Source organism: Cupriavidus sp. 94F1 (assembly GCF_057798875.1).
Genome location: NZ_JBYOJT010000014.1, coordinates 1 through 56,517, shown reverse-complemented (window position 1 = coordinate 56,517; position 56,517 = coordinate 1). Strand labels below are relative to the sequence as shown.

Genomic DNA, 56,517 nt, shown 5'->3' with positions numbered 1-56,517 from the left:
ACAGGCTCGATGCGGTCGGCAGGTCAGCCGTGGCGTCGAGACCCAGCAGATGGGGCGAGATGATCTTGCCGATCGGGCCCGGATAGGTCGTGCCATAGGCGTGGCCGCCGATGCGCGTATAGACCGGGCAATGGTTCATGCATGCGCCGCAGCGGATGCACTGCAGCGTGGCGCGCAGCTGCGCGTCGGCATAGGCCTGGCTGCGGCCGTTGTCGAGCAGCACCAGGTGCACTTCGCGCGGGCCATCCATCTGGCCGGGCTGGCGCGGGCCGGAAATCAGGTTGAAGTAGGTCGTGATGGCCTGGCCGGTGGCCGAGCGCGTCAGCAGGCTCGACAGCGGCACGATATGCGCCAGGCTGGCCACCACCTTTTCCATGCCCATGACGGCCACGTGCACGTTGGGCACGGTGGTGGAAAGGCGGCCGTTGCCTTCGTTCTCCACCAGCCACAGCGTGCCGGTGTCGGCCGCCGCGAAGTTCACGCCCGACAGGCCGATGTCGGCTTCCACGAACGCCTGGCGCAACGCGCGCCGGCCGGTCTGGATCAGTGCGTCCACGTCTTCGGTGTAGGGCGTGTCCGGGATGTGCTGTTCGAACAGCGTGGCGATATCGGCCTTGGTCTTGTGGATCGCCGGCATGACGATGTGCGACGGCTTCTCGCCGGCCATCTGGACGATGTACTCGCCCATGTCCGATTCGATGCAGTCGATGCCGCGTTCGGCCAGGTAATGGTTCAGCTCCATTTCCTCGCTGGCCATCGACTTGCCCTTGATCACGCGCTTCGCGGCGTGGGTCTGGGCGATGCGATGGATGATCGCGTTGGCCTCGTCGGCCGTCTCGGCCCAATGGACCTGCACGCCGGCCCCGGTCAGGTTGGCTTCGAGCTGCGTCAGCAGGTCGGGCAGGTTGGCCAGAGCGTGCTGGCGCACCGCTTCGCCGAGGTCGCGCAGGTGTTCCAGCTCGTCCCCGTCGGGAAACTGCACGGCGCGCTTCTGCTGCAGGAAATCCATCGCGCCGCGAAAGCTCTGGCGCAACTTGGGATCGTCGAGCGCCTCGCGCGCCCGGGCACGGAAGTCGGCGGCGGGAACGAAATGCAGGGTCTGCTGGCTCATTGTGCGGCGCCTCCGGCGTGATCGTTGACGATGACCACCCAAAGCTGACGCGGGCCATGGGCGCCGTAGGCCAGCGTCTGCTGGATATCGGAGGTCTTGGACGGGCCCGACACCATCACCAGGTTGGTGGGCATGCCATCGGTCCAGCGTTCGGCACGCACGGCGCTGTGCAGGTCGGGATGCAGCGTGGAGGCGTAGACCAGCGCGATATGGATCGGCGGCACCAGCGACATCGTGCGCGGCGACCCGGCATCGGGGGCCAGCACCAGCGTGCCGGTGGCGGCCAGGCCCGAGCGGGCGACCGTGAAGCCGGCATCGACGGTATCGAACAGCTCGGCCTTCCATGCGTCGATCGGGCGGTCGAAATCCCGCGTGGCGATGCCGGCCGGCAGCGCCTGCGCCAAAGCGCCGCCTTCGGGGCGGGCGGTATCCAGCAGCAGCCGGCGCACGCCTTCGGCGGCGAGCCGCGTCGCCACCCAGGCGGGCCAGTCGGCGGCGTCGGTACAGAACACCTCGGCATGCGACGCGCGCAACGCGGCCTGCATGGACGCGACCATGGCGTCCAACGATGGGCGCTCGCCGCGCCGGGTGTCGAAATGGGCGTCGATGCGGCGATCCAGCGCGGCGGTGTCCGTGGCCAGGGTGGATCCGGAAGCGGGCACGGCGGCGCGCAGACGGCCCAGCATGCGCTCGCGGGCGGTCATGGCGGTCATGCGGCACCTCCGGTACGGCGCCAGAGAAACGAGGCCAGGTGCTCCACCGGCAGCGGGGCGCCCGCATGGGCCGCGGCGTGGCCGATATTGAGCAGGCAGCCGCAATCGGCTGACACGAGGCGGTCGCAGCCGGTGGCGCAGGCGGAAGCCACCTTGTCGCGCACCATGGCGCCCGAGATATCGGCGTGCTTGAGCGAGAACGTGCCGCCAAAGCCGCAGCATTCCGATTCCCGCACGTGCTCGACGCGGGTCACGCCCGGCAGCGCATCGACCAGCGCCACGCCATGGGCCCGCGTACCCATTTCTCGCCGTGCGGCGCACGAGGTATGCAGCACCACGCGTTCGTGATCGCCGGCCGGCACGTCATCAAAGCGCACATGCAGCACATGGAGCAGGAATTCCGCAAGTTCGTAGACCCGCCCAGCGATGTCGCTGGTCAGCTGGCTGGCGCCCGGGTCATCGGCGAACAGCGTCGGCCAGTGGTGGCGCATCATGCCGCCACACGATCCCGACGGCACGATGATCGGCCAGGGTTCGCGGAACAGTTCCAGCTGGGCGCGCGCCACCTTGCGGGCCTGCTCGGGATTGCCGCTGCTGTAGGCCGGCTGCCCGCAGCAGCTCTGGCCGCGTGGAAAGTGGACGGTCAGGCCTTCGCGCTCCAGCAGACGCACGGCGTCGAGGCCGGCTTGTGGAACGAACAGGTCGACGAGACAGGTGCCGAACAGATAGACCTGTTGCGGGGCGGTCGTGGGGTATTGCCTGGATTGCATTGTCTGCCTCCGGTATGGCGCCGGCGCGGGTGACGCGCTTTGCGGCATTTTTGAGCGCATAATTCCCGCTCCCGCGCCGGAGCACAAATTGGTTGGACCAATATGGCGAGCGGGGCCGGCAACAGGGGACTGGGAAGGGGAACGATGGGGGGCAGCGCACGCAACCGCGTGGAAGACATCATGCGCAGGATGGAGACCGCGTTGCTGGACGGCACCTGGCCCGTGGGCACCCGCCTGCCCGCCGAACGGGTGCTGGCCGAGCAGTACGCGGTGGCGCGCAACACGATCCGCGAGGCCATCCAGCGGCTGGCGGCGCGCGGGCTGCTTCAGAGCCGGCGCGGCGCCGGCGTATACGTCACCGATCAGCTGCGCACCGGCATTGCGTCGCCCTGGGGCCAGCTGGTGGCCGACCACCCGGCGCTGCGCGACGACATCCTGGAGTTCCGCCGGGTGCTGGAGGGCGCCACCGCCTACTTTGCCGCGCTGCGCGCCAACGCTGCCGATCTGAAGCGTATACGTGCCCTGCTCAAGGAACTGGAGCGATCGCGCAAGGCCGACGACAAGGGCGCCGAGGCCGATGCCGACGCGAAGCTGCACGACGCGATTGCACAGGCGTCGCACAACACCATGTTCCTGCACCTGCATACGAGCGTGATCGGCATGTTGCGCGAACACATCACGATCAACGGCACCGGGCTGCGCGAGGCCGACGGGGAATCGTCGGACCTGCTGCTGCGCCAGCACCGCACGCTATGCGAAGCCATCCTGGCGCGCCGGCCCGAAGAGGCGCGCACGGCCATGCAGACCCATATCGACTTCGTGCGCAGCAAGGTGGACGGCGAAAGCGCCTGAGCGGGCGCCGTTGGGGCGCGGCCGGGCGGCTTGCGGGCGCTGTCGGCCGTAATTGGTCGTACCAGTTGCTGCGTACCCGTTCCCAATGGAATCAGGGACTTGGCGCGGCGGGTTACACCAGCCCGGAATTCGTCAGCTCGCGCTTCGCGTAGGCGTAGAAGATCGGTCCGGCAATCACGCCGGGGATGCCGTACAGCGTTTCCATCACCAGCATCACCGTCAACAGCTCCCACGCGGCCGCCTGTATACGCGCGCCGATGATGCGGGCGTTCAGGAAGTATTCGAGCTTGTGGATCACCACGAGGAAGAACAGCGACACGATGGCGATCGGCAGCGACACCGACAGCGACGCGATCACGATGGCCGTGTTCGAGATCAGGTTGCCCAGCACCGGCAGCAGCCCGGCAACGAAGGTGATGGCCACCAGTGTCTTGGACAGCGGCAGGTGCTGGTGGAACAGCGGCAGCGCCACCAGCAGGTAGATCGACGTCAGGATGGTGTTGATCGACGAGATCTGGATCTGGGCGAAGATGAACTGGGCGAACGACTGCTGCAGCGTGCGCGCGCGGTCGATCAGCGCCCCGGCCAGCGGCCGGCGGTTGGGCCGTGAAATGGCGCGGTACAGCGCGACCATGGCGCCGATGATCAGGCCCAGCAGGATATGCAGCAGGGTGCGGAGGATATCGGTGCCCAGCCGCTGCGCCATCTGGGCATGCTCGCGCATGGCGCCCAGCAGCGTGGTGACCAGTTCCTCGGTGCCGCTGGGCAGGTAATCGCTCAGCCAGGTGGGCAGCTGGGTCCGGGACTGGTCGATGATGTCGGCGGCATGGTCCAGCAGCCGCTCGACGGTGGCGCTGTCCACGTTCAGGAAATGCACCAGCGCCCAGATGCCGCCGGTCAGGGCCAGCACGATGATGGCGGACAGGATGGCCACGGCCAGCGCATCGCGCCGGGAATGGGTCAGGCGGGGCGCCAGCACGTCGACCAGCGAATACAGCAGCAGCCCCGCCAGCAGCGCCGCCACCAGGTTGGCATGCATGACCAGCAGCAGCGCGCCGGCGGTCAGGACATAGGACACCGCCGTGACGCTGAACCCGCTTCCCGGCGCCAGGCGCGGGCGGGCCGATGACGGGGAGGGCGGGGATGAGGACGTGGCGTCGTTCAGGGCGCCATGGTTGGCGCGGTCTTCCGGGTTTTCCAGCTGCGGCATGTCTCGGCTGAGCACGATTGAATTGGAATGAGTAGGCGGATTGTCGACGTGGCGCGTAACAATGGCAAGACAGCTTGCGCAGACAAGCGATCCTGCCCGCTCCGGGCGTGGAACTTGCATCGTCGCCGTGGCCTATATTGGGGAGCAGAAGACGGCGCAGCCGCGCCAGGAGACCGCCTGCCATGGCCTTTACCCAGACCGTCGGCGTCCGCCGGCATGTGTTTGCCGACCTGCGCACGCTGCTGGCCCGCGCCAGCCCCGCGCGCTCGGGCGACGCGCTGGCCGGCATCGCCGCCGCCAGCGAGGAAGAGCGGATGGCCGCCCGCATGGCGCTGGCCGACATGCCGCTGGCCCGCTGCCTGACCGAGGCGCTGATTCCGTACGAGGACGACGAGGTCACGCGGCTGATCGTCGACAGCCACGATGCGGCGGCCTTTGCCGAGATCGCCAGCCTGACCGTGGGCGACTTCCGCAACTGGCTGCTGCGCCACGAGACCGATTCGGCCACGCTGGCACGGGTGGCACCCGGTATCACCCCGGAGATGGCGGCGGCCGTCAGCAAGCTGATGCGCAACCAGGACCTGGTGGCGGTGGCGCGCAAATGCCAGGTGGTGACGCGCTTTCGCGGCACGATCGGCCTGCCCGGCCGCCTGGCCGTGCGGCTGCAGCCCAACCATCCGACCGACGACCCGCGCGGCATCGCGGCGTCCATCGTCGATGGGCTGCTCTACGGGTGCGGCGACGCCACGATCGGCGTCAATCCGGCCGGCGACAACCTGGGCACCATCGTCACGCTGCTGAAGCTGATCGACGATATCCGGACGCGCTACGACGTGCCCACGCAATCGTGCGTGCTGACCCACGTCACCCATACGCTGCGGGCCATGGAGCAGGGCGCGCCCGTTGACCTGGTGTTCCAGTCGGTGGCCGGCAGCCAGGCCGCCAACGCGGCGTTCGGCATCTCGCTGGCGCTGCTGGACGAGGCGCGCCAGGCGGCGCTATCGCTGGCGCGCGGCACGGTGGGCCACAGCGTGATGTACTTCGAGACCGGCCAGGGCAGCGCGCTGTCGGCCAACGCCCACCACGGGATCGACCAGCAGACCATGGAGGCCCGCGCCTATGCCGTGGCGCGGCGCTTCGAGCCGTTGCTGGTCAATACGGTGGTGGGCTTTATCGGCCCCGAGTATCTCTACGATGGCAAGCAGATCATCCGGGCCGGCCTGGAGGACCATTTCTGCGGCAAGCTGCTGGGCGTGCCGATGGGCTGCGACGTCTGCTACACGAACCACGCCGAGGCCGACCAGGACGACATGGACACGCTGCTGACGCTGTTCGGCGTGGCCGGCATCAACTTCATCATGGGCGTGCCGGGCGCCGACGACATCATGCTGAATTACCAGAGCACGTCGTTTCACGATGCGCTGTACCTGCGCGAGGTGCTGGGCCTGCGGCCCGCCCCGGAGTTCGAGGCATGGCTGCAGCGCATGGGCATGCTGGACAGCGCCGGCCGCCTGCTGGCACCTTCCGCGCGCCAGCCGCTGCTGAGCATGGCCGACTCGCTGTGACCCGATCAGGAGACATCGATGCCGAATCGTCCAGCACCCCCGGAGCATCCCGCCGATCCCTGGCAACGCCTGCGCCAGTTCACGCGCGCCCGTGTGGCCATCGGCCGCACCGGCCATGCCCAGACCACCGAAACCGTGCTGGCGTTCGGCCTGGCCCACGCGCAGGCACGCGATGCGGTACACCTGCCGCTCGATACCCAGGCCATCGACGCGGCGCTGCGGGATGCCGGGCTGGACACCGTGCATGTCCACAGCGCCGCGCAGGACCGCGACCAGTACCTGCGTCGCCCGGATCTGGGCCGCCGGCTCGACGACGACAGCCGCGCGGCGCTGGCGGCCGACACCGGGGGCGATAACCGGGGCGATACCGGGGCCGATGCCCAGCCGTTCGACGTGGTGTTCGTGATCGCCGATGGCCTGTCCGCGCTGGCCGCCCAACGCCACGCGGTGCCGCTGCTGCAGGCCGTGTTGGCGCGGCTGCCGGCATGGCGGACCGGCCCGGTGGTGGTGGCCCGGCAGGCACGCGTGGCCCTGGGCGACGAGATCGGCGAACGGCTGCAGGCGCGTCAGGTGGTGATGCTGATCGGCGAGCGCCCGGGGCTCAGTTCGCCGGACAGTCTCGGCATCTACCTGACCTACGATCCGCGTGTCGGTCGCACCGACGCGCAGCGCAACTGCATCTCGAACGTGCGCCCGGAAGGGCTTCCCTATGCGCAGGCGGCTGACCGTCTGGCGTTTTTGCTACGTGGGGCCGTGGCGCTGGGGCGGTCCGGGGTGGACCTGAAAGACGACAGCGCCGCCAGTGCGGCGACGCTGCCAGGGGGGTGATGCGCCCGGGAGGGCTACAAGGGCTACAAGGGCTACGACATCATCACGCGCGAGAACCTGCCGCGCTGCGCGTCTTCCATCAGCATCATGAACTGGTCGCGGTCCATGTGAACCAGTTCCAGATGGTCGCCCGCCTCGAACCAGACTTCGGGTTCGGCGAACAGGCTTTCGTCGACATAGGTCTGCATGCCGTACGACATCGCGCACGGCGGGATGGCGCCGAGATCGCAATCCTTGAAGACCTCGCGGATTTCGTCCTCGTGCGCCAGTACCAGTTTGCGGCCCGTCATGTCGCACAGGGCCGATAGCTGCAGATGGTGGTTCGACGGGATCACGGCGGCCACGTAGCCGCCTTCATCTTCCAGCAGCAACGTCTTGGCCAGACGATGCCCCGGTACGTGTGCCGCGTGCGCCGTGGCCATGCTGCTGAGACTGTAGGGGTGACGAATGATGTCGAACCGGCTGTTCATGCGGCTGAGCCGGCCAGCCAGGGTGCCTGCCATTGCCATGATCGTCTTCCTTCCCGCGCAGGGAGGGCGCGGTTTAGTCCTGAGTGTTCTCACTATAGGCACTGTCGCCGCGCATGCGAGGCCAGATTGCCTGCAGCTCGGTCTTCAGGAAGGTCAGCAGGTAGCGGGTGGCCATGGTCTGGTAGCGGTTGGGCATGGTCAGCATGTAGAGCTTGCTGCCGAACACGCTGATGCGATAGTCGGGCAGCAGCGGCACGAGCGTGCCGTCCGCCAGATCCTTGCCGACCGCGTAGAGCGGGAAGATGCCGATGCCAAGCCCGCTGACCACGGCATCCTTCAGGAACGCGAAGTTCTCCGAACTCAGCGTGGGCGCCAGCACCACCTGTTCGCGCGCCCCGGTGGCGTGGCGGATACCCGAAGCCTTCAGTTTCTGGCCAATCGGCGATGCGCAGACGATGGCATGGGCGCCAAGGTCGGCCAGCACCGCCGGCATCGGCCGGCCCGCCAGATAGGACGGCGCGCCGCAGACAATCCAGTCGACCGTGCCGATCTCGGTGGCCACGACCGAATCCGGCGGCGTCGAGATGATGCGAAGCGCCACCTCGACATCCTCGGACACGAGGTTGTGGATGCGGTTGTCGAACACCACGTCGAGTGTGATGTCGGGATAGCGTTGCTTGAACTGCACCAGCAGCGGCGACAGCATGGCGTGCCCCAGGCCGGTGGGTACCGACAGCCGCACATGGCCCTGCAGGCTCTTGCCCATGCTGCTGATCAGCGCATTGGCGGCCGCCACTTCGCCGAGGATGTTGCGGCCGTGCTCGTAGAGCCCAGCGCCGACGGGCGTGGGTTCCACGTGGCGCGTGGTCCGGCGCAGCAGTTGCACGCCCAGTTCCTCCTCCAGTGCCTTGAGGTGGTAGCTGACATTGGCGCGCGTCATCTTGAGCTTGCGCGCGGCGGCGCTGAGATTGCCCGCGTCGACGATATCGACGAACAGGCGCAGGGCGTTGAGATCCATGGCGAGACTGGCGCGGGAATGAAAAAGGGACCCGAAGGCCCCTCAGTTTGCCATGGCGGCAACGGCGCGCGTCCCGGCGCTGGCGTCAGTGCTCGTGATGCAGATACTTTGCCTGGCGTGGCAAGCGCAGGCTGACCAGGAATGCGATGACCATCATGGCGGTCACGTACCAGTAGAACGTGTCCTCCTGGCCCGCCTTTTTCAGGGCCAGCGCCACGTATTCGGCCGTACCGCCGAACAGCGCATTGGCGATGGCATAGGCCAGGCCCACGCCCAGCGCGCGCACTTCGGGCGGGAACATTTCGGCCTTCACGATGCCGCTGATCGACGTGTAGAAGCTGACGATGGCCAGGGCCACGCAGATCAGCAGGCCGGCCATTTCGGGGCTCGACACCGTCTTCAGCGCGGTCAGGATCGGTACCGTGGCAATGGCGCCGAGCGCACCGAACAGCATCATGTTGTGGCGGCGGCCGATGCGGTCGGACAGCGCGCCGAACAGCGGCTGCATGCACATGTAGAGAAACAGGCAGACCGTCATCACGTAGCTGGTGGTCTTGATCGGCAGGTGGGCCGTGTTGACCAGGAACTTCTGCATATACGTGGTGAACGTGTAGAAGATCAGCGAACCGCCGGCGGTATAACCGAGCACCGTGAAGAACGCGGCCTTGTGGTGCCGGAAGATCTCGCTCACCGTGCCGGCGCCCTTGCTGTTGCGCTGCTGCGCGGTGGTGGTCTCATGCAGCGTGCGGCGCAGCAACAGGGCCACCACGGCAGTGATGGCGCCCACCACGAACGGGATGCGCCAGCCGTAGGACTTCAGTTGGGCTTCGGTCAGCATTTGCTCCAGCAGCACGATGACCAGCACAGCCAGCAGCTGGCCGCCGATCAGCGTCACGTACTGGAACGACGAGAAGAAGCCGCGTCGGCCCTTGAGCGCCACTTCGCTCATGTACGTGGCGGTGGTGCCGTATTCGCCGCCGACCGACAGGCCCTGCAGCAGCCGTGCCACCAGCAGCAGCGCCGGCGCCCAGTTGCCGATGGTCTCGTAGGTGGGCAGACAGGCGATCAGCAGCGAGCCGAAGCACATCATGACCACCGAGATCAGCAGCGAATTCTTGCGGCCGTTACGGTCGGCGATACGGCCGAACAGCCAGCCGCCGATCGGTCGCATCAGGAAGCCCGCCGCGAACACACCGGCAGTATTCAGCAGTTGTGCCGTGGGGTCGCCTTTCGGGAAGAAGGCCGGCGCGAAATAGATCGCGCTGAAGGCGTAGATATAGAAGTCGAACCACTCCACGAGGTTGCCCGACGACGCAGCCACAATGGCAAAGACGCGCTTTCTGGTTTCTTCGGGGGACGGTGCCGTGCCGTTGACGGCGGAGGAGGCGATGTCTGTCATAGGACCTTCTGTTCTTGACTTGGCGGCGGGGGCGCCGCTGGGGGATACGGACCAGGAGAGCGAGGTACGACGTGGACCGGCAAAACCGCCAGCCGGCCTGGGGCGTCGCAAATCCGGGCCCGTGTGCCCGCCTAGCGTAGCGCGGAACGGCCTGCCTCCCAAGGGGGGCGGCTTTCGCAATCGCCCTGGCCCTGTTGCAAATGCCTTGCCACCAGCGGTTTTGCGCCGCATTGTCCGATGGGCTGGAAAGAGTTTTTACAAAGCGCGCCCTCCCGGCATGAAAATCCGGGCGGGTGGCCGTCGCCGCCGGGCAAACTTGCGTGGGCCGCACGGCTGCGCAATCATGCAGGGCGATGCTGAACGCCGCGCCTTTCGACCCCTTGTCCATGACCAATCCGCGTCTCCTGCCCTTCCTGCTGGCACCTTTGCTGTGGCTGCCCGCCGCGGGCGTACTTGCCGAGGGCGATCCCAACCTCGTGCAGTGCCAGCGCATCAACCAGGCGCAATTGCGGACGGCTTCCGAGGAGACGCTGCTGTTCCTGCGCTGCCGTGCGCGGCAGATTTCCTATGACGCCCCCCGGCTCAAGGGCGTGACGCAGAAATTCCGGGATGACCTCGTGTTTTCCTGCCTCGACCAGGCCGACGAGATCGAGCACCAGCTGCGAGTGGGCCATGGTTACACCCGGGAAAAGCTGGCCCGGAAGAAATGTGACTAATAGGGCCGGTTTGCTAATTGTCAAATTATCTTGACGGTTCTGTCCAAGTTGGCGTGGATTGTCAAAATCGATGGTCGGCGTACCATTGGCGGCCATTGTTGTCGTACCGACTCACCCGGAGACTGTCATGGCCCTCGACGCCGAATCCTTTTCCCTGCTGCGCGCCTCGGTGCAGCGTTTCATCGATGAGCGCCTGAAGCCGGCCGAAGATATCCTTGAGGAACTCGATGACGTGCCGGCCGACATCGTGGCCGACATGAAGGAGATGGGCCTGTTCGGCATCTCCATCCCGGAAAACTACGGTGGCATCGGCCTGTCGATGTCGCAGGAATGCGATGTGGTCTATGACCTCGGCCATACGGCCTTCGCGTTCCGCTCAGTCTTCGGCACCAACGTGGGCATCGGCTCGCAGGGCATCCTGATGGAGGGCACCGAGGAGCAGAAGCAGACCTACCTGCCCAAGATCGCCAGTGGCGAGCTGGTCATCTCCTTCGCGCTGACCGAGCCGAACGCCGGTTCGGACGCCGCATCGCTGCAGACGCGTGCCGAGCTCGATGGCGACCACTACGTCATCAACGGCACCAAGCGGTTCATCACCAACGCGCCGCGCGCCGGCGCCTTCACGCTGATGGCCCGCACGGGCGGCCAGGGCGCCTCGGGCATTTCGTCCTTCATCGTCCCGGCCGACACGCCGGGCATCTCGCTGGGCAAGCCCGACAAGAAGATGGGCCAGCGCGGCACCAAGACGTGCGACGTGGTGCTGGAAAACGTGCGCGTGCCGGCTGCCAACATCATCGGCGGCGTGCCGGGCGTGGGCTTCAAGACGGCCATGAAGGTGCTGGACCGTGGCCGCCTGCATATCTCCGCGCTGGCATGCGGCATGGCACATCGGCTAATTACCGATGCCGTCGCCTACGCGAAGGAGCGCAAGCAGTTCGGCAAGCCGATTGGCGACTTCCAGCTGATCCAGGCCATGCTGGCCGACAGCCAGGCCGAACTGTACGCCGGCCTGTCGATGGTGCGCGATTGCGCGCAACGCTACGACGCCAAGCCGGCCGGCCAGAGCGACCCCGAAGTCAGCATGCTGGCGTCCTGCACCAAGATGTTCTGTACCGAAATGGTGGGCCGCGTGGCCGATCGCGCCGTGCAGATCCACGGCGGCGCCGGTTATATCGCCGAATACAAGGCCGAGCGGTTCTACCGCGACGTGCGTCTGCTGCGCCTGTATGAAGGCACCACGCAGATCCAGCAACTGATCATCGCCAAGCAGCTGCTGCGCGACTGATCCGGCTGACAGCAGCGGACCGACCCGAGGGGATAGGAGACAGGATGAGCAAGATCCAGGTTGCGGCCCCACAGGGGGCGGCCGCTGCAGACCACGGCGCGGTGCACCGGCTCCGGGCCGTGGTGGCCACGTATCGCACCACGCTGCAGGCCTACACGCTGGTCGTGTCGGCAGACACGCTGATGGCATTGTCAACCGGCCCCGAGCCGGCACATTCGGCGCGCGACTATCGCGCCCAGGCGCATCTGGACCGCCTTCACCACGCGGTACGCGATTGCGGGCTGGCGCTGCCCAGTGCCATCGTCGTGGCGGTGGCCGGCGGCACCATGCGCTGCGAATGCGACCATCTGTATTCGCTGGACCTCGATCCGCGCGCGGGCGACAGCCTGATCGTGCTCGATGGCTACGACCGCCTGGTCGAACTGGCCGATAGCGGGCGCGGACATATCAAGACGCTGGTCACGGCGGTACTGTGCTCCAACGTGACGACGGCTGCCGAGGCTCCCATGCCTGCCACGGAAGCCGACTGTGCGCTGATGCACGTCTCGGCGGCCGCACGCTGGGCCGGCGCCACGCGCGTCTGGCAATAAGTCCAACAGTTAGCCGGGTGGTCGTCCCGGCAGGCGGCCCGGTAGTCATTCCGGCACTCAGCGCGTCACCTGCCGTCAGGCGCTGACGCCACCCGATGATCCCGGCTCAGGCCCAGACCGCGTCGACGTCGCGGAGCAGATGGCCCGCCAGGATGTAGTCGCCAAGGCGCGTTGCCTTGGCTTCCAGATCCAGCAGGTCGCGGTCGGCCAGCAGGCCAAGGTCGAACTGGCAGTACAGGTTGCGCTGCCGGAACGTGGTCTTGGGCCTCCCCAGCCCTGCTTGAAGGGCTTCAGGTGTGCGGACGGCGACACTTTCCTGTCCGCGGTATTGCACCTTGATGCCGCGCTTCTCGCCAAGCCGGCCGAGTTCGATGGCGTCCTGCCATCCCGTCTCATAGTCCAGCTCAAGCCCAAGCGCCTGCTCCGAGGCCAGAAGCCTGAGGGCTTCCGCCTTGCTGCCAGCTCGCACAATTGACATCCACACCTCAAGTCTCAAGAAAGACTGTATAAATATACAGTGTTCGGTCGCTTGTCTCAAGGGTTCGTGAGGCGCCAGCGGCGCACACGGCCCCCGCAGCCCACGGCTCGGGGGCTGCGGGGCTTGTGGAGTTCAGGGCTTGCTGGCGTCCGGCGACGCGGCGGCAGCCGGTGCCCCGGCCTCGGCAGGAATCGCCGTCGGCGCCGTCGTACTCGCGCCGAAATCGCCGGCGAATGCTTGCGTCAGCATGGCCGGGCCCAGGTAGCGGCGGATCGCGGCGTTGACGGCTGCGGGCGTGGCCGTGCGGATGCCTTCCTCGATGGCCGCCGTGTGCGCCATGGTCCGGCCCAGGTACGCCTGATTGGCCAGCGCGCCGGCCAATGCGCCGTCGCGCGTGCGGCTGACCATGCCCTGCTGCAACAGGCCGCTGGCCGCCTCGGCCACTTCGCTGGCCGTGACGCCGTCGCGGACGAAGCGCGCCATTTCTTCGTCGACGGCCTTGCGCAGGCGGGGCAGGTTCTGCGGGGCATAGGCCGCCCACAGCCCAAACCGGCCCGCGCGGTCGAGCGCGCCGACCGTCAGTGAACTGGACACCCCATAGCTGATGCCGTCAAGCTGGCGCAGGCGGTCGGCCAGACGGCTGCGCATGCCGGTGCCGCCGAACACGCGGCTCGCGATCAGCATCAGCGGGTAGTCGGGCGAGTCGCTGACCAGGTCCACCGGTTGCGACGCCAGGTAGACCGCATTGGCCTTGCCCGGCGTGTCGAGCGTGAAGTCGGTGGGGGGAATCGCCACGAACGGCCGGTCCACCCGCTTGAACGGTACCTGGGCGCGCCAGTCGCCGAACAGGAATGCAGCTTGCCGGATGGCGTCATCGGCATCGAAATCGCCAACGATCGCCAGCTGTGCATGCTCCGCGCCATAAAAGCGCGCATGGAAATCGCGCAGGTCCGCGACCGATACGGCGCGCAGGTCGGCCACGCTTTCGTCGAACGTTGGCGTGTAGCGCGGGTCGCCGGGGGGATATGGATTGCCGTGGCGCCCCAGGGCATTCGGCGCCAGTGCGTTGGGCTGCTTGCGCTGGCTTTCGATGCCGGCCACGCTGCTGGCCCGCAGTGTTTCCAGTTCATTGCCGGGGAAGGTTGGCATGCGCAGCACGGTGCGCAGCAGCGCCAGCAGGTCGGGCAGGTATTCGCGCCGCGTGTCGAAGCGTACGGTGACCCGTTCGTCGCTGCCCGATATCGACACGTTGGCTTTCAGCGCCTCGAAGCGGTCGGCGATCTGCTGCCGTGTGAACGCGCCGGCGCCGCGGTCGAGCATGGCGCCCGTCATGGACCCTACCGCGTTCTTGCCCTGCAGCGCCTGCAGGTTGCCGATGTGCAGGACCAGGGTGCCGTTGACTGCGCCGCCCCGCGTGGGCTTGGGCAGCAAGGCAAGCTGCATGCCGTTGGGCAGCGTCTGGCGCACGGTATGGGCGTCGATATTGGCCGGGGTTGGATCGAAGGCGGCCACGGCCTGCGCCGCCGGCTTGCCCGTGTAGTGCTGGGTCAGCGCGGCCAGGTCGGGCGCGGCGGGGATGGCGGCCAGCTGTGGCTTGTCTCCCGGCACGAATTCGCCCACCGTGCGGTTGGCCGGGCGGAAGTAGTTTTCGGCCACGCGCTGCACGTCGGCCCGGGTGGTGGTCTCCACGCGGTCGCGGTTGATGAAGAACAGCCGCCAGTCGCCCTTGGCAATGGCACCGGACAGCGCCACGCCGTAGGCGGCCGGATCGTTCAGCGTCTTCTCGTAGCCATTGCGCAGCCGCACCCGGGCGCGCTCCACTTCCTCGTCGGTGACAGGCTGCGTCGCGACGCCCTCCACCGTGGCGATCAGCGCATCGCGCACAGGCTCGATCGGACGATCCTTGCTGGTGCCCGCCGCAAACTGGATCACCCCCGGGTCCTTCATCGACGTGAAGAACGACCCCTGCCACGCGGCCTTGCGGGTGTCCACCAGGCTGCGCTCGAGCCGGCCACCCGGCGTGTCCGCCAGGATCACTGCCAGCATGTCCAGCGCGGTGATGTCGGGGTGCGCGCCCGGTGCCACGTGATACATCGCCGACACGATGCTGCTGTCGCCCGGACGCACCAGGGTCAGCTCGCGCGCGCCTTCCTGGGCCGGCTCGACCGTGTACTCGGACGGCAGCACGCGCGTCGGACGCGGAATCGCGCCAAAAGCCTGTTCGATCCGTGCAAGCGTGCGCGCCGGGTCGAACTGCCCCGTGACCACCAGCACGGCGTTGTCGGGCTGGTAGTAGCGGCGATAGAACGCCTGGAGGTTGTCGATGCCCACGCGCTCCACGTCGCTGCGCGCGCCGATCACCGCCTTGCTGTAGTTGTGCCAGCGGTAGGCGGCCGCGTACATCTGCTGCTGCAGCATACGCATGGGATTGTTCTCACCAATCTCCATTTCATTGCGCACCACGGTCATCTCGCTGTCCAGGTCCTTGCGCGCCACGAAGCTGTTGACCATGCGGTCGGCCTCCATGCGCAGGGCCCAGTCGAGGTTGTCCTCGCTGGCCGCGAAGGTCTCGAAGAAATTGGTACGGTCCTGGTTCGTGGTGCCGTTGTACTGCATGCCGCGCCGCGCGAATTCGGTCGGAATGGTCTTGCCCGGCAGCGACGGCGTGCCCTTGAACAGCAGATGTTCGAGCAGGTGCGCCATGCCCGTTTCGCCGTAGTTTTCATGGCGGCTGCCGACCAGATAGGTGATGTTGACCGTGGTGGTGGGCTGGGCGTCGTCCGGTGCCAGCAGGATGCGCAGTCCGTTGGGCAGCCGGTATTCGGTGATGCCTTCGACGGTCGTGACGGGTGTGGCGCGTGCCACCGGTGCGGCGGCCGGGGGCGCAGCCAGCGGACCCGTCCGCGCCGCGTGGACGACGGGGACGCTCAGGCCGCAGACGATGGCCATGGCAATGCCGGCGATTCGGGTCATGCCGGCAGCGGGACGACGACGGTTCATGCAGACTCCAGAGGCGGCATGCAGCGCCGCAGGTGAGCAGATTCTAGCCTCAGCGGCGTGCCGTGCAACGCGGCCGACCGCACTTTCAGAATCGGGCGCAAAGTGACGTCGCCCTTCCTTCAGAACGGCTTCAGGCGGATGTCCGATTCCAGCGCATTCAACCCGCCGCACTGGCGTAGGATGCATGCCATGGAACTCGATCCCGACACCTGCTACAAGGCCGTTGCATCACACGACCGCCGCTTCGACGGACGCTTCTTCGTAGGCGTGTCGTCCACGGGCGTGTATTGCCGGCCGATCTGCGCGGTGCGCACGCCGAAGCGCGAAAACTGCACGTTCTACGAGTCCGCGGCGGCCGCGGAAAAGCATGGCTTCCGGCCGTGCCTGCGCTGCCGGCCGGAACTGGCGCCGGGCCATGGGCTGGCAGATATCTCCGGACGGCTGGCGCAGGCCGCTGCCACGCTGATCGACGAGGGCTTCATGGCCGGTGCCGGCGTGGCGCAACTGGCCGCGCGCATCGGCGTGACCGAGCGCCATCTGCGCCGGCTGTTCGATGCCGAGTTCGGCGTGTCGGTGCATGAATATGCGCAGACGCAGAAGCTGCTGCTGGCCAAGCGCCTGCTGACCGATACCGTGCTGCCCGTGACCGAAGTGGCGCTGGCGGCCGGGTTTGGCAGCGTGCGCCGCTTCAATGATGTGCTCAAGGAACGGTATGGCCTGACGCCACTGGCGATGCGCAAGCGCGCGGCCGACGGCATGGCGGATCGCCTGGTTTTCGAACTCGGCTATCGTCCGCCGCTGGCCTGGGCCGAATGGCTCCAGTTCCTGGCCGTGCGGGCCGTTGACGGCATCGACCAATGCCACGCCGGCGTCTACACGCGCTCGATCGCCATCGACGCGGGCGGCCATCGGCACCTTGGCTGGGTGCGGCTGGAACACGTGCCGAAGCGAACGGTGGTGCGCGTGACGCTGTCCGGTTCGCTGGCGCACGTGATTCCGCAGGCGCTGGGCAAGGTGCGCCGCCTCTGCGATCTGGGCTGCCGGCCCGATATCGTTGATGCGCATCTGGGCGAGCTTGCTGCCGGCACGCCGGGCATGCGCCTGCCGGGCACGTTCGACGGGCTGGAAATTGCGGTGCGGGCCATCGTCGGACAGGTGATTTCAGTGGTCCAGGCGCGCCGTATCCTGGCGCGGCTGGTGCGCATCGCGGGCGAGCCGTTGCCGCCGCAGGCGCTGGCCGGCCTGGTGAATCCGGCCGATGCCACCGAGGCGGTGCCCGTGACCCACGCCTTCCCGACCCCCCAGGCGCTGGCCACGCTGCCCGATGCCGATTACCAGGCGGCCGGCGTGTCGGTGCCGAAGATCCGCGCGATCCGGGTCCTGGCAAGGCAAGTGGCGGCCGGGGAGATCCGCCTCGATCCGCACGCGGCACCTGAGGACACCGTGGCGCGGCTGTGCGCGATCGACGGGATCGGCGACTGGACGGCGCAGTACGTGGCCATGCGGGCGCTAGGCTGGCCCGATGCGTTTCCGGGTACCGACTACGCATTGCGCAAGGTGCTGGACGTCAGCACCGTGCGGGCGATGCAGGTCAGGACTGCGCAATGGGCGCCGTGGCGCGCCTATGCGGCGATCCACCTGTGGCATCGCTACGAGCAGATCAAGGACGCTGCGCAGACGCCGGGCACCGGCGCCGACCGCATCGACATCCAGGACAGCAACATCAAGGACAGCGAGGAAGCCGCAGCATGAACAGTTATCAGATCATCGACAGCCCGCTGGGCAATATCCTGCTGCGCGCGCAAGACGGCCTGCTGACAGGCGCGTTCTTCGCCGGGCAGAAGTACCACCCCGGCCAGGCCAGCGCCACGGCGCCGGCATCCGACGCCGACGCGCGCGTGCTGGCGCAGGCGGCGGAACAACTCGACGCCTACTTCGACGGCCGGCTGCACACGTTCACCGTGCCGATCCGGTTTTCCGGCAGTGCGTTCCAGCAACGGATCTGGCAAGCCCTGTGCGACATCGAATTTGGCGAAACTTCGACGTACGGACAACTGGGTGCCGGCCTTGGCCTGCCGCCGAGCCATTCACGTGCGGTGGGCGGGGCGGTGGGGCGCAATCCGCTGTCGGTCATCGTGCCGTGCCATCGCGTGCTGGGCGCGTCAGGGTCGCTGACCGGCTACGCCGGCGGGGTCGATCGCAAACGCGCGCTGCTGGGCCTGGAGGGCGTGCCGCAAGCGGCCGAGGTGGGCAATGGTCTGGGCGAGGCCGGCCACGCGCGGGCGGGCCAGGCTGTGTTGGCGCTCTATTGAACGGTGTCGCGGCTTTTCATCGCGATCGACATACCGGCCGCGCTGGCGCAAGCGCTGCTGCAAACCCTGCCGGTCCATCGCGATATCCGGCCCACGCCAGCCGCGCAGTTGCATCTGACGCTGCGCTTTCTGGGCGACTGCGATGCAGCGGTCACGACGGCCATCGCGCAGGGGCTGCGGGGCGTGGCCGTCGAGCCCATGGTGCTGCAGATCCTTGGCGTCGGGCGTTTTCGGGGCCGGCAGGGGTCGATCCTCTGGGCCGGGCTGGCCGAATCGGCGCCTTTGCAGGGTCTGGTCGATCAGATCAGCGCCGTGCTGGAAGCCCACGGCATCGCGCCCGATGCGCGTCGCTTCCGCCCGCATCTGACCCTGGCGCGCTGCCGTCCGGGCGTGCCAGAGCCGCTGCTGCGCGATTGGCTCGGCGCATTCCGCGACCTGGCGGCGCCGCCGTGGCACGTCGATCGTTTCCTGCTCTACGAGAGCTTTCTTGGCAAGGACGGCGCGCGGCATGTCGTGCGCGACACGTATCGGGCGGTCAGCCCAGGTTGCTGACGCCCAGCGCCACCCCCAGCCCGCATAGCGTGGTGCCGATGGCCCGGTCCAGCAGCCGCTGGCGCCGCAGCATGGCCGCGCGCAGTGCCGGCGAGCCGAAGCACCACGCGACGATCCCGAACCAGACCAGGTGCGCCAGCGACATGAACAGGCCGTAGCCGAACTGCGCCGCCAGCGGGGTATGGGGACTGACCACCTGCGTATAAGTGCTGACCACGAACAGCGTGGTCTTCGGGTTCAGCGCATTGGTCAGAAAGCCCATGCGGCATGCCGCTGCGCCGGAAATGGCTGGCGCGGCCGTGGTGTCCACCGTGATCGCCTTGCGATTGCACAGCGTCCGGATACCGATCCACACCAGATAGCCGGCGCCCAGCAGCTTGATGATCGACAGCACGCCATGGGCGTGGGCAATCAGCAGCGACACGCCGAACATCGTATAGGCCACATGCACCTGCACGCCCAGCGCGATACCCAGCGCGCACAGCAGGCCGGTGCGCCGGCCGAAAAGATAGCTGTTGCGGGTCACCATGGCGAAGTCCGGCCCAGGGCTGATCACGGCAAGGACGGTGATGGTGGCGACGGCGGCAAGTTCGGCAAGCGATGTCATTTCAGGTCAGTTTTCGTTGTGGATAGCGGCGGCCGGGGGACGCGTGGCAGGCACGATTCTGTCTCGCAGAAATGGGTACGCAAAGCGATTTATACTGGCGCAATTCCATGAGTAAAACTGACTGATCGCATGGCTTCGATGCACTGGCTGGGCTGGGTCCGCTTTTTCGAGGCGGCGGCGCGGCACCAGAATTTCGCCCGCGCGGCCGAAGAGCTGCACCTGACGCACGGCGCGATCAGCCGCCAGATCCGGCAGCTGGAAGACGCGCTGGGCGTGCCCCTGTTCGAGCGGCGCAACCGGGCGGTATTCCTGACCGAGGCCGGCCAGACGCTGCATGCGGCGGCCACGCAGTCGATGGATTTGCTGGCGGCGGCAGCCGAACGCATCCGTGCGCCGACGCCGGGCGCGGCGCTGGTGCTGTCGTGCGAGCCCACCATCGCCATGCGCTGGCTGATCCCCCGGCTCGGCCGCTTTTCGGCGGCCCATCCGGGCGTTCCGCTACACCTGATGACGGCCGGTGGCCCCGTGGACTTTGCCGCGCAAGGCATTGATGTTGCACTGCGGCGTAACGATTTTGCGTTCGATCCGCGCTGGCACACCCGCGAACTGGCGCCCGAGCGCGTTGGTCCGGTCTGCCGTCCGGATCAGGCGGCGTCGGGGCTGGCCGACGCGGTCCGGCTGCATACCCGTACGCGCCCCGATGCCTGGCAGCGATGGGCGCGCAGCGCCGGGGTGGCCCTGCCGGGCGCGCCCGACGGGCCCGGCAGCCAGCGCGACACCTGGTATGAACACTTCTACCTGAGCCTGCAGGCCGCCGCTGCCGGGTTGGGCTGGGCCGTGGCATCGGAATGGATGGCCGCCGACGAACTGGCCGATGGCCGGCTGACCGCGCCACAGGGATTCGTCCCCGACGGGTCCGCGTACTACCTGATATCGCCCGTGCCGTTTGCCAGGGACCCGCGCCGCGAGGCCCTGTTGCACTGGCTGCGTGCCGAGCTGGCGCGGGCGCCCGTGGGGCCAGCGGACGCGCCGGCCCGGCAATGAACAACGCTGCACCCACCGTGGGTTTGCGGCGCCGAAAGCGTAGCGGAAGCTACCCCACCGAAGTCGGTTCCTAAAGTTACGTCGTATTTTGCCGAAGGCCATGGCATATGCTTGCGCCGCTTGGGTGGCGCGCTTACCATGCGGCGGCTGGCGCGCCGCGCGCTGACAGATCCATTGCCCGCCCGCCCCGGCGATCCGCGGCGCAACCACTATTAGACGTAGCGTATTCCATGAGTCTTCAAGATCCCCGCGGGCCGCAGGCAGGCCAATCCTTGTCTCAGTTCGAGGGCGAGTCCGACGAGCGGGACGCTGCGCAGTCGGATGAACGCTACCGGCTGACGCACAGTTCGCAGATCGGCACGGTGCTGCGCGACATGGCGTGGCAGAAATGCCTGCTGAACGTGCGCTCGCGCAATGGCTCCGAGATCGTGACGTCGATCCTGCACGTCGATCCAGCCAACAAGACGTTCATTTTCGACTGGTGCCGCGCCGATGGCGAACGTCAGGCGTTGATGGGGTCGGACCAGAATGCCTTTTCCGGCCTGCTGCGCGGTGTACCGGTGAACTTCGTGGTGGGCACGCCCGGTGCCACGCGCTTCGAGGGCGGCCCGGCCTTTATCGCCGACTTCCCCGAAAAGCTCTATCACTTCCAGCGCCGCCGCCATTTCCGTGCGCGCACGCTGCTGACCAAGGGCTATCGCTGCGAGGTCGTGCTGCCGGCGTCGGCCGACAAGTCCACGCTGCAGCTCGATATCGCCGATCTTTCGCTGTCCGGCGTGGGCCTGCGTTCGCGCCAGGTGGGCGCCGACCAACTGCCGGTGGGCACGGTCATCAAGAAGTGCCGCCTCGATTTTGCCGAGCTGGGTCGCCTGGAGCTTGACATGCAGGTGGTTGGCCACTGGCTGGTCGGGTTTGACGACAACACCGTCCACCACTACGGCTGCGCGTTCCTGAATCCGGACGGCCGCATGGAAAACTTCCTGCAGCGCCTGGTGTTCCAGCTGGAACTGGCGCACCGGGGCTGAGCCCCGGCGGGTTCGTCAGCTTCCGACCAGCTTGCCGATTGCGGCTGCCGCCTCGCGCATGGGGCCGAGCAGCCGCGCGATCATCTCGGATTCCGACACCTTGTTGGCCTTCACGCTCACGCTGATGGCCGCCACCACCATGCCCGTCTGGGCGCGCACCGGCACGGCAATCGCCCGCAGGCCCGGTTCCAGTTCCTCGTCGATCAGCACATAGTCCAGTTCGCGCGCGCGCTGGAACGCCGCTTCCAGCTCCGGCCGCGACACCTTGGTCAGCAGCGTGCGCGGGCGCAGCTCGGCATGTTCGAAGAACGCTTCGAGCACGGCGTCGGGCTGGTGGGCCAGCAGCAGGCGGCCCGTGGACGTGCAATAGGCCGGCAAGCGGCTGCCCATGCCCAGCGCGTGGGTCAGCACGCGATGCACCTCGGAGCGCACCAGGTACAGGATGTCGATGCCGTCCAGGATGGCCAGCGCCGACGTCTCGTGGACGCGCGCGCTCAGCGTGTCGAGGATGGGCTGCGCCGACGACACCAGCGAGGTCGACGAAAAATAGGCATGTCCCAGGTGCAGCACGCGCGGCCGCAGCGCAAAGTGCCCGTCCTGCTGGCTCACGTATCCCAGTTGCTCCAGCGTATAGAGACAGCGCCGCACCGAGGCGCGCGACAGTTGCGTGCGCTGGGCCACTTGCGAGATCGTCAGCGGCCGCTTGCGCTCGGAGAAGGCCTCCAGCACCGTCAGGCCGCGCGCCAGCGACAGCATGAAGTTCGGATCCCCGGCAAAGCTGTTGAGAATATCGGCCGGCGGATGGGCGGCGCGGACGGTGTCGGCCTGGGCTGGCTTGAGATGGATGGGATGGGGGGCGTCCATGGCGGGGGCGATGCGCTGTTCGATAATCGCGCATCTTAACGCTCCGGCACGTAGATTGCCGAATTTCGGACAAAAAAATGTCGCCGATTGGAGCGGCGACCGGGGAAGGGGGTGTCAAGAGGACGGGGGTCCCACCGACATCGTCGAGTATAGAGAACCGCACAGAGACATTACATACAACTAAGGTGGGGGTTCGGTACGCCGCACTTTGTGGCACGGTCTGCGGCGCAGTCGCCATGCGTGCGGCCCCGCTCCACGGCTGGCTACGGCTTGCCCAGGAACAGGTAGAACGCGTAGTGGCCGCCGGCCGCCCGCCCGTAGGCGAGGTAAAGCGGGCCGATCGGGCTGTCCACGCCCAGGAACAGCGACCCCGATTTCAGCGCCCCGGTGGGGCTGCCCGCGACCAGCGGCGCGCCGACCCGCCCAATTTCCGCCGACGCCCCGGCGTAGACGCCTTCCAGCAGCGTCTGCTTGACGAGCTTGTTGTAGTAGACCAGCCGGGCGAACTGGATATTGCCGCCGATCAGCTGCCCCGTGCTGTAGCCGGACTGCTGCAGGAAGCCGCCCCACTGGAACAGGTCGTAGCGGGGCAGCCCCGGGCCGCCGATATTGCTGCCGGCGCGGATGCCCAGGTTCACCGTGCTGCTGCCAAACGAATACGCGCCGGTCGCCGTCAGCTCGCCCTTCGTGTAGGTATCGGTGGCGCCCATGCTGGCCTGCGACGAGAACACGTTGATCGATCCGCCATAGCCAAAACGCGGAAAGTTGATGCTGTCCAGCTGATCGAACAGCAGCCGGCCCGTGATGGCCCGCCGCTGCACGTCGCTGCCGGCGGCCGGCGCCAGCGATTCCGGGCCGGTGGACAGCGACACGTTCTGATGCCCGATCACCACGCCCAGCCGGGCTTCGCCGTACTTGGTGAACTGGCTGCCCACATCGAACGCGAAATCGGTGCGGCGCAGGTCGTACTCGGCGATCTTGCTGTCGCCGCTGAACACGTTGACCGGCCGCCGTTCCAGTTCGATGCGCGGCGCCACGAAGAACAGCTGGCGCGTATCGAGCGGCTGGTAGAACTCGCTGACCAGGCTCGATGTCTGCCCCACCTGCACGTCGTTGCGCCATTCGGCGCCGAGCGAATTGAGCCAGGTGCGGCGATAGCTGGCCAGCAGGTTGAAGAAGGCGTTGCCACGGAAGTCCGAACTCAGGCCCAGCCCGAAGCGCAGGTAGTCGGGACCGTAGCTCTTTTCGACGGCATCCACGTTCAGCACCCGCTTGCCCGGTTCCTCCAGGAAGCGGTAGTTCACATGCTCGAAATCGCCGGTGCCGAACAGGCGCCGCATGTCGCGGTCCAGCGTGGCCTGTGTGATCGGCTCGCCGGGCCGGGTTTCCATGGTGGCGGCCGCAAAGGCGGGGTTGACGCGATCCAGCGGGGCGAAGCGGATCTCGTCGACCGGGCGCAGGTCGGGCGGCGGCAGGGCGCGCTGCGCGACGCGCAGGGCGGCGTATTTGTCTTCCGGCAGCGACAGCGCCGACAGCCGGTCGGCCACGCGCTGGGCGGCCGCTTCGCCGATGGGGATGGTCTTGGGCAGGTGGTTGAAGTCGCCCGCCGAGAAATCGCCCAGGGCCGGTTCGATCAGGATGTCGGCCGGCTTCAGCGACGCCAGCGACGTGCGCACGTTCTGCTCGGTCAGGATATTGAGCATCTGCCCGGTCACGCCGATCAGCGAGGTCAGTTCCTCGCGCTTCATCAGCGGCGTGCCCAGGTTCACGGCGATGACGATGTCGGCGCCCATGGCGCGGGCCACGTCCACGGGCAGGTTATCGGTGAGCCCGCCATCGACCAGCAGCTTGCCTTCGTACTCGGTGGGCGCCACCGCGCCGGGCACCGACATGCTGGCGCGCATGACATTGGCCAGTTCGCCCTCGCTGAAGACCACCGGCGTGCCGGCCACCAGATCGGTGGCCACGGCGCGGTAGGGAATCGGCAGCGAGTCGAAATCGCGATAGCCAGGCGCATTGGCCAGCTGGCGCAGCACGGTTTCGAGCTGCACGCCCGATACGGCCCCCTTCGGCAGCAGCAGGCCGTCCGACCGTACCCCGATCTCGGGCGTCACCAGGTTGGTGTGATCCTCGATCTTGCGCCGGATGGCCAGGTCCTGGCGCGGCGGCCGTTCCTTGAACAGCGCATCGGTCGACAGGCCGCCGACGAGCTTTTCCATATCGGCGGTGCTCATCCCCGTGGCGTATGCGCCGCCGACCAGCGATCCCATGCTGGTACCGGCGATGCAGTCCACCGGCACGCGTAGCGACTCCAGCACCTTCAGCACCCCGATATGCGCCGCCCCGCGTGCCCCGCCGCCGGACAGCACCAGGCAGATGCGGGGCCGCCCGTCCGGATGTGGCGGCAGCGCGGGGCGGGTGACAGGTTGGTCGGGCGTGGCGGGAGTCAGTACCGGCGGGGCGGTGGGGGCCGGATTGGGCGGCGGCAATAGCGCGCGGCCCGCGTCGGCCGCGATGGCGGCGGCGCAGGCCAGCATGGCCGCCAGGCCTGCGGCGGACCGATGCAATGCGGAAATGACGCGCGTGGCAGTGACCATGGCAATAGGCAGTCCGCCGTGTACCGGTTCGGCGCACCACACTATCAGCAGCGCCCAGCCCGGCACAGCCTTGTCGAAACAATTCAATATCGCCCCGGTTTCCTGCATATCAGGGATTGCCTCGGCGTGCATTGGACCAAAGACCCTGATCGGGCGGGCGTCATATACTGGCGCGGTTCTGTTCTTCCAATGTCTTGCCGTGTCCGCCGCCGAATCTGCCACCGATTCCTTCCCGCCGCCCGACGATCCCAAGCCGCTGCCGCCCGAGCGCCCCGGCGACAACGAGTGCTGCCAGAGCGGCTGCGATCCGTGCGTGTTCGACTTCTACAACGATGAGATGGACCGCTACCGGCAGGAACTGAAGGCTTGGGAAGCGCGCCAGGTCGGGCGCGTCAAGGTGGATCGGTGAGCCACGCCGCATACCGCGACGACGGGGACGACGGCGGCGCGGCGCTGCGCGACTTTGTCGAACGCCATCCGCGGCTTTTCGTGCTGACGGGCGCCGGTATCAGCACCGATTCGGGCATTCCGGGCTACCGCGACGAACAGGGGCGTTGGCAGCGTTCGGCGCCGATGACGATCACGGCGTTCCTGAGCGGGCACCCGGCGCGCCAGCGTTACTGGGCCCGCAGCATGGTGGGCTGGCCCGTGGCGGACGCCGCGCAGCCGAATGTCAGCCACCGGGTGGTGGCGCGTCTGGGCGATGCCGGGCGCGTGGCGGGACTGGTCACCCAGAACGTGGACGGCCTGCACCAGCGCGCGGGCAGCCGCGATGTGACCGAACTGCACGGCAGCATTGGCCACGTCGTGTGCCTGTCGTGCGCGACCCGGTATCGGCGTGCCGATATCCAACGCTGGCTGTGGCTGCACAATCCCGATTTCCGCGATGTATCGGCGCTGCCGGCGGCCGATGGCGACGCGCATCTGGAGTCGCCGCTGTTCGACAATTTCGCGGTGCCGGACTGCGAGCGTTGCGGCGGGGTGCTCAAGCCGGACGTGGTGTTCTTCGGCGAATCGGTGCCGCGCGACCGCGTGGACGCGGGCCGCCAGGCGCTGGATATGGCCGATGGCATGCTGGTGATCGGTTCGTCGCTGACGGTGTTCTCGGGCTACCGCTTCTGCCTGTGGGCCGTCGAGCGCGGACTGCCGATCGCGGCGCTGAACCTGGGCACCACGCGGGCCGATCCGCTGCTGGCCTGCAAGATTTCCGCCCCGATCGGGCCGGCCCTGGCCGCGCTGGCAGCGTCGCTGGGGCTCGAAGCCGATTGACCTCGCGCGCCGGCACGGCTAGCATCTGACCGTTGCCGGCGCACTTGCGCTGCCCTTGCTGCTGCAAGGCTGACCCCCCGATCTACCGATCACCCCATGACGCCCCGAGCCATCGCCACCATCGCTGTTGCTGCCGCTGCCGCCGAACCGTGCGGCCTGCCAGCGCGCGAGCGCGGTCTGCTTGGTGCCGGTCCTGTCGCGCCTCCCCCGTTCGCGCCGCCCATGGCGCCTCCGACGGCGCCCCCTCGCGGCTGATTTCCGCCGCTTTTTGTCCCCGGCTTTCCTGATGGATCACGTGCCGACGCCTGCCGCGTCAGCACGCGCCGGGGCCTGCGTGGTTTCGACAGGACCCAATCATGACTTTCCAGAAAGATGCCGTGGCGGCAGGGGCTGCCACGCAAACGCGTGCGCGCCTGCTGGCCGCACATGGCGCCACCCCGCTGTTCGTGCTGCTGTGGAGCGGCGGCGCGATCTTCAGCCGCTGGGGCCTGGCGCACGCCTCGCCCTTTGCCTTCCTGACGCTGCGCTTCGTGATCGCGCTTGGCGTGCTCGCGTCGATCGGGGTGCTGCGGCGCCGCCTGCTGCCGGCCGCCGGTACCCGTGGCCGCGTCGCGCTGGCGGGCGCGCTGATGATCGGCGGCTATTCGGTCTGCTACCTGCTGGCGCTGGATTCCGGCATGACGCCGGGCGTGCTGGCCACGGTGCTGGGCGTGCAGCCGATCCTGACGCTGCTGTGGTGGGAGCGGCGCGTGTCGCCGGTGCGGCTGGCCGGACTGGTGCTGGCGCTGGGCGGGCTGGTCACGATCGTGGCCGACAGCCTGCTGGCGGCGCGGCTGTCGGCCGGCGGCTGGGTTTGCGCACTGGGTGCGCTGGCCTGCATGACAAGCGGCGCCGTCTGGCAGAAGGGTGTGAAGCAGGCGCCGATGGAGGTGCTGCCGCTGCAATACACCGTGGCGCTGCTGATGTGCCTGGCCTGCCTGCCGTTCCAGCCGTTCCGGTTCGAAGCGGTGTCCGGCTTCTTCGTGCCGCTGCTATGGATGGGGATCGTGATCTCGGTGGTGGCCACGCTGCTGTTCTACCGGCTGATCCAGCGCGGCAATCTCGTCAACGTCACCAGCCTGTTCTATCTGGTGCCGGCGGCCACCGTGCTGCTGGACTACCTGTTCCTCGGCAATCGTCCCGCGCCGCTGGCGCTGGTCGGCATGGTGGCGATACCGGTGGGCCTGGCGCTGGTGTTCCGGCCCGCGCGCTAGCGCGGGAATGGCGCCGGATCAGCGCAGATCGACCTTCACGCTGATGCCGCCGGGCGTCACGGTAATGGCGCCCGGCTGCACATCCTTGCCGTTGAAACGTAGTTCCTCGGGCTTGAACGTGTAGAGCGGATAGTCCTTGAGCAGCTGTTCGGCCACCACGGCGCCGATGGCGTTGAGCTGCTGCGTGTACTGGCTCATGCCCTGCACCTGCACGTCCTGCACGGTGGGATTGTCCAGCAGCACGGCGCGGCGCGTGGGGTCGTACTTCACACCGCTGTTCAGCGACATCGTGCCGTTGACCGGCGGCGCCGGCAGGATCGTGTTGGACATGACCGCGTCCATCTGCGTGGTCACGCGGTTGGTGGCCTGGTCGAGCACCAGGCGTGGATTCGACAACTGGACGCTGACCAGCTCGCCATAGCGCAGGGTGGTCGGAAACTTCTTGTCCACGGCGCTCTGCAGTTCGGCCTTGGTGAAGGTGTACTCGCCGGTCCAGACGTTGTAGCCGGCGTGGGCCGTGCCAAGTGCCGTGGCGGCGAGGGCCATGGCCAGGAATCGTCGCATGTGGCGAACGGGGCGCGAAGGCTGGGCGGTCAGGGGCATGGATGCGGAATGGTCTGTCGATAGCCGGTGTGACCCGGCCATCGGGATGATCGTTCCGGATTGTGCCTCATGCGCCGCCTCTGCTTCAGTAGTGCGGCGGGATCTCGTGTTGGGGGTTGCCTTCCGCGCCCGAAGCTGCGGCGGCGCGCACCTGCTGATAGAGCGCACGGAACTGGGCCTGCAGCAGGTCCAGCTGCTGCTGCTGGCGGGCAACGGTCAGGTTGAGCGTCTCGATCAGGTCTTCCTGGAAGGCAACCTTGATTTCGAGATCGGTCAGGCGGGATTCCATCAGCGATTCTCCGGTTGGGTGCGGCATTGTAGGGGATGCTACGACCTTGCCCAGCCGGAGTCCGATGGATCAGCGGCGCGCCGCCGTTATTCCTTGGGCGCGACCAGCACCATCCACGTGATGCCGAACTTGTCGGCCACCATGCCGAAGCGCTCGCTGAAGAACGTGGGCGCGGCCGGCATCACCACGTGGCCGCCCTGCGACAGTGCGCCGATGGTCTTGTCCACCTCGGCCGCGCTGGCCACCGTGATCGACAGCGCAAAGCCCTTGAACTCGGCCTGGCCCTTGTTCTCGCCGTCGGACCCCATGATCGTGGTATCGCCAATCTGCAGGGCCATGTGCATGACCTTGTCGCCGCTGACGGCGGCCGGGCCGCAGCCAGGGCCCGCGTCGGGCGGGGCATCCTTGAAACGCATCAAGCCTTCCACCTTGGCACCGATGGCGGTCTTGTAGAACTCGGCCGCTTCCTCTGCGCGACCATCGAAAAACAGGTACGACTGGACTTTCGAAGACATCGACATCTCCTGCTGGGTTGGGCCCGGCAGCCCCGGGCGTTGTGCGGAAGCGGCGCTTGTGTACGCCGTCCACAATAGACTAGACGACGGTCTGTACGATGTCCACATTTATTTTCGGCCGCCGCGCGTTTGGCGCTGACGCCGTGCCATGTCACAATTCAAGGCTACGAGTTTCGGGCGCCGGACCGGCTCGCCGCACGGCCTGATCGTGCGGGGGCGCCCCAAGAGCCGACAAATTCACCTGGTTTTCTGGCGATGACTACCATCCTGCAGCACATTCCTTCCGGCCAGCGCGTCGGTATCGCATTCTCGGGCGGCCTGGACACCAGCGCCGCGCTCCTCTGGATGCGTCAGAAGGGCGCCATTCCCTACGCCTACACCGCCAACCTGGGCCAGCCGGACGAGCCGGACTACGACGACATTCCGCGCCGTGCCATGGCCTACGGCGCCGAAGCCGCCCGCCTGGTGGACTGCCGCGCCCAACTGGTGGCCGAAGGCATTGCCGCGCTGCAGTGCGGTGCGTTCCACATCTCCACCGCCGGCGTGACGTACTTCAACACCACGCCGATCGGCCGTGCCGTGACCGGCACGATGCTGGTGGCCGCGATGAAGGAAGACGGCGTCAACATCTGGGGCGACGGCAGCACGTTCAAGGGCAACGACATCGAGCGTTTCTACCGCTACGGCCTGCTGACCAACCCGGGCCTGCAGATCTACAAGCCGTGGCTGGACCAGCAGTTCATCGACGAACTGGGCGGCCGGGCCGAAATGTCGGAATTCATGCGCCAGCACGGCCATGCGTACAAGATGTCGGCCGAAAAAGCCTACTCGACCGATTCGAACATGCTCGGCGCCACGCACGAGGCCAAGGATCTGGAGCACCTGGATTCGGGTATCCGCATCGTCCAGCCGATCATGGGCGTGCAGTTCTGGCGCGACGAAGTGGAAGTGAAGCGCGAGGAAGTGACCGTGCGCTTCGAGGAAGGCCAGCCGGTGGCGCTGAACGGCAAGACGTTCGCCAATGCCGTGGACCTGTTCATGGAAGCCAATGCCATCGGCGGCCGCCACGGCCTGGGCATGAGCGACCAGATCGAGAACCGCATCATCGAGGCCAAGAGCCGCGGCATCTATGAAGCCCCGGGCCTGGCGCTGCTGTTCATCGCCTACGAGCGCCTGATCACCGGCATCCACAACGAAGACACCATCGAGCAGTACCGCGACAACGGCCGCCGCCTGGGTCGTCTGCTGTACCAGGGCCGCTGGTTCGACCCGCAAGCCATCATGCTGCGCGAAACCGCACAACGCTGGGTGGCAGGCGCCGTCACCGGCGAAGTGACCATCGAACTGCGTCGCGGCAACGACTACTCGATCCTGAACACCACCTCGCCGAACCTGACGTACAAGCCCGAGCGCCTGACGATGGAAAAGGGCGAGTCGATGTTCACGCCGCTGGACCGTATCGGCCAGCTGACGATGCGTACGCTCGACATCGTCGACACGCGCGAGAAGCTCCAGACGTATGCCAAGACCGGCCTGCTGTCGTCGCAGACCAGCGCCGCGCTGCCCAAGCTCGAAGACTGAGCCTCCGCCGCGGCCGCAACGGCACGCGGAAACAGAAAACCGGCACGCGCAATCGTGCCGGTTTTTTTATGGCTCAGAACAGTTGCGCGTCATCGATGGCTGCCGCCATGGCCGCGTAGCCCTGGTCGCCCGGGTGCAGGTGATCACCGCTGTCGAACGCCGGCAGCAGGCGTTCGGGGTGGGCCGGATCGCGCACGGCAGCGTCGAAATCGGCTACCGCGTCGAACGTGCCGCTGGTGCGGATCCAGTGATTCACGCGCTGGCGCAGGGCCTCTTTCTCCGGCGAGAAATAACCCTGGATCGGGCTGCCATCGAGCGCGCCCGCAAAGGGCGTGATGGTGGCGCCGATCACGCGCACGCCGCTTGCGCGGGCCTGCGCGGCCAGCTTGCGGTACCCGCCGGCGAGGTCGTCCACGGTCGGCAGCTTGCGGTCTGGTGCAAAGGTCGAGCCGGGCCAGGCGATATCGTTGATGCCCAGGGCCACCACGACGCTGCGCACCTGCGGCACGGCCAGCACGTCATGCCCGAAACGGGCAAGGCCCGATTCGCCCATGCCGTCGCGCAGCAACTGGCCGCCCGAAATGCCGGCATTGAGGACGGCGGCGCGCTGGTGCGCCAGCCGGTTCGCCAGCTGGTCGGGCCAGCGGCGGTCGGCATCCGGTGTCGCACCATTGCCTTCGGTGATGGAATCGCCGATGGCCACGACGGTGGGACGCGGCGCCGGCGTTTCGACTTCGATGGCGGCCAGAAGGATGCGTGCCTGGAACGTGCGTGCCTCGCGCATCGCCGGCTGGCCCGCCGGTCTGGCCAGATCGACCTGACTGACCTGATCGACCTGATTGCCCGGCGCGATGTATGCCGTCTGTCGGCCATCCCAATGGAACGATCCCAACGTCGTGGACCGGGGCAGGTAGAGGCTGACGGTCACGGTATCCAGCGCCGGCGCGTCGAGGTCCACCGCATCGCTCGTCACCCTGCCGCCGGCCGGCACGGACACCGCGGCGCGGCCCGCGAATGTGACCGGGCGCCCGAGGCGGGCCGCCATGCCATACATGCCCGCCGCTTCAACGTGGACGGCCTGCCGGCCATACCGGTTCGACAGCACCAGCCGCACGCGTCGGCCGCCCGCGCTGATGCGCACGCGCTGCACGACCGTGGCGTCGTGGATCGCTTCGGGCAAGCCCGTGGGCAGCGGCTGGGCGCCTGGGGCCCAGACCGGCTGCTGGCTGGCCATCCAGGTGGTGGCCCAGGTGGCGGCGTGGGCGGCGTCGGCCGGGGCCTGCCCGGCCAGTCCCGCACCGGAAAGCAGGCTGCCGGACATCGCCATCGCACGAATCCATGATGTTGAGAACATCGTTGACTCCTGAAGTAAGGGAGAGGCCAATGTCACTCATTCCGATCCTTGCAGGTAGCTGGCAGAATGGCATATCACTCATGCCAATTCAGAATGAGCTGTCATGGATACCCTCAAGGCAATGCGCGTCTTCGCACGGGCAATGGAACTGGGCAGCCTGTCGGCGGTGGCGCGCGAACTCGGCACATCGCAACCCACCGTCAGCAAGACCGTGGCCGCGCTGGAGGCAGACCTCGGCGTCCGCCTGATGGAGCGCACGACCACGCGGCTGACCCCCACCGAAGCGGGCCGCCGGTTCTACGCGCAGGCGCTGACCGTACTCGACGCCTATGGCGAAGCCGTGGGCGAGGCGCGCGGCCTGGCCGACCATCCATCCGGCCGGATCATCGTCAGCGCGCCGGTCAGCCTGGGCGTGCTGCGGCTGAACGCGCTGGTGCTGGAATTCCTGCAGGCCTTTCCCGATGTCGATGTCGATCTGCGCTTCGACGACCGCTTTGTCGATCTGGTTGAGGCCGGCGTCGATGTGGCGCTGCGCCTCGGTGCGTCGCTGCCGCCCAACGTGGTGGCGCGTCGCATCGCCGTATCGCCACGCATGCTTGTGGCCGCGCCCGGCTATCTGGCAGATCATCCGCCGCTGCGGCAGCCGGCCGACCTGGTCGGCCATCGGTTGCTGCGCTTCACGTGGCTGGCGGCTGGCGAAGACATCGTGCTGACCGATGCACGTGGCCGCGCCGCCAGTGTGGAGGCGACGTGCCGCTATCGCGTCAACAACTCGCTGGCCATGCGCGAGAGCTTTCTGGCCGGCGCCGGGCTGGGCTTGACGCCGGCCTGGCTGGTGCAGGACCTGCTGGACCGTGGCGATCTGGTGCCCGTGCTGCCCGGCTGGCATGGCCCGCCGCAGGAGGCGTTCCTGGTCTATCCGTCGCGCCGATACCAGCCGGCCCGCACGCGCGCCTTGCTGGCGTTCCTGACCGAGCGTCTGCCGGCGCTGCCCGGTTTTACCCCGGCCGATACATAGCAGACAAGCGAGCCGGCGCTGCAAGCCGCGCCGCAACGCGGCACAATGCGCGATGCCGGCCCGGATGGATCTCAGGGCCGCTTGCCTTTTCTGCTTCGGCTTCGCTAATCGGGGAACCTCGTCATGCCAGATTTCACCATGCAGTACCGCCGCCTGGGCGTCAGCAACCTGAACGTATCCACCCTGTGCCTTGGCACGATGATGTTCGGCGACCAGACCGATGAAGCCGAGGCCGGCCGCATCGTTGCCAGCGCCCGCGCGCACGGCGTCAACTTCATCGATACGGCCGACGTGTACACCAAGGGCGCGTCCGAATCGATGGTGGGCCGCCTGCTGCAAGGGCAGCGGCACGACTGGGTGCTGGCCACCAAGCTCGGCAATGCGATGGGCAGCGGGCCGAACCAGCAGAATTACTCGCGCAGCTGGATCCTGCGCGAGGTGGAAGACAGCCTGCGCCGGCTGGATACCGACTTCATCGACATCCTCTACCTGCATCGCGACTTCGCCGGCGCCAACCTGGAAGAGCCGGTACGCGCGATGGGCGACCTGATACGCGCCGGCAAGATCCGCTACTGGGCGGTGTCCAACTTCCGCGGCTGGCGCATTGCCGAGGTTGCCGCGCTGTGCGACAAGCTGGGCGTGCCGCGTCCGGTCGCATGCCAGCCGTACTACAACCTGCTGAACCGCATGCCCGAAGTGGAAATCCTGCCGGCGTGCCAGCATTTCGGCCTGGGCGTGGTGCCCTACAGCCCGATCGCGCGCGGCGTGCTGACGGGCAAGTACCTGCCAGGCCAGGCGCCCCAGGCGGACACGCGCGCCGGCCGGGCGGACCGCCGCATGATGGAAACCGAATTCCGCGAAGCGTCGCTGGTCATCGCGCAGACGCTGAAGGCGCATGCCGAAGGCCGCGGCCTGACGCCGGGCCAGTTCGCCACCGCCTGGGTGCTGGCCAATCCGATCATCAGCTCGGTCATCGCCGGCCCGCGCACGCTGGCGCAGTTCGAGGACTACTTTGGTGCAGTGGGGGCGGCCATTTCGCCGCAGGAAGAGGCGATGATCGACGACCTCGTGCCGCGCGGCCATGCATCCACCCATGGCTACAACGACCCGAACTATCCGTTCGGCGGACGTCCTGTCACTGCCGCCTGAACGTCCCGGTCATGGCGTAAAAACGACAAAGGCAGCCGGCATTGCGCTCCTGAAATACACGGGGGTGTGATGCCCAAGCTGCCTGTTGCGCGCCGCGCACGCCGGTGCGTTTGAATACGTGCGGTTGCCAACTTCGGTCGCACATTCGGCAGCGATCCGCGTAATATAAATACACGCGGTGGCCTCCGAATGAAGGTCATGTGGCGCAGGCTTTGAGCCGGCGATGCCTGCCGAGACGGTGGGCCCGGCGCAACCGGATGCAAAACGTGTCACGTCGTGGCTGGGTCCTTGCAGGGATGGCAGTCGCCGTATGCGGCGGCGCGTACATGGTCGTGAGCCTCGTCTCCAACGAGGCGCAGACCTCTCAATGGCAGGCTCGCTATATGAGCCGGCTGGGCAAGTCATTGACCTTCGAGGTTTTGCCCGGCCCCAGCGACAGCATCCGCTATCCGCACTCCGGCCCCTACGATCTGCGTCTTGGCTACGAACGCCTTGGCGAATTCGGCGAACGGCTACTTCGAGAAGGCTACGTCACGACATCGCAGTCGCGCATGTCATATGACATGATCCGGTTGATGGACCAGGGCATTTTCCCGCCCTACCGGGAAAAGACCCAGGCCGGGTTGCTGATTCGCGACTGCAATGCGCTGACGATGTCGTACGACCGCTATCCGCAGCGGCAATACGAGAATTTCGATTCGATTCCGAAGGTGCTGGTCACGTCGCTGCTGTTCGTCGAAAACCAGAACCTGCTCAACCCCGAATACCCGATGATGAACCCGGCGCTGGACTGGCGCCGGTTTTCGCGTGCCGTCATGGACCAGGGCATCCGCCTGGTCGATCGCAACCACCGCCATCCCGGCGGCAGCACGCTGGCCACGCAGATCGAGAAATACCGGCATTCGCCCGAAGGCAAGACGCAATCGATTGCCGACAAGCTGCGGCAGATGACCTCCGCTTCACTGCGTGCCTACCGCGACGGGCCGGACACGCAGCGGGCGCGCGAGAACATCGTGGTTGACTATGTCAACACGGTGCCGCTGTCGGCGCGGGCGGGTCATGGCGAAATCGAGGGTGTCGGCGACGCGCTGTACGTCTGGTATGGCGAAGACTTCGCCGAAGCCAACCAGCTGCTGCGCGAGATGGATCCGCGCAACCCGTCGCCGCGCGCGGCACAGGTGTACAAGCGCGTGCTGTCGCTGATCATCTCGCAGCGTCGCCCGTCGTATCACCTGCGGCGCGACGACACCAACCTGGACGCACTGACCGGCAGCTACCTGCGCCTGCTGGCGTCGGCCAACGCCATCACGCCGGAACTGCGCGACGCCGCGCTGGCGCAGTCGCTGGACAAGGCGGCCCCGCCGAAGCGGCCTGCGCCCGACCCCTGGGTCACGCGCAAGGCGGTCAACCAGGTACGCAACGACGTGCAGCACATGTTGCATGTGGATAGCCGCTACGACCTCGACCGGCTCGACCTGACCGTGGACAGCACCATCAATCGCGAGGCACAGCGCAAGGTGACCGAGACGCTGCTGCGCGTGGGTACCAAGGATGGCGCCCACGAGATGGGGCTCTATGGCAAGAACCTGCTCAAGGAAAGCGACGATCCATCGCGGCTCGTGGCCAGCTTCACCCTGTTCGAGCGCGTCGGCAACGCGGCCGTCGTGCGGGTGCAGACAGACAACGTCGACCAGCCGTTCGACATCAATGCCGGAGCGCGGCTGAACCTGGGGTCCACCGCCAAGCTGCGCACGCTGGTCACCTACCTGGAAGTCATCAACGAGCTGCACGACCGCTATGCGGGCATGAGCGTGGCCGAACTGAAGGCGGTGCAGGTGCCGCGCCAGGATGCGCTGACACGGTGGGCCGTGGACTACCTGATCAAGGCCAAGCCGGCCGAACGCGAGCGGGCCGCCATGCTCGACGCCGCGATGGAACGCAAGTATTCGGGCAATCCCGGCGAGGCGTTCTATACAGGCGGCGGCATGCAGAGCTTCACGAATTTCGAGAAGTGGGAAGGCGAGCGGCAAATGACCGTGCGCATCGGGTTCCAGCATTCGGTCAACCTCGTGTTCATCCGCATGATGCGCGACATCGTGCGCTACGAGGTGTTCCTGGCGCATCCCGAGGCCGGATCGCTGATCGAGGATCGCAACGACCCGGGCCGCCGCCCCTACCTGGAACGCTTTGCCGACGAGGAAGGCAGCGCGTTCATGGTCAACTTCTGGCAGCGTTACCGTGGCAAGACCAACGACGAGCGGCTGCAGGTGCTGCTGGGCCGCGTGAAGCAGCCCACGCCGCACCTGGGCGCGGTGCGGCTGTCGGTGGCGTTGCTGAGCGCGCGGCCCAATACGGACTATGAGACCTTCGCCCGCACGCTGCGGCAGTGGATGCCCAAGCAGAAGTTCGATGACGAGGACCTGCAGAAGCTCTATGCCAAGTACGGCCACGACAAGTTCAACCTCAACGACCGCGGTTACCTGTCCCGCATCCATCCGCTGGAACTGTGGATGGTGGAGTACCTGGGCACGCATCCCGACGCCCCGCTGAAGGACGTCCTGCAGCAGAGCGCGCAGGAGCGGCAGGCCGTGTACGTGTGGCTGTTCAAGACACGCAGCAAGCTGGGGCAGGATGGCCGCATCCGCACGCTGCTGGAACGCGAGGCCTTCGAGAAGATCGCCCGGCGCTGGCAGCGGCTGGGGTATCCGTTCGATACGCTGACGCCGTCGTACGCCACCTCGATCGGTGCCTCGGGCGACCGGCCTTCGGCATTGGCCGAGCTGGCCGGCATCATCCTGAACAACGGCGTGGATGCACAGCCGTCCACGGTGCGCACGTTCGCCTTTGCGTCGGCTACGCCATACGCCACCACGTACAGCCTGCAACCCAGCCCGGGCAAGCCGCTGATCGCGCCTGAAATCGCGGTGCTGGTGCGGCAGTCGATGCTGGACGTGGTACAGCGCGGCACGGCCAAGTCGATCAACGGCGCGTTCGTGCCGGTGAACCACAAGGGCCAGCCGCAAGGGGCGCCGCTGCTGGTTGCCGGCAAGACCGGCACGGGCGAGCAGGTGTTCCAGACCTACGGGCCGGGCGGACGCGTGATCGCGTCGCGCACGGTGAACCGCTCGGCGACGTTCGTCTTCCTGGTTGGCAATCGGTACTTCGGCACGGTGACGCTGCACGTCCGCGAGCCGTATGCGGCGCGCTACTCGTTCACCAGCGCGCTGGCGGTGCGGGTGCTGCGGGCGCTGGCCCCGCAGATCACGGCCATGGCCGCGCCTGGCAGCGACGCCGCGCTGCTGCGCTGCCAGGACACCACCATGATGGCGATCCAGCCGTCGACGGCCTCGCTGGCGCCCGCCGCCGATGACCCGGCGCCGGCAAACCTAGCGCTTGCGGCGGACCGCGTCGTAAATAAATAGCAGGACGATGGCGCCGATGATGGAGGCGATCCAGCCTACCGGCTCGCCTGGGCGGTAGAACCCCATCGCGCGGCCCACATAGCCAGCCAGCAGCGCGCCCAGCACGCCAAGGACGATGGTCATGATCCAGCCCATCTTGTCGTCGCCGGGCTTGATGGCCCGCGCAATCAGTCCGACAATCAGGCCAACGAATACCGTACCGAGAAATGCCATCATGATGCGCTCCTTCCGTTGCGAAGAGGGACCGGTGGCCCATTGTGCCACCGTCATGTGACGAACCGGGGTACCTCGACGGCGCGCCAGCGCACTGACGCGCCGCGTTGCCTTCAGGCCGGCTGGCCCGGGGCAGCTCAGGTCTTGCGCGAACTGATCACGGCTTCGGCCACATTGGCCGGCGCTTCCGCGTAGTGCTTGAATTCCATCGTGAACGTGGCGCGGCCTTGCGTCAATGAGCGCAGCGACGTGGAATAGCCGAACATCGTTGCCAGCGGCACCTCGGCGCGCACGATCTTGCCGCCGCCGCCCGCGATGTCCTCCATGCCGTGCACGATGCCGCGCCGCGACGACAGGTCGCCCATCACGTTGCCGGTGAATTCCTCTGGGGTCTCCACCTCGACGGCCATCATCGGCTCCAGCAGCACGGGCTTGGCGCGGCGCATGCCTTCCTTGAAGGCCATGGAACCGGCCATGCGGAACGCGTTTTCGTTCGAGTCCACGTCGTGGTACGAACCGAATACCAGCGTCGCCTTGACGTCGACCACCGGGTAGCCGGCCAGCACGCCGGTCTCCAGCGTTTCCTTGATGCCCTTGTCCACCGCCGGGATGAACTCGCGCGGCACCACGCCGCCCTTGATCGCGTCGACGAATTCGTAGCCCCCGCCCTGTGGCAGCGGTTCGACATTGAGCACCACGTGGCCGTACTGACCGCGCCCGCCTGACTGCTTGACGAACTTGCCTTCCACGTCCTTGGCCGCGCTCTTGATGGTCTCGCGGTAGGCCACCTGCGGCTTGCCGACCGAGGCCTCCACGCCGAACTCGCGCCGCATGCGATCCACCAGGATTTCCAGGTGCAGTTCGCCCATGCCGGAAATGATGGTCTGGCCCGATTCCTCGTCGGTGGCCACGCGGAACGACGGATCTTCCTGCGCCAGGCGGTTCAGCGCGATGCCCATCTTTTCCTGGTCGGCCTTGGTCTTCGGCTCCACGGCCTGCGAGATCACGGGCTCGGGAAACGACATCCGTTCCAGGATGATGACCTTGTCGGGGTCGCACAGCGTATCGCCCGTGGTGGCTTCCTTCAGGCCCACGGCGGCCGCAATGTCGCCGGCGCGCACTTCCTTGATCTCGTTGCGCACGTTGGCGTGCATCTGCAGGATGCGGCCCAGCCGTTCGCGCTTGCCCTTCACGGGGTTGTAGACCGTATCGCCGGAATTGACCACGCCCGAGTACACGCGAAAGAAGATCAGCTGGCCGACGAACGGGTCGGTCATGATCTTGAAGGCCAGCGCGGAGAACGGCTCCTCATCGCTCGGATGGCGCTCGGCCTCCTTGTCGTCCTCGGTGTGGCCCAGGATGGCGGGAACATCCACCGGCGAGGGCAGGTAGTCGATCACGGCGTCGAGCATGGCCTGCACGCCCTTGTTCTTGAACGCGCTGCCGCACAGCATCGGCTGGATCTCGCCGGCCACCGTGCGCTTGCGCAGCGCGGCCTTGATCTCGGCCTCGCTCAGCGCCTCGCCGCCCAGGTATTTCTCCAGCAGTTCCTCGCTGGCCTCGGCGGCGGCCTCGATCATCTTGTCGTGCCATTCCTGGGCCAGGTCCTTCAGGTCGGCCGGAATGTCGGTGTATTCGAAACGCACGCCCTGGCTGGCGTCGTCCCAGACGATGGCCTGCATCTTAACCAGATCGACCACGCCGCGGAAGTTGTCCTCGGCGCCGATCGGAATCTGGATCGGCACGGGATTGCCCTTGAGGCGGCTCAGGATCTGGTCGCGCACGCGCAGGAAGTCGGCGCCCACGCGGTCCATCTTGTTGACGAAGGCGATGCGCGGCACGTTGTACTTGTTGGCCTGGCGCCAGACGGTTTCCGATTGCGGCTGCACCCCGCCCACGGCGTCGTAGACCATGCAGGCACCGTCGAGCACGCGCATCGAGCGTTCCACCTCGATCGTGAAGTCGACGTGGCCCGGGGTGTCGATGATGTTGATGCGATGCTCGGGATAGTTGCCGGCCATGCCCTTCCAGAACGCCGTGGTGGCGGCCGACGTGATGGTGATGCCGCGCTCCTGCTCCTGCTCCATCCAGTCCATGGTGGCCGCGCCGTCATGGACCTCGCCCAGCTTGTGATTCACGCCGGTGTAAAAGAGGATGCGCTCCGTCGTTGTCGTCTTGCCGGCGTCGATATGGGCGCTGATGCCAATGTTGCGGTAGCGTTCGATGGGGGTCTTGCGGGGCACGGTGTTTCTCCTGGTTCGGGCACCACGGGCCGACAAGCGTAGCACTTCCGCGATGTGCGCGTATTTCCCCATGCCGCATAAGGCATAGCGGGGAAATCAGGGCCAGCTTTCGCGTGCGTAGACGCCTGCGGCGGCGCGCGCCAGTGCTGCACGCGCGGCTGCCTGAGTATCGGTATAGAACGGCGGGTCGGCCAGTGGCAAGCCGTTGTCGCGGGCGGTTTCCACCAGGATGCGCAGGTATTCCGTCATGTGCGATGCCGTGAAGCCGTTGGAGTCGTGGAAGGCCACGATCACTGGCGTCACGCCGTCCACGGCCGGCAGGCGGTGGGCCACCATCGCCTGGCCGACGTTCTCCAGTTCGCGGCGCATGTGCGGGCGTCGGCGCAGGCTGATGGTCCAGCCATAGATCTTGCCGTCGCGCGCGCTGGCGTCGGCCATGAGCATCCCCAGGCCCGCCTGGGCATACACGGCCTGCGTGCCGGCGCTGTAGGCCCAGTTGGGTGGACGCACCACGGCGAGCGCCTGTCCGCACTGGGCCGCGATGTCGGCCTGGCCGCGCCGCAGTGATGCCGCCAGGACGTCGGGCGCCAGCTTCGTATGGGAAATATGGCCCCCCACCATGCCGCTGTGGACGGCCATCAGCTGGCCCTGTGCACAGGTTTCGTGCATCTGCGCACGGCCTTCCGGGCCACCGCCACGGCGCGGGTTTTCGGTCTGGACGAAGAAGATGCCCTTGACCCCCGGCGTGACCGGATTGTCGGCGAACTGGCGCAGGATCAGCGGCGTCCCGCCAAAGGGGCCGGTGTCCGGGCCATCGTCCAACGTCAGCAGGAAGCGCACCGGCGCCAGGCGGGCGGCGGTGTCGGGCGGCAGTGGTGTGGTCGGCCCCATCGCGCAGCCGGACAAGGCCAGCGTGGCGGCGATGGCCGCTGCGACGAGGGGACGGAACATCGGTAATACGGTGTGGCGCAAAGTAAAAGTGATCTTCAAAGCAATTTAAAAACAACGACCACGGCGCTGACCGTGGCGATCAAACCGGCAAAGGCCGTCCATTCGGCATCGACATAGTTGTCGGGTCCCCGCCAGCGGCCCGGATAGGCGCCGAAGGTGATGGCCATCAGCACGACCCAGCCGATGGCATAGAACACCCCGTAGACGATCAGTTCCATGAACAGCCAGCCGATGGCTTCGATCAGCAGTCCCATCTCCGCATTCCTTTTTCCCGTCGTTGAGGGGATGTCAGCGCGCGTCCGATCGTGCAATCAGTCGCCGGCTCACGGCACGTTGCCGGCAGGCTACCTAGAATGATGAGGAACTCGCGACGCTTCTCGCGCACCCTTTCACCCGAACACGAAGGCCGTCCCATGGTCCGCCCCCCTATTGCAGTCCTGTTGTCCGCCCTGCTGTGCTGCGCCGCCCTGCCGGCGCTGGCGGACGGCCCCGGCGTTTCGTTTTCGGCCGGCAAGCCCGGTGGCGCGCTGCCCGATGGCTGGCAGAACCGCCCGGTGGTATCCGGCAAGAAGCTGACCCGCTATGCGCTGGTCGCCGCGAACGGTACCACGGTGCTGCAGGCCGATGCCGCTGGCGCCGCGTCGGGCCTGGTCCACGAAGGCGATATCGACCTGTCGAAAACGCCGGTCGTCGAATGGCGCTGGAAAGTGGCGGCGGCCATCCCGGGTGCCGACAACAGCGTGGGCGCCAGGGAGGATGCCCCGGCTCGCCTGGTCTTCTTCTTCGACGGCCGCAGCAGCAACCTGTCGATCGGCGACCGTGCCGAGGCGCTGGCCGCCGGCGTGGCAGGCGAGAAGTTGCCCTACGCCACGCTGATGTATATCTGGACCAACAGCGCGCCGGTGGGCACCGTCATCGCCAATCCGCATACCAGCCGCGTGCAGATGATCGTGGTGGGCAACGAGGCCGGCAAATGGCAGACCTTGCGCCGCAACGTGGTCAGCGACTTCCAGAAGGCGTTCCACGAAGCGCCGGGCAAGCTCACCGGCTACGGCATCCTGACCGACACCGACAACACCGGCGCCACGGCGCGGGCCTGGTACGGCGATATCGGCTTCCAGCCCGGCAAGTAGCCCCCGGCGCGCCGCACTTAACTACCAGGCGGCGTGGAGACCGCAATGGCCGCCTGAATCGCCGATGACACGCGCGCGGTAAGGCCGCTGGCGTCGTCCAGCCCGGCGGCTTCCCGGACGCTGACCACCTTGGCCGGGTCATAGTGCCGGCCGCTGCCAATGGCCGCTTCGAACGCATTGGCGCGCGCGTTGATGTCTTCCGGATCGGCATCCACCAGCAGGATGGCGTGCGCCAGCACCAGATGGCGCTGGCCGTCGGGCGTCTGCACGTCGGCAGGCGCCCGCCGCCAGTACTGGGCGGTGCCGGCGATCTTGCGTGCGCGGTCGCCGGGACCCCAGGCCAGATTGTACCGGCCATCGCAGAACGATCCCTCCACGGCTTGCCAGTGCGTTTCCACACCCACCTGGCGCAGGCCGGCGGCGATGACCTCGCACAGGTGCAGGTAAACAGGTTCCATCCAGCTGGCGGCGCCCTTGGGCACGGCATAGGCCAGGCTGACATTGAGGATGCCCGGCCCCTGCGGCACCAGGCCGCCGCCCGACATGCGCAACCAGACCGGACACCCCTTGGCGGCAAAGTCCGCGCGAGCCGCCTCGATGCCGGGCTGGCGCAGGTAGCTGCGCGGAATTACCAGCGACAGCGGCGCTTCCCACAATTGGGCTACCGGACCCGAACGGGCGGCGTGGTCCAGCAGCGTCAGTTCGCCCTGCAGCGGATCGGTCTCGATGGGATGGGAATCGACAAACGAAAACGTCGTGGCGTGCATCAAGGTCATGGCAGCTCGAAAGGTTGGCCTGGCAACGTCCGGTCACGGATCTCACGTGCAGCTTACGCCATGCGCCAGTCTGGTGCTAAAAAGCTGCGCCGCAAATGCCGTTATCTCCGAGGCAAACAAAGAGCTCCCGCAAAGGGTCGCGCGGAGTCCTCCCCTATACCTCAGCCTGTCGCATCATGAACCGACTTACCCTCAATGCCAAACTTTGGGCGGCACTCGCCGTCATGTGGGTGCTGCTGCTGGCGCTCGGCGCCTGGAACGCCTTCCACACCAAGTCCGTGATGATGGCCGAGCGCCGCGACGGCCTGCAGTCGCTGGTAGCGACGGGCGAGGGCATCGTCAAGCTGTATGCCGAGCGCGCCGCCAAGGGCACGATGTCGAAGGAAGACGCCCAGAAGGCCGCCAAGGACGCGCTGCGCGCGATGCGCTTCGGCCAGAACGGCTACCTGTTCATTGTCGACTCCAAGCCGCAGGTGATCCTGAACCCGGGCCTGCCGCAGACCGAGGGCAACCAGGTTGGCGAGTTCAAGGACCCGGACGGCGTGTACGTGTACCGCGCCATCATCGAGGGCGCGCGCCGCACCACTGGCGAGGACGCCGGCTTTTCCACCTATCGCGGCCGCCTGCCCGGCACCGAGAACCCCCAGCGCAAGCTGACCTATGGCCGCTACGTGGCCGACTGGGACTGGTTTGTCTGCACCGGCGTGTTCCTGATCGACATCGAGGACGCCTTCCGCGCCAACCTGATCAACGCGCTGCTCAGCACGCTACTGATCGGCGCGCTGATCGCCGCCGTGATGGGCATGATCATGCGTACCGTCAAGCGCAGCCTGGGCGGTGAGCCGGCCTATGCCGTGGAAGCCGTGGCGCGCATCGCCGGCGGCGACCTGACCGTGCCGGTGCAGGTGCGTGCCGACGACCACCACAGCGTGCTGGCCGCGATGCAGCAGATGCAGCACCGCCTGTCGGCCACGCTGGGCGACATCCGCGGCGCGGCCGGTTCGATCGCCACCGCGACCAACCAGATCTCGGCCGGCAACCACGACCTGTCGCAGCGCACCGAGGAACAGGCCTCGGCGCTGGAACAGACCGCATCGAGCATGGAACAACTGACGGGCATCGTGCGCCAGAACGCCGACAATGCGCGTCAGGCCAGCGCGCTGGCCGTGAACGCTTCGGAGATCGCCAACCGTGGCGGCGAAGTGGTCAGCGAGGTGGTGGCCACGATGGGCGAGATCAACCAGGCATCGCGCCAGATCGTGGACATCATCGGCGTGATCGAAGGCATTGCCTTCCAGACCAACATCCTGGCGCTGAATGCCGCCGTGGAAGCCGCCCGTGCCGGCGAACAGGGCCGTGGCTTTGCCGTGGTGGCCGGCGAGGTGCGCAGCCTGGCCCAGCGCAGCGCGAACGCGGCCAAGGAAATCAAGACACTGATCGACAATTCGGTGGCGCAGGTGGACAACGGCTCCACGCTGGTGACAAAGGCCGGCGAGACCATGCAGGAAGTGGTCGGCGCCGTCCGCCGCGTGACCGACATCATGGGCGAGATCAGCGCCGCATCGGCCGAACAGAGCACCGGCATCGAGCAGGTCGGCCAGGCCGTCACGCAGATGGACTCGGTGACCCAGCAGAACGCCGCACTGGTGGAAGAAGCCGCCGCCGCCGCCCAGTCGCTGGCCGAGCAGGCCGACTCGATGATGCGCGCCGTCTCGACGTTCCGCCTGGCGGGGGTCTGAAGCAACGCGGCGGCGTCGCCGCCATCGGCCCGATGAAAAAAACCGCGGCTTCGGCTGCGGTTTTTTGTTTGAGCGTTTCGATCAGACGGCTTGCCCTGGATTACTCGCCCCTCGACCTGACGGCGCCACATAGGCATAGCCTTAATCTGCATGGCTATTGCGCTAGATCGTGAACGAATCGGAATTCGTGCAGTGAAGGTTTACCACGCCCGGACAGATGGCTTACTGTGCGCCGCTAGGTATTCCGCCGGCGACAGTATTCGGACGAAGTCGTCGGTTCTCGACGTCGAGGGCGATATGAATTCTGGAATCTCCAATTAAGGCGGACAATGTCGAACAGCAAGCCGACTACGCCGCGCCTCCCACCATTGAAGCTGTTGCGCTTCACTTTTCCGATGCGCAAGAAGGGGCATGGGAACAATGCCTCTGCGGTCGAGATTATCGACGAACATGAATTCCACAGGCTGCTGAAAAACGAGCCATCCGGTGGCTATTCGGTCAGCCGCAGCGGCATGTGGCATGGCGGTATCCATATTTCGGAAGCAGGGGCGGGCCAATTCCTGGACATCAGGCATGGCGTACGGTGCATAGCCGATGGCGAGGTTGTGGCGTGGCGTCTGAACAAGGCTTATCCGGTCAGCGAATTGCCCGCAGGTGACGACAACCCGGCGGTCAATGCCCCCTATAGCACCGGCTTTGCCCTCGTCCGTCACGCGATGGAGTTTCCGCGCGGCACCACGCTGACGTTCTTCAGTCTGTACATGCACTTGCAGGACCTTAGGGGGTATGAGGACGATACCAGGCTACCGCGGCCGGCGTACTGGTCGCCCGAGTTCAAGGTCACGCCGTTTGCTCGGGACAAGCCTTCCAGAGGCAGCCACGGACAGCCGGCCCCCGCAGGGCAGCAAGGACTACGCGTGCGCGCGACCCGCCCTTATGGCAGACCGCTTTGCATCCTGCCGCAGGGCACCCTGTTCAGCATCAGCGAGCGCACCGGCAATTGGGGCAAGATCAAGAATATCCACGAGGCGCGGCCGTATCCGCCCAAGGCGGGCGCGTTTGCGGCGCCGACTGCCGCCATTGGCGGATGGGCCTTCCTGGGCAAGGAACACGGCGGGCATGTCGTCGAGGAAGTCATGCCGGAGGATCACCTCGACAAGGTGGTCGTTCCGACACCACCCGTCAAGATCAAGGCAGGCGAGCTGATTGGCTACCTGGGGCGCTACGATTCTCTGAATCAGAAAACCTCCAGCCGGATGACGCATGTCGAGGTGTTTTGCGGGGATGACATCAAGTCGTTCCTTGCGAAAGGACGAGAGTGGATTGCGGAGAAGTCTACTTACCCCAAGGAATGGAAGGCGCTTGGGCTGCCGGCGGAGCCAACGATCCTGCGTGTGGGAAAAGGAACCAAGCTGTACAAGGCAGCATTGCACGAGGGAAAGGAAGCACCCCGCACCGATGTCATTGTCGTTGAAAAATTCTCGGAACTGTCTCGGAATTCGGAGAACCGCTATGCGGAGTTAGCGCCGGGAACCGACAACCTCAAGCTGAACTGGTGGAATGTGGGCGGTGCAAACATGCTACGCAACCCCATCAGCGGTTGGGTGCGAGAGCAAAACTTCGCCGGTGGTCGCGTGACCCGTGAATTCCCACAATCGTGGATCGACTTTGACACATTGGAACACGCGCATGACCCGACGCATACGTTGTTTGCGGCTACCCAGTCATACGTCGACTATGTAACGGGGGCGGACGTGCCGGAGTCTGCGGCACTCTCCAAACTGAGCCCACTGATGACTGCAATCTATCGCGCAATCTACCCCGCGCACGACGACAAGCGCGCAGCCGATGAATTATGTTGCGTGGCTAACGACCCGTGGCGTGCTCTGACGATGTCGCGGCTCATCATCAAGCACGAAAGCGAATGGGCTAATCCCGCCAAATGGAAGCGGCTCGTCACGGCCCTTGGAGAAGCGCGACAACACGAGGCTGAGCAAAAACGAATCGAAGACCTCGTCTGGTGGGATGACGTGAAAGCCGCTCTGTCCGACCTGCCGGGGCCGGAGGTGTTTCATATTCATCCTGTCGCGCTGGTGGGGAATTTTGGCCGGGGTCTATTAAAATTCACAATTGCAATGTTGGAGTCCTTGTTCCCAACAGCAAAAAGGTCCGACCTTTTGGAAATCACGGAAGAGATTAACTTACATCTTGAATTTTATAAGTTGGACACGCCACTCCGGCGAATCCATTTTTTTGCGCAGGTCATGCAGGAAACCGGAGCCTCCCTCAGGCTTGAGGAAGGGTTTATATGGAAGGCGAGTGCCTTGTCAGTATTTTCGTATTTTCGAGAAAATCCGAAGGAAGCCGAACTTCACGGATATGACAAAGTTCGGCCGATTAAGGCGGACGGTCAGGCGATGACGCAAGATGATTTCGAAGCTATTGCCAATGGAGCCTATGGCGGTCGCAAAGACCTCGGAAATGGAAATTATGAAAGCGGCGATGGATGGAGATATAGGGGAAGAGGTATCAAGCAGCTTACAGGCAGGGCAAACTATCGCGATTTTACGCAGTGGCATGCAACAAACCAAAAGGAATGGCCGGAAGAAATCATCGATTTTGAAGAAGAACCCGATCTGCTGCGTCAGCCAAAATATGCGGTGCGCTCGGCAGCGTATTTTTGGGTAAAAAATCGCCTCCCGGCAATAGCCGATAAAGGAGCGGCAGATGAGCAGGTAAATAAGATAACTAAGATCATAAACATGTACACCGACAGTTATGAGAAGCGGGTGCGAAACTTTAAGGCGATCTACGAGAAAGGGATTTTCGATTGAACGATAAAATCAAAACTGCTGCGCGCCTCATGGCCGGTATCTCGTTGCAGGTGGCGTTGCCTGCCGTTGCGGGAGCGGACGAGACGACGTTGTGTGGTTCCTCTGAGGAAGTATATTTCAGTTGCCTGGCCGGTAAAAAAATCGTCTCGCTATGTGCGTCCGGAAATATATCCCCTGCTAATGGATATGTTCAGTACAGATTTGGAATGCCGGAAGCGATTGAACTTCAATATCCTGAACTTCCTCGGCCTCCGAAGAATATATTTTCAATCAGTGATATCGCCGCAGGAAACGTCAGCTTCACTCATGTGAAATTTCAGTCGGGAGCCTACGATTACGTGCTATATCAGGGTCAACCAAGCGGAGTTTACGTAGTAAAACGTGGGCGTCTTGTTGCGAACCACGTGTGTCAAGCGGGTGATTATGTTTCTATTAGCCCGCGCGCTTTTCGCGGCATCGAAACGGTGGACCCTGTCGACGGAATCGATAATTAGTTGTGGGCCCACCGCCCGCTCAAATCACCGCCGTCCTCTGTACTGCCTGCATCGCGTCCGCCGCGATCTCGAAGGAGTGTAGGCGTGCCGGGTGGTCATAGATCTGGCCGGTCAGCATCAGTTCGTCGGGGCGCAGGTCGTCGACAAAACGCTGGATACCGTCGCGTACCGTTGACGGGTCGCCCACCACGGAACAGGCCAGCGAGCGGCGGATGTGATCGGCCTCGCTGGCGTCCCACAGGCGGCTGATGTCGTCCACGGGCGGCTTGAGCTGGCCGGGGGTGCCGCGCACCAGGGACAGGAACTGCTGCTGTAGCGAACTGAACAGGCGGCGCGCCTCGTCGTCGGTGTCGGCGGCGAATACGTTCAGCCCCAGCATCACGTGCGGCCGGTCGAGTTGGTCGGATGGCCGGAACGTGCGGCGGTACAGGTCAACGGCCTGGCGCATGAAGCCCGGTGCGAAGTGCGACGCGAATGCGAAAGGCAGCCCCATTGCGGCCGACAGTTGGGCGCTGAACAGGCTCGAGCCGAGCAACCACAGAGGCACCTTCAGCCCGGCGCCAGGCACGGCGCGTACGCGCTGGCCTGGGCGCACGTCTTCGAAGTACGCCTGCAACTCCTCAACATCCTGCGGAAAGCTGTCGGCGGTGTCGTGATCGAGATGGCGACGCAGCGCCCGCGCCGTGGCCTGATCCGATCCCGGCGCGCGGCCCAGGCCCAGGTCGATACGGCCCGGATAGAGCGACGCCAGCGTGCCGAACTGCTCGGCCACCACCAGCGGCGAATGGTTCGGCAGCATGATGCCGCCCGAGCCGACGCGAATGGTCGACGTGCCCTGCGCGACGTAGCCGATGAGCACGGCGGTGGCCGCGCTGGCGATGCCCGGCATGTTGTGGTGCTCCGCGAGCCAGAAGCGGCGAAAGCCCAGGCGTTCCGCGTGCCGGGCCAGGTCCAGCGTGTTGTGCATGGCCTGGGCCGCGTCGCTGCCTTCTGCGATCGGCGAAAGATCGAGCAGGGAATAGGGAATCATGGATTGCCACGCGCGACGTATGCCGCACGTCTTTTGAATTCAGGGACGGGCTATGGTAGTCACAGCCGAGCGATCGTGCTGGCGCCGCGCAAGAGGCCATGCTGGCCGTGGGGCCTCATGGAACACTCGCGAACAGTCGTGCGCCGATCGGCCCCGTGGCGATGCGCAGGCCGAGCGCCCGTCCCAGGGCGCGATGGTGTTCCCATCGCAAATCTCCGAAAAATGCGTGAGCGGCGGCTCCGGGAGGGAATGCCGGATGCCGCGCGTCGTACGGGGGTACAGCGTCGCAGTCCCAGCCGGCGAGGCACGGCCTGATGACGATGATGCGGGCCCGGGCCGGGCCGGCCTGTCCCGCCTTGTGGACATTCAGGAGGACTGCAAACTTGGCGCCGGCATCGGCCGAAGCGTTGCCGGAACGGTCATCAGGCGTACCGAAAACCGTGCCCAGCACGGGGTCACGTGCGGCAGCGCGGTCTACCTCGATCCTCAGGCCAAGATCCGCGCGCGCACGCGCGATCAGGTTGTCCAGGTCGGCAAAGCGGTTGCCGCCATCGCCGCCAATATCGCCGCAGCCATCGCACAGCACGATCAGGCCCACCTGCCGCTCGGGCCGCAGCAGTTCGTAGACCGCCGTGTTGTCGAAGTGGCCGCCATCCGACAGATACTGCCAGCCGCCCCGCATGCCGTGGAAGCGCCCGGTCAGTTCGCAGGCCAACTGGTATTGGGTGCGGAACAGCTGGCCAAACCAGCCGGGATGGGGCGGATGACTGGCGCCATTGGCCGTCATGCGTCCTTGCCACCAGATCCCGGGACGCAGATTGGCCAGCCCGACCAGCAGCGAAGCGCCCGGCGTGGCGGCATTGCCCGGCCCGATGGGCACGGCACCGCCGGAAAGCGCGATCCAGTCGCCGACGGTACGTAGCTGCGCGCCGCCTGGCATGCCATCTGGCTGGCCGGGCGCGCCGTTGCATGGCTTGCCATCGACAGTGACCCGAACGTGGTGGCCCGGCGTGGCGGGCCCTGCGGCGGGTGGCGATACCTTGGGGGAGCCGGGTCCGACGCAAAGCGGCCGACCCCGCCGGCCGCGCGGAATCCGCTGTCCCGTCAGGCCGATCGACTCGTTCAGCGTCACATTGATCAGGTGCAGCGGCGCCAGCGTGCGTGGATCGTAATAGGCGTCGAGCGACAGCGCGTCGCCGGGCGTCGGGATGGTCCGGTTTGCCGCATCGGTAGCGGCATGGCGCTGCCCATTGGAGGCCCCTAGATAAATACGCGTGAGCCGCGCGGCATGAAGCGGCTGCAGCGTCGACAGATTCACCAGGCCAACGCCGCGTCCCACGCCAATGGCAATGGCCAGGGCGATCAAGGCCAGCGCGACCAGGGACGACGTGGTCCACGCCTTGCCGAAGACCAGCCAATCGACGGGTTCCCCACCGTCCCAGCGCACCCAGAGCACGAGCCACGACCACAGCGCGACGAGCAGAATCGCCAGCATGGCCGCGGCGGCGCCTGTCAGCAGTGCGGCAAGAGACGGCGCGGGAAGCCAGCGCCATGTCGCGCCGGTCGCGGCGGTGGCAGCGCGCGGGATGGCAGCGCGGCGGGTGGCGCCGTGATGGACCACCCAGGCCAGCGCGGCCGCAGTCAGGGCGGGGCCGGCCAGGCGCCAGGGGTTGGCGGCCATCGATCCATACAGATACCAGCTGCGGGCGATGGTGTCGGCCACACCGAGCGCCGCCAGCCCGACTGTCAGCGTGGCCGCGGCGCGCAACGCACGCGCGGCCCGCGCACGGTACGCGGCCACGGTGCGCGGCGCCGGCAGCAGTACGACCAGTCCGGTGGCCACAACGAGCCAGATCAGGAGGGCCGTCTTGAAGGTTTCCATCAACACCAGCGCGCTGGCCATGCCGGTCAGCAGCACGGCCCGCGCCAAGGCACGGGCTGGCTGGCCGGCGTCGTCCGTGCGCGGAGACACGAGCCAGCAGGCCATGGCCGGCGGTACGGCCAGCAACAACGCCGACGCGATCGGCAGCCACAGGTATTCGCTCCACCAGACAGCTGGAAGGTTTTCGTTGAAGGCCCGTCGCGCGGCGTAGAGCAGCGTCATCTCGTCGCGGCCCACGCCGGGCCACGCGCCGATCATCAGATGCAGCCCAAGCGCCAGCAGGGCCATTATCGCCAGCAGCATGCTGCCGAGAATGCACTGCATCGCCAACCAGTTGCGCACCACGACGATGGCCGCCCACAGGCCATCGCCAGCATCTGCCGATGTCAGCGCATGGCTACTCTCGCGCAGCCACGCCATGGCGCGGCGCCCGGCCGGGACGTTCGAATTGCCTTGCAAGGTGCCATAGGCGGATTCGGCGGCTTGCCGGGGAGTGCTCCCTGGCTCCAGCCGGCCAGGTACGAACAGGCTGGTAAAGAATGCGCCGATAAAACTGCCGCTGCCAACAGTCGACAGGTAGTCGAAACGGGCCAGCAGCGATTGGCCTGGCGGCGTCGAGGCTGGCATGCCACTGTCTGTGGAAAGGAGCGACGGGGGGCAGGCCGACTCGGACAGCGCCTGCATGACGCCCAGGCAGAAAGCGGCACCCCGCAGGCCGCCGCCGGACAACGCCAGAGCCACGCGCTGGCGCGCGGCCGGCGCGACGGGCAGCCGCAGCGCGAGACGGCGATGCGCCACACGGGCGGCTTCATCGTTCCACCCGGAATCGTCCCAGCCCTGGTTGGCTTCCGGCATGCCCGCCCCTTTCGCGCACAGACCGTCTGGGGCCAGTATAGGAGCGGCAGCAGAACGGAAAGCGGCGATTGGCCTGGGCCGGGCGTGGCCCTAGTGGGCGGCAGCCTGGGTCGGCGCGTCGGGCGTGTTGGCCGACACCGGATTCAGCGCGCCTTGCAGGCGCTTCCATTCATCGAAGCCGCCGGCCAGCGCCCAGGTGTTCGGGTAGCCCGCCGCACGCAGCCGCTCGGCAAGCACGGCCGCCGACATTTCATGCGGGCAGGCGCAGTAGACGACGATGTCGGTGCCCTTGTCGTGATCGGCCAGTGCGCTGAACGGTCCACGCATTTCCATGACCAGGGCGCCGGGAATACGCTCGATCGGCGTCGTGCCATGCGCCCGGACATCGACCACCACCATGGGGCGGTCGGCCGCGCCACGGCGTTGTTCCATTTCCATCACGGTCATGCGGGGGATGCGGCCCGTGCGGCGCAGCAGGCGCCAGCGTTGCCAGAAGCGCCAGACGATGAACAGGGCGAATCCGCCCAGCGCAACCAGGACAGCGACGTGGCCATAGGCGCTGAACGCCGCCAGGATCGTGTCGACGAAGTCGCTGAAGACCACGCCGGCCAGCAGCGCCCCGCCGGCCCAGACCAGTGCGCCGAGCGCGTCGTAGCACAGGAAAGTCAGGAAGGGCGTGGCCGTCATGCCCGCCATGGCCGTGGAAAGTGCCCCCGCACCGGGCAGCAGCTTGGCAAATACCAGCGATCGCGGACCCACCCGCAGGTACAGCGACTGGGTCTGGCGGATGCAGGTATCGGGTGACAGGGACACCCGGCAGATCGTGCGCAGCATGGGCTGGCCCAGCCGCTTGCCGGCGAAATACCAGGCGCTGTCCGCGATCAGGCAGGCGGCGATGACCGCGAACAGGACCGCGCCGATCGATGGGCCGGTCTCCTGCATCGACAGTGCGCCGGCCACGAACAGCATCGGATAGGCCGGCACCGGCAGACCCGCCTGCTCGGCCAGCACGTTCAGGAATACCAGACTCAATCCATGGCCTTCGAGCAAGGCCTGCAGATCACCCACGACATGTCTCCCGCGTTTGGTCATTGCCGGCGGCGTTGAAGCAAGGGGGCACCGCCGGACCGGTGTGTAGTGTGCCAGCGCGCCGCGCGGCTTGCATGCGGCTGAATCGCCGGGTTACTTCAAATTCGTTGAAGGGAATGCGTCCGGGTTGTGCTCGCCAGTGCCGCCTTGCCCCGGACGCAAAGTCAGTAGTGTGTCATTGAACTCCTTCAGGATAGCGGTGTATCGCGGAAACAGTGTGTTGACGACCGCGGCATTGGCTTGGCCGGCTGCCGATTCCAGTGACTTGCCGGCCGCTACGAGCGTGTTGCAGCGCGCCAGTGCGGCGCTGCCCTTGATGCGATGCAGGCTGCGCTGCACGGCGGCCCAGTCGCGAAGGGCGATGGCCTTGCGCAAGGCGCGCGCGTCGGCGGCATTGCCGTCCAGCAGGCGGGCCACCAGCATGGCTTGCACCGTGGCGTCGTGGCATGCCGCACCCCGCACCGCGACGCCGATGGCGTGGCGTTCTTCGGCGGTGAGATGGATGCATGCCGTGCCAGTGTTCATGGAACCAGCCGGCAGCGGCGCGCAAAGTCGACCAGATCGACCAGGGATTCGGCGCCGAGTTTGTTCATGATGCGTGTCTTGTAGCTGCTCACGGTCTTGTTGCTGATGAACAGGGCCTTGCCGATGGCCTTGTTCGTCATGCCGCGCGTGAGCATGCGCAGGACTTCCATCTCCTTGTCGGTGAGCTTTCCCAGCCCTTGGGTGTCGTTTGGAGATTGCCCGTCGCGCTGTGGGTCGCGCGGCATGTCGCGGGGCGTGCCCGACGGAAACACCGAAAATCCGCCAAGCACGCTTTGCACGCAGCGCACGATGGCTTCCAGATCCTGGGTCTTGCTGACAAAGCCTTGTGCGCCGGCCTGCATCGCGCGGGCAGCGAACGGCACGGCATCCTGCGCGGTCAGCACCAGCACGCGCACCCCCGGGTGGGCCGCCCGCATGCGCGGTACGGCGTCCAGTCCACTCATGCGTGGAATGTCCAGGTCCAGGATGACGAGGTCGGCCCGGTATTGCCTGACCAGATCGACGGCGGTCTGGCCGTTGTCGGCTTCGGCGATGCGCGTGATGTCCGGCAGCTGCGACAGCTGTGCCCGCAGGGCGAGTCGCAACGCCGGGTGATCGTCGACGATCAGGATGGTTGTCATGCCTTGCTCGCATGGCCAACGGGATGGGCCACTGTTTCACATGGCGACCCAGTATAAGGAGGGCTCCCCCCGCCGAAAAAGCGACGCTTCCGCAATTGCTGTGGGAAATTTCCGCAACGAGTCTGAAAGTTGCAGAAAGTCCGTGTTACGTCAGTCGCTCAGGCGCGCGCGGCGTTGCGTCGGCCAAAAAAATAGCGACCCGCCGTGATTACGGGGGCCGCGAATCGGGAATGCGAGGAGGTCAGATTCCTCAAGGAGAGTTATCGACACTTCGCGGGTCGGCTGATCCCCACCGAGGTGGGGCATGCGGCACAAATGGCCGGGGGCCATGCCGCATGCCGTGTCATGCCATCAGCCGGTCGGGCCGGGTGGCCGGCGCCGCGCGTGCCCGCAGGCGGCGAACCCTGACTTCGACCTCGGCATGAGCGGCATCGAGCCAATCGATCCGATGCCGCACCGGATCGTTGGGCGAAAGGTCGTGCTCGCTGATTTCGCGCAGGAAGTAGCGCACCATGCTGCCCGCCCGAGCCGGCACGGGCATCATGCCCAGCAACTGGTCATGTGCAAGCAACCCCAGGCGGGCCGCGTGCTGCAAGGCGGCCCATGCGGTACGGCCCAGCGCGACATACACGGCATCGGGGCGGCATTGCCGCAGCGCCCCGAGGAACAGGTTGTCGAACACTATCCGCAGCATGGGGGCATCGAGCAGGTCTTCCAGCGTGCCATCGAAGACCAGGCCGCGCCGGGTAGTGGCGTGCGGCAACACGGCCAATGGCTGGATCGCCTCGAATCCATCGTTCCAGAGCGCGGCGGCGTGGGGCTGGCCGATCAGCTCGGGAATCCGGAAGTGATCGAGCATCCGGATCAGATTGGGCCGAACCATGCGCCCGCCCAGTTCCACCCGCCGTTTGTGTTCGCGCTGAATGACGCGGCCGGGCGCGTGTGCGCGCAGCAACTCGTCGGTCACCGTCGCAGCCAGTTGCACATGCGCATGGCCCGGCGTGGTACTGACCAGTATCAGTCTGGCGTTTTCGTTTCGATGCTCGAACGGAACGTACTTCATGACATACGTCCCGTCCTGATCCACAACGACTGGCTTATCTGCGATACCGCGAATGCCGCCACGACGGATTCGCGCGCAATACTCTTCTAGGTAATTCGCCAAGATGTCCCCGCTCCCGATGCTTCCCTGACTTGTGCAACAGATGTTCTTTTTTGCGTCCATATTAAGCCCCGATGAAGTGCCGACCAAGCGAATTAGTGCGGAATACATCGCATTGCGACGCAGGCTCCGTGGGCAATCGAACAAAGTTTGAAAACGTGCCCCGCGTTTGCGGGATGCGAATCAGGGTCGGTTTTGTCTCGCGCTGCAGGACAACAGTGCGCGCGTTGCGGGACAGGAAGATGACGCGCTGCCGATGCGAGCGTGTGGGATCGCGAAAGGCAACGGAGAGGGGAAAGGGCGAGCGCAAACGGCGAAGAAAAAGGCCGGACACGGAGGTGTCCGGTAACCCATTTGCTGACTCAGGTCGTGTCAGAACCCGAGGGTACAAATGATAACGATTATCATTTGTGCGGTCAATGCTTTATCTATCGGCCTCAGGCAGCCAGCGTGGTGTCAATCGTGATCTGCGCGCTGAGCGACTTGTGTACCGGGCACTTGTTGGCCACGCGGAGCAAGTCCTCCCGCACGTTCGGCGCCAGTTCCCCGCGCAGAGCAATATGACGGATCAGCTTGTAGGATCCCGGGGTTTCCTCGTGGGCCACGCTGACATGGATTTCCTGAAGGTCGTAACCCTTGCGCTTGGCGTAGATCTGAAGCGTGAGGGTGGTGCAGGCCGCCAGCGCTGAGTCCAGCAAGTCGTGCGGGTTTGGAATCGCCGGATTGCCCATCGGCGCATCAAGGTCGGCCTGCCACTGCGCCGTACCGTTGCCGAGATCGCAGGCGCTCGAGCCGGAATCGGCCAGCCATTTGGCTTGGATTGTCATCGGTAGTGTTCCTGGTTCCTGTGTTCTGGTGAAAAGGCGGGCGGGCAGCCCGGCGACTCTGATTCTATACATGCACCGCCGCGGCTGCCTCCCAAGTGGCCTAATAGTATCTTTAGGAATTTTTTCACGGATGGATGAGAAGGGGCTTGCGCCCCCGGCCAATCCCATCTAATATTCGCCCCCTCGCAACACAAAGCGCGCTGCAAACGCAGCGGTGACAACGGTTGCGGGGTTGGCAGAAGGTTGGTGTTGCGAAGTTCGCGGCACCGGCCGGCAGAAAAAAGTTCTGCAAAAACTGTTGACGAAACGTTGAATGCTCTGCATAATCTCGTTTCTCCGCTGCGACGAAAGACGCAGCGACAGCGAACGGCAAAGCCGGTCGCTCGGGTTCTTTAACAAACAAACAACCGATAAGTGTGGGCGCTTGATGGCGAACGCCACGGAGATTTCGGTCTTCGTGATGCTTCAAAAGTTATCAGTGCTCGCACAGTAAAACATGTTGGTTTGCGTCGCGAGACGTGAACCAGTCAGTTTTCTGAGAGTGAGCGACCGCTCGAAAGAGCGAGGTGCTTCGGCACCACACAGAGATTGAACTGAAGAGTTTGATCCTGGCTCAGATTGAACGCTGGCGGCATGCCTTACACATGCAAGTCGAACGGCAGCG

At 66.3% G+C, this 56,517-nt stretch carries 50 protein-coding genes and 1 rRNA gene (1 of these 51 only partly in view); 23 read left to right on the top strand and 28 right to left on the bottom strand.

Features of this window, described 5'->3' with window-relative positions; genetic code table 11:
* The 3 genes in view from AC3FJ6_RS24545 to AC3FJ6_RS24535 are tightly spaced (each overlapping or abutting the next) and all read right to left on the bottom strand, a layout consistent with a single transcriptional unit that may run on beyond the window.
* A protein-coding gene (locus tag AC3FJ6_RS24545) for a LutB/LldF family L-lactate oxidation iron-sulfur protein (RefSeq protein WP_488774102.1) crosses the window boundary here: on the bottom strand, positions 1-1,111 show its 5' portion. It extends 335 nt beyond the left edge of the window; only the first 1,111 of its 1,446 coding nucleotides appear in the window; the start codon lies at positions 1,109-1,111; its stop codon lies off the left edge, out of view.
* On the bottom strand, positions 1,108-1,824 hold the full coding sequence (locus AC3FJ6_RS24540) for a LutC/YkgG family protein (protein ID WP_488774101.1): 717 nt from the start codon (positions 1,822-1,824) through the stop codon (positions 1,108-1,110). The genes AC3FJ6_RS24545 and AC3FJ6_RS24540 overlap by 4 nt, the downstream gene beginning before the upstream one ends.
* On the bottom strand, positions 1,821-2,594 hold the full coding sequence (locus AC3FJ6_RS24535; RefSeq protein ID WP_488774100.1) for a (Fe-S)-binding protein: 774 nt from the start codon (positions 2,592-2,594) through the stop codon (positions 1,821-1,823). The genes AC3FJ6_RS24540 and AC3FJ6_RS24535 overlap by 4 nt, the downstream gene beginning before the upstream one ends.
* Before the next feature lie 144 nt (positions 2,595-2,738).
* Between AC3FJ6_RS24535 and AC3FJ6_RS24530 the strand changes: the two genes are divergently transcribed.
* Positions 2,739-3,446: a FadR/GntR family transcriptional regulator gene (locus AC3FJ6_RS24530; protein WP_488774099.1), complete on the top strand. Its 708-nt coding sequence runs from the start codon at positions 2,739-2,741 to the stop codon at positions 3,444-3,446.
* 112 nt (positions 3,447-3,558) lie between these two features.
* On the opposite strand, the gene AC3FJ6_RS24525 is transcribed toward AC3FJ6_RS24530, so the two are convergent.
* On the bottom strand, positions 3,559-4,656 hold the full coding sequence (locus AC3FJ6_RS24525) for an AI-2E family transporter (protein ID WP_488774097.1): 1,098 nt from the start codon (positions 4,654-4,656) through the stop codon (positions 3,559-3,561).
* Between the two features lie 182 nt (positions 4,657-4,838).
* On the opposite strand from AC3FJ6_RS24525, the gene AC3FJ6_RS24520 reads away from it, so the two are divergent.
* Both AC3FJ6_RS24520 and eutC read left to right on the top strand, forming a co-directional pair.
* Positions 4,839-6,221, top strand: a complete 1,383-nt coding sequence (locus AC3FJ6_RS24520; protein WP_488774096.1) for an ethanolamine ammonia-lyase subunit EutB — start codon at positions 4,839-4,841, stop codon at positions 6,219-6,221.
* Between the two features lie 18 nt (positions 6,222-6,239).
* Positions 6,240-7,049, top strand: coding sequence for an ethanolamine ammonia-lyase subunit EutC (eutC, locus tag AC3FJ6_RS24515; protein ID WP_488774095.1), 810 nt, complete (start codon positions 6,240-6,242; stop codon positions 7,047-7,049).
* 32 nt (positions 7,050-7,081) lie between these two features.
* Here eutC and AC3FJ6_RS24510 read toward each other — a convergent pair whose 3' ends face one another.
* From AC3FJ6_RS24510 to AC3FJ6_RS24500, 3 genes are all read right to left on the bottom strand, one after another.
* The gene (locus AC3FJ6_RS24510) at positions 7,082-7,558 is read right to left on the bottom strand and encodes an aminoacyl-tRNA deacylase (RefSeq protein WP_153948646.1); all 477 of its coding nucleotides are present in this window, start codon (positions 7,556-7,558) and stop codon (positions 7,082-7,084) included.
* 34 nt (positions 7,559-7,592) lie between these two features.
* A complete protein-coding gene (locus tag AC3FJ6_RS24505; RefSeq protein ID WP_488774094.1) occupies positions 7,593-8,537 on the bottom strand; it encodes a LysR family transcriptional regulator in 945 nt (314 codons plus the stop codon).
* Positions 8,538-8,622: 85 nt separating this feature from the next.
* Positions 8,623-9,936, bottom strand: a complete 1,314-nt coding sequence (locus AC3FJ6_RS24500) for an MFS family transporter (protein ID WP_153948642.1) — start codon at positions 9,934-9,936, stop codon at positions 8,623-8,625.
* 386 nt (positions 9,937-10,322) lie between these two features.
* On the opposite strand from AC3FJ6_RS24500, the gene AC3FJ6_RS24495 reads away from it, so the two are divergent.
* The 3 genes from AC3FJ6_RS24495 (at position 10,323) to AC3FJ6_RS24485 (ending at position 12,527) form a co-directional block, all read left to right on the top strand.
* Entirely contained in the window at positions 10,323-10,652 is a 330-nt protein-coding gene (locus AC3FJ6_RS24495; RefSeq protein WP_488774093.1) for a hypothetical protein, read from the top strand.
* Between the two features lie 127 nt (positions 10,653-10,779).
* On the top strand, positions 10,780-11,937 hold the full coding sequence (locus AC3FJ6_RS24490) for an acyl-CoA dehydrogenase family protein (RefSeq protein WP_488774092.1): 1,158 nt from the start codon (positions 10,780-10,782) through the stop codon (positions 11,935-11,937).
* A 44-nt stretch (positions 11,938-11,981) separates the two neighbouring features.
* The gene (locus tag AC3FJ6_RS24485) at positions 11,982-12,527 is read left to right on the top strand and encodes a hypothetical protein (RefSeq protein WP_488774091.1); all 546 of its coding nucleotides are present in this window, start codon (positions 11,982-11,984) and stop codon (positions 12,525-12,527) included.
* Between the two features lie 106 nt (positions 12,528-12,633).
* On the opposite strand, the gene AC3FJ6_RS24480 is transcribed toward AC3FJ6_RS24485, so the two are convergent.
* Positions 12,634-13,005, bottom strand: coding sequence for a PHA-granule associated protein 4 (locus AC3FJ6_RS24480; protein ID WP_153948640.1), 372 nt, complete (start codon positions 13,003-13,005; stop codon positions 12,634-12,636).
* A gap of 132 nt (positions 13,006-13,137) precedes the next feature.
* Positions 13,138-16,005 (bottom strand): M16 family metallopeptidase, encoded by a 2,868-nt coding sequence (locus tag AC3FJ6_RS24475; protein ID WP_488774090.1) that lies wholly within the window; start codon positions 16,003-16,005, stop codon positions 13,138-13,140.
* 189 nt (positions 16,006-16,194) lie between these two features.
* On the opposite strand from AC3FJ6_RS24475, the gene AC3FJ6_RS24470 reads away from it, so the two are divergent.
* From AC3FJ6_RS24470 to thpR, 3 genes are read left to right on the top strand one after another with little or no spacing between them, the layout of a single operon-like run.
* The gene (locus AC3FJ6_RS24470; protein WP_488774089.1) at positions 16,195-17,757 is read left to right on the top strand and encodes a DNA-3-methyladenine glycosylase 2 family protein; all 1,563 of its coding nucleotides are present in this window, start codon (positions 16,195-16,197) and stop codon (positions 17,755-17,757) included.
* Positions 17,754-18,317 carry a methylated-DNA--[protein]-cysteine S-methyltransferase gene (locus AC3FJ6_RS24465; protein WP_488774088.1) on the top strand — a complete coding sequence of 188 codons (564 nt, stop codon included), beginning with the start codon at positions 17,754-17,756 and terminating at the stop codon, positions 18,315-18,317. Before AC3FJ6_RS24470 ends, AC3FJ6_RS24465 begins: the two co-directional genes overlap by 4 nt.
* A gap of 3 nt (positions 18,318-18,320) precedes the next feature.
* Positions 18,321-18,869: an RNA 2',3'-cyclic phosphodiesterase gene (thpR, locus tag AC3FJ6_RS24460; protein WP_488774087.1), complete on the top strand. Its 549-nt coding sequence runs from the start codon at positions 18,321-18,323 to the stop codon at positions 18,867-18,869.
* Here thpR and AC3FJ6_RS24455 read toward each other — a convergent pair.
* On the bottom strand, positions 18,853-19,476 hold the full coding sequence (locus tag AC3FJ6_RS24455; RefSeq protein ID WP_488774086.1) for a LysE family translocator: 624 nt from the start codon (positions 19,474-19,476) through the stop codon (positions 18,853-18,855). The genes thpR and AC3FJ6_RS24455 overlap by 17 nt on opposite strands.
* 138 nt (positions 19,477-19,614) lie before the next feature.
* Here AC3FJ6_RS24455 and AC3FJ6_RS24450 point away from each other — a divergent pair, with 138 nt between their 5' ends.
* Both AC3FJ6_RS24450 and AC3FJ6_RS24445 read left to right on the top strand, forming a co-directional pair.
* Positions 19,615-20,520: a LysR substrate-binding domain-containing protein gene (locus AC3FJ6_RS24450; protein WP_488774160.1), complete on the top strand. Its 906-nt coding sequence runs from the start codon at positions 19,615-19,617 to the stop codon at positions 20,518-20,520.
* 230 nt (positions 20,521-20,750) lie between these two features.
* Complete coding sequence (locus AC3FJ6_RS24445; protein ID WP_153948635.1) at positions 20,751-21,545, top strand: flagellar brake protein; 795 nt, start codon at positions 20,751-20,753, stop codon at positions 21,543-21,545.
* Positions 21,546-21,560: 15 nt separating this feature from the next.
* On the opposite strand, the gene AC3FJ6_RS24440 is transcribed toward AC3FJ6_RS24445, so the two are convergent.
* A complete protein-coding gene (locus AC3FJ6_RS24440) occupies positions 21,561-22,409 on the bottom strand; it encodes an IclR family transcriptional regulator domain-containing protein (RefSeq protein WP_488774085.1) in 849 nt (282 codons plus the stop codon).
* 263 nt (positions 22,410-22,672) lie between these two features.
* A complete protein-coding gene (locus AC3FJ6_RS24435; RefSeq protein WP_488774084.1) occupies positions 22,673-25,006 on the bottom strand; it encodes a patatin-like phospholipase family protein in 2,334 nt (777 codons plus the stop codon).
* Positions 25,007-25,205: 199 nt separating this feature from the next.
* Here AC3FJ6_RS24435 and AC3FJ6_RS24430 point away from each other — a divergent pair, with 199 nt between their 5' ends.
* The 3 genes from AC3FJ6_RS24430 to AC3FJ6_RS24420 all read left to right on the top strand — a co-directional run bounded on the left by AC3FJ6_RS24430 (position 25,206) and on the right by AC3FJ6_RS24420 (position 27,528).
* On the top strand, positions 25,206-25,415 hold the full coding sequence (locus AC3FJ6_RS24430) for an oxidoreductase-like domain-containing protein (protein ID WP_488774083.1): 210 nt from the start codon (positions 25,206-25,208) through the stop codon (positions 25,413-25,415).
* Positions 25,412-26,275 carry an NAD-dependent protein deacetylase gene (locus tag AC3FJ6_RS24425; RefSeq protein ID WP_488774082.1) on the top strand — a complete coding sequence of 288 codons (864 nt, stop codon included), beginning with the start codon at positions 25,412-25,414 and terminating at the stop codon, positions 26,273-26,275. The genes AC3FJ6_RS24430 and AC3FJ6_RS24425 overlap by 4 nt, the downstream gene beginning before the upstream one ends.
* Positions 26,276-26,631: 356 nt before the next feature.
* Complete coding sequence (locus AC3FJ6_RS24420) at positions 26,632-27,528, top strand: DMT family transporter (RefSeq protein WP_488774081.1); 897 nt, start codon at positions 26,632-26,634, stop codon at positions 27,526-27,528.
* 18 nt (positions 27,529-27,546) lie between these two features.
* Here the strand turns inward: AC3FJ6_RS24420 and AC3FJ6_RS24415 are convergent, their stop codons facing one another.
* The 3 genes from AC3FJ6_RS24415 to AC3FJ6_RS24405 all read right to left on the bottom strand — a co-directional run bounded on the left by AC3FJ6_RS24415 (position 27,547) and on the right by AC3FJ6_RS24405 (position 28,935).
* Complete coding sequence (locus AC3FJ6_RS24415) at positions 27,547-28,074, bottom strand: DUF1439 domain-containing protein (protein ID WP_488774080.1); 528 nt, start codon at positions 28,072-28,074, stop codon at positions 27,547-27,549.
* A 142-nt stretch (positions 28,075-28,216) separates the two neighbouring features.
* Complete coding sequence (locus AC3FJ6_RS24410; RefSeq protein ID WP_488774079.1) at positions 28,217-28,420, bottom strand: SlyX family protein; 204 nt, start codon at positions 28,418-28,420, stop codon at positions 28,217-28,219.
* Positions 28,421-28,506: 86 nt separating this feature from the next.
* Positions 28,507-28,935 carry a VOC family protein gene (locus AC3FJ6_RS24405; RefSeq protein WP_400396000.1) on the bottom strand — a complete coding sequence of 143 codons (429 nt, stop codon included), beginning with the start codon at positions 28,933-28,935 and terminating at the stop codon, positions 28,507-28,509.
* A gap of 255 nt (positions 28,936-29,190) precedes the next feature.
* On the opposite strand from AC3FJ6_RS24405, the gene argG reads away from it, so the two are divergent.
* A complete protein-coding gene (argG, locus tag AC3FJ6_RS24400; protein WP_153948628.1) occupies positions 29,191-30,516 on the top strand; it encodes an argininosuccinate synthase in 1,326 nt (441 codons plus the stop codon).
* Between the two features lie 73 nt (positions 30,517-30,589).
* Here the strand turns inward: argG and AC3FJ6_RS24395 are convergent, their stop codons facing one another.
* On the bottom strand, positions 30,590-31,870 hold the full coding sequence (locus AC3FJ6_RS24395; protein WP_488774078.1) for an SGNH/GDSL hydrolase family protein: 1,281 nt from the start codon (positions 31,868-31,870) through the stop codon (positions 30,590-30,592).
* A gap of 103 nt (positions 31,871-31,973) precedes the next feature.
* Between AC3FJ6_RS24395 and AC3FJ6_RS24390 the strand changes: the two genes are divergently transcribed.
* The 3 genes from AC3FJ6_RS24390 (at position 31,974) to AC3FJ6_RS24380 (ending at position 37,459) form a co-directional block, all read left to right on the top strand.
* The gene (locus AC3FJ6_RS24390; protein WP_488774077.1) at positions 31,974-32,888 is read left to right on the top strand and encodes a LysR family transcriptional regulator; all 915 of its coding nucleotides are present in this window, start codon (positions 31,974-31,976) and stop codon (positions 32,886-32,888) included.
* Positions 32,889-33,011: 123 nt separating this feature from the next.
* Positions 33,012-34,037 carry an aldo/keto reductase gene (locus tag AC3FJ6_RS24385; RefSeq protein WP_488774076.1) on the top strand — a complete coding sequence of 342 codons (1,026 nt, stop codon included), beginning with the start codon at positions 33,012-33,014 and terminating at the stop codon, positions 34,035-34,037.
* Positions 34,038-34,333: 296 nt separating this feature from the next.
* Complete coding sequence (locus AC3FJ6_RS24380) at positions 34,334-37,459, top strand: transglycosylase domain-containing protein (protein ID WP_488774075.1); 3,126 nt, start codon at positions 34,334-34,336, stop codon at positions 37,457-37,459.
* Here AC3FJ6_RS24380 and AC3FJ6_RS24375 read toward each other — a convergent pair.
* The 4 genes from AC3FJ6_RS24375 to AC3FJ6_RS24360 form a co-directional block, all read right to left on the bottom strand.
* Positions 37,424-37,675, bottom strand: a complete 252-nt coding sequence (locus AC3FJ6_RS24375; RefSeq protein WP_488774074.1) for a GlsB/YeaQ/YmgE family stress response membrane protein — start codon at positions 37,673-37,675, stop codon at positions 37,424-37,426. The two genes, AC3FJ6_RS24380 and AC3FJ6_RS24375, sit on opposite strands and share 36 nt — an antisense overlap.
* A gap of 134 nt (positions 37,676-37,809) precedes the next feature.
* Entirely contained in the window at positions 37,810-39,915 is a 2,106-nt protein-coding gene (fusA, locus tag AC3FJ6_RS24370; RefSeq protein WP_400394625.1) for an elongation factor G, read from the bottom strand.
* Between the two features lie 96 nt (positions 39,916-40,011).
* Positions 40,012-40,866 (bottom strand): polysaccharide deacetylase family protein, encoded by an 855-nt coding sequence (locus AC3FJ6_RS24365; protein ID WP_488774073.1) that lies wholly within the window; start codon positions 40,864-40,866, stop codon positions 40,012-40,014.
* 35 nt (positions 40,867-40,901) lie between these two features.
* Positions 40,902-41,120: a hypothetical protein gene (locus AC3FJ6_RS24360; protein ID WP_487522502.1), complete on the bottom strand. Its 219-nt coding sequence runs from the start codon at positions 41,118-41,120 to the stop codon at positions 40,902-40,904.
* 159 nt (positions 41,121-41,279) lie between these two features.
* Between AC3FJ6_RS24360 and AC3FJ6_RS24355 the strand changes: the two genes are divergently transcribed.
* Complete coding sequence (locus tag AC3FJ6_RS24355) at positions 41,280-41,999, top strand: DUF3047 domain-containing protein (protein ID WP_487522501.1); 720 nt, start codon at positions 41,280-41,282, stop codon at positions 41,997-41,999.
* Between the two features lie 17 nt (positions 42,000-42,016).
* Here the strand turns inward: AC3FJ6_RS24355 and AC3FJ6_RS24350 are convergent, their stop codons facing one another.
* The gene (locus AC3FJ6_RS24350; RefSeq protein WP_488774159.1) at positions 42,017-42,766 is read right to left on the bottom strand and encodes a lipoate--protein ligase family protein; all 750 of its coding nucleotides are present in this window, start codon (positions 42,764-42,766) and stop codon (positions 42,017-42,019) included.
* 185 nt (positions 42,767-42,951) lie between these two features.
* Between AC3FJ6_RS24350 and AC3FJ6_RS24345 the strand changes: the two genes are divergently transcribed.
* The 3 genes from AC3FJ6_RS24345 (at position 42,952) to AC3FJ6_RS24335 (ending at position 47,842) form a co-directional block, all read left to right on the top strand.
* Positions 42,952-44,514: a methyl-accepting chemotaxis protein gene (locus tag AC3FJ6_RS24345; RefSeq protein ID WP_488774072.1), complete on the top strand. Its 1,563-nt coding sequence runs from the start codon at positions 42,952-42,954 to the stop codon at positions 44,512-44,514.
* Between the two features lie 329 nt (positions 44,515-44,843).
* On the top strand, positions 44,844-47,348 hold the full coding sequence (locus tag AC3FJ6_RS24340) for a glycoside hydrolase family 19 protein (protein WP_488774071.1): 2,505 nt from the start codon (positions 44,844-44,846) through the stop codon (positions 47,346-47,348).
* A complete protein-coding gene (locus tag AC3FJ6_RS24335) occupies positions 47,345-47,842 on the top strand; it encodes a hypothetical protein (protein WP_488774070.1) in 498 nt (165 codons plus the stop codon). Before AC3FJ6_RS24340 ends, AC3FJ6_RS24335 begins: the two co-directional genes overlap by 4 nt.
* A 19-nt stretch (positions 47,843-47,861) precedes the next feature.
* Here AC3FJ6_RS24335 and AC3FJ6_RS24330 read toward each other — a convergent pair whose 3' ends face one another.
* The 7 genes from AC3FJ6_RS24330 to AC3FJ6_RS24300 form a co-directional block, all read right to left on the bottom strand.
* The gene (locus tag AC3FJ6_RS24330) at positions 47,862-48,872 is read right to left on the bottom strand and encodes an LLM class flavin-dependent oxidoreductase (RefSeq protein WP_488774069.1); all 1,011 of its coding nucleotides are present in this window, start codon (positions 48,870-48,872) and stop codon (positions 47,862-47,864) included.
* A 115-nt stretch (positions 48,873-48,987) separates the two neighbouring features.
* Entirely contained in the window at positions 48,988-51,609 is a 2,622-nt protein-coding gene (locus AC3FJ6_RS24325) for a hypothetical protein (RefSeq protein ID WP_488774068.1), read from the bottom strand.
* Positions 51,610-51,699: 90 nt separating this feature from the next.
* The gene (locus AC3FJ6_RS24320; protein ID WP_488774067.1) at positions 51,700-52,677 is read right to left on the bottom strand and encodes a DedA family protein/thiosulfate sulfurtransferase GlpE; all 978 of its coding nucleotides are present in this window, start codon (positions 52,675-52,677) and stop codon (positions 51,700-51,702) included.
* A 114-nt stretch (positions 52,678-52,791) separates the two neighbouring features.
* Positions 52,792-53,223 (bottom strand): Hpt domain-containing protein, encoded by a 432-nt coding sequence (locus AC3FJ6_RS24315; RefSeq protein WP_488774066.1) that lies wholly within the window; start codon positions 53,221-53,223, stop codon positions 52,792-52,794.
* Positions 53,220-53,864, bottom strand: a complete 645-nt coding sequence (locus tag AC3FJ6_RS24310) for a response regulator (RefSeq protein WP_488774065.1) — start codon at positions 53,862-53,864, stop codon at positions 53,220-53,222. The genes AC3FJ6_RS24315 and AC3FJ6_RS24310 overlap by 4 nt, the downstream gene beginning before the upstream one ends.
* 343 nt (positions 53,865-54,207) lie before the next feature.
* Positions 54,208-55,029, bottom strand: coding sequence for a hypothetical protein (locus AC3FJ6_RS24305; protein WP_488774158.1), 822 nt, complete (start codon positions 55,027-55,029; stop codon positions 54,208-54,210).
* Between the two features lie 434 nt (positions 55,030-55,463).
* The gene (locus AC3FJ6_RS24300; protein ID WP_488774064.1) at positions 55,464-55,853 is read right to left on the bottom strand and encodes an OsmC family protein; all 390 of its coding nucleotides are present in this window, start codon (positions 55,851-55,853) and stop codon (positions 55,464-55,466) included.
* Between the two features lie 590 nt (positions 55,854-56,443).
* Between AC3FJ6_RS24300 and AC3FJ6_RS24295 the strand changes: the two genes are divergently transcribed.
* Positions 56,444-56,517: ribosomal RNA gene (locus AC3FJ6_RS24295) — 16S ribosomal RNA — on the top strand; the annotation flags it as partial.

Bases quoted from the DNA above. Each gene is read 5' to 3' on its own strand.
- AC3FJ6_RS24415 (WP_488774080.1), bottom strand. From the start codon at position 28,074: ATGGCCCTCGCCGCCACGGCACTTGGCACGGCCCACGCCGGCTACAAC.
- AC3FJ6_RS24490 (WP_488774092.1), top strand. From the start codon at position 10,780: ATGGCCCTCGACGCCGAATCCTTTTCCCTGCTGCGCGCCTCGGTGCAG.
- AC3FJ6_RS24485 (WP_488774091.1), top strand. From the start codon at position 11,982: ATGAGCAAGATCCAGGTTGCGGCCCCACAGGGGGCGGCCGCTGCAGAC.
- AC3FJ6_RS24300 (WP_488774064.1), bottom strand. From the start codon at position 55,853: ATGACAATCCAAGCCAAATGGCTGGCCGATTCCGGCTCGAGCGCCTGC.
- AC3FJ6_RS24495 (WP_488774093.1), top strand. From the start codon at position 10,323: ATGACCAATCCGCGTCTCCTGCCCTTCCTGCTGGCACCTTTGCTGTGG.
- AC3FJ6_RS24455 (WP_488774086.1), bottom strand. From the start codon at position 19,476: ATGACATCGCTTGCCGAACTTGCCGCCGTCGCCACCATCACCGTCCTT.
- AC3FJ6_RS24345 (WP_488774072.1), top strand. From the start codon at position 42,952: ATGAACCGACTTACCCTCAATGCCAAACTTTGGGCGGCACTCGCCGTC.
- AC3FJ6_RS24520 (WP_488774096.1), top strand. From the start codon at position 4,839: ATGGCCTTTACCCAGACCGTCGGCGTCCGCCGGCATGTGTTTGCCGAC.
- AC3FJ6_RS24405 (WP_400396000.1), bottom strand. From the start codon at position 28,935: ATGTCTTCGAAAGTCCAGTCGTACCTGTTTTTCGATGGTCGCGCAGAG.
- AC3FJ6_RS24390 (WP_488774077.1), top strand. From the start codon at position 31,974: ATGGATACCCTCAAGGCAATGCGCGTCTTCGCACGGGCAATGGAACTG.
- AC3FJ6_RS24500 (WP_153948642.1), bottom strand. From the start codon at position 9,936: ATGACAGACATCGCCTCCTCCGCCGTCAACGGCACGGCACCGTCCCCC.
- AC3FJ6_RS24540 (WP_488774101.1), bottom strand. From the start codon at position 1,824: ATGACCGCCATGACCGCCCGCGAGCGCATGCTGGGCCGTCTGCGCGCC.
- AC3FJ6_RS24420 (WP_488774081.1), top strand. From the start codon at position 26,632: ATGACTTTCCAGAAAGATGCCGTGGCGGCAGGGGCTGCCACGCAAACG.
- AC3FJ6_RS24355 (WP_487522501.1), top strand. From the start codon at position 41,280: ATGGTCCGCCCCCCTATTGCAGTCCTGTTGTCCGCCCTGCTGTGCTGC.
- AC3FJ6_RS24470 (WP_488774089.1), top strand. From the start codon at position 16,195: ATGGAACTCGATCCCGACACCTGCTACAAGGCCGTTGCATCACACGAC.
- AC3FJ6_RS24465 (WP_488774088.1), top strand. From the start codon at position 17,754: ATGAACAGTTATCAGATCATCGACAGCCCGCTGGGCAATATCCTGCTG.
- AC3FJ6_RS24535 (WP_488774100.1), bottom strand. From the start codon at position 2,594: ATGCAATCCAGGCAATACCCCACGACCGCCCCGCAACAGGTCTATCTG.
- AC3FJ6_RS24440 (WP_488774085.1), bottom strand. From the start codon at position 22,409: ATGGACGCCCCCCATCCCATCCATCTCAAGCCAGCCCAGGCCGACACC.
- AC3FJ6_RS24475 (WP_488774090.1), bottom strand. From the start codon at position 16,005: ATGAACCGTCGTCGTCCCGCTGCCGGCATGACCCGAATCGCCGGCATT.
- AC3FJ6_RS24530 (WP_488774099.1), top strand. From the start codon at position 2,739: ATGGGGGGCAGCGCACGCAACCGCGTGGAAGACATCATGCGCAGGATG.
- AC3FJ6_RS24450 (WP_488774160.1), top strand. From the start codon at position 19,615: ATGCACTGGCTGGGCTGGGTCCGCTTTTTCGAGGCGGCGGCGCGGCAC.
- AC3FJ6_RS24365 (WP_488774073.1), bottom strand. From the start codon at position 40,866: ATGTTCCGTCCCCTCGTCGCAGCGGCCATCGCCGCCACGCTGGCCTTG.
- AC3FJ6_RS24395 (WP_488774078.1), bottom strand. From the start codon at position 31,870: ATGTTCTCAACATCATGGATTCGTGCGATGGCGATGTCCGGCAGCCTG.
- AC3FJ6_RS24480 (WP_153948640.1), bottom strand. From the start codon at position 13,005: ATGTCAATTGTGCGAGCTGGCAGCAAGGCGGAAGCCCTCAGGCTTCTG.
- AC3FJ6_RS24505 (WP_488774094.1), bottom strand. From the start codon at position 8,537: ATGGATCTCAACGCCCTGCGCCTGTTCGTCGATATCGTCGACGCGGGC.
- AC3FJ6_RS24385 (WP_488774076.1), top strand. From the start codon at position 33,012: ATGCCAGATTTCACCATGCAGTACCGCCGCCTGGGCGTCAGCAACCTG.
- AC3FJ6_RS24435 (WP_488774084.1), bottom strand. From the start codon at position 25,006: ATGGTCACTGCCACGCGCGTCATTTCCGCATTGCATCGGTCCGCCGCA.
- AC3FJ6_RS24445 (WP_153948635.1), top strand. From the start codon at position 20,751: ATGAGTCTTCAAGATCCCCGCGGGCCGCAGGCAGGCCAATCCTTGTCT.
- AC3FJ6_RS24340 (WP_488774071.1), top strand. From the start codon at position 44,844: ATGTCGAACAGCAAGCCGACTACGCCGCGCCTCCCACCATTGAAGCTG.
- AC3FJ6_RS24360 (WP_487522502.1), bottom strand. From the start codon at position 41,120: ATGGGACTGCTGATCGAAGCCATCGGCTGGCTGTTCATGGAACTGATC.
- eutC (WP_488774095.1), top strand. From the start codon at position 6,240: ATGCCGAATCGTCCAGCACCCCCGGAGCATCCCGCCGATCCCTGGCAA.
- argG (WP_153948628.1), top strand. From the start codon at position 29,191: ATGACTACCATCCTGCAGCACATTCCTTCCGGCCAGCGCGTCGGTATC.
- AC3FJ6_RS24315 (WP_488774066.1), bottom strand. From the start codon at position 53,223: ATGAACACTGGCACGGCATGCATCCATCTCACCGCCGAAGAACGCCAC.
- AC3FJ6_RS24410 (WP_488774079.1), bottom strand. From the start codon at position 28,420: ATGGAATCCCGCCTGACCGATCTCGAAATCAAGGTTGCCTTCCAGGAA.
- AC3FJ6_RS24510 (WP_153948646.1), bottom strand. From the start codon at position 7,558: ATGGCAATGGCAGGCACCCTGGCTGGCCGGCTCAGCCGCATGAACAGC.
- AC3FJ6_RS24310 (WP_488774065.1), bottom strand. From the start codon at position 53,864: ATGACAACCATCCTGATCGTCGACGATCACCCGGCGTTGCGACTCGCC.
- AC3FJ6_RS24330 (WP_488774069.1), bottom strand. From the start codon at position 48,872: ATGATTCCCTATTCCCTGCTCGATCTTTCGCCGATCGCAGAAGGCAGC.
- AC3FJ6_RS24380 (WP_488774075.1), top strand. From the start codon at position 34,334: ATGGCAGTCGCCGTATGCGGCGGCGCGTACATGGTCGTGAGCCTCGTC.
- AC3FJ6_RS24375 (WP_488774074.1), bottom strand. From the start codon at position 37,675: ATGATGGCATTTCTCGGTACGGTATTCGTTGGCCTGATTGTCGGACTG.
- AC3FJ6_RS24525 (WP_488774097.1), bottom strand. From the start codon at position 4,656: ATGCCGCAGCTGGAAAACCCGGAAGACCGCGCCAACCATGGCGCCCTG.
- AC3FJ6_RS24350 (WP_488774159.1), bottom strand. From the start codon at position 42,766: ATGCACGCCACGACGTTTTCGTTTGTCGATTCCCATCCCATCGAGACC.
- AC3FJ6_RS24325 (WP_488774068.1), bottom strand. From the start codon at position 51,609: ATGCCGGAAGCCAACCAGGGCTGGGACGATTCCGGGTGGAACGATGAA.